We start from the raw sequence: 50048 nt of genomic DNA on the forward strand, positions 1-50048 counted from the left end.
CTAAATATAATCTTTTCAATTTTCCTAACTTGAAAAGATTTGATGCCTTTTCACAATTCATATAGGATTGCTATATACCAAGAAGACAGGAGATCTCCAAGGAGTATGGATGACAAGCTTAAATCTGGTAATGTTTGGGGATTTTTTAAGCAAGCTCAAAATCGGTAAAACTGGGCAAAGTTTTATTCTGGAACGTTCTGGAGAAATGATTGCCACCTCTACAGAAGAAAAGCCCTTTAAAAATTACCCAGAAAAGGTTGTCGAACTGCCAGAGCAACGAGTTGAACGACTCAACGTTGTCAATAGTAGCAATGCCATCACCCAAAAAGCAAGTCAAGCTTTGCTAGAGCAGTTTCATGATTTTCAAAATATCCAAGCATCTCATCAACTGAAGTTTACCGTCGATGGTAAAAATTATTTCGTCCAAGTCGCTCCTTTTCGAGATAGTAAAGGTATTGACTGGTTGGTGGTGGTGACTATTCCAGAAGCAGACTTTATGAATCAGATTAATGCCAATACTCAGACTACAATCCTGCTCTGTTTAGCCACTTTGATTATGGCAATTTTGTTGGGTATCCTGACCGCTCGCCGGATTATCCGTCCTGTGGAGCGGATCACCACTGCTTCGGAAGCGATTGCTGAGGGCAATCTCAACCAACAAGTGGAGGTTAGTTCGATCATTGAACTTGGCAAATTAGCCAACGTTTTTAACGGCATGACCAAACAACTGAAGGATTCTCTAGATGCCCTCCATTTGGCAAATGAAGAGTTGGAAGCTAGAGTGGAGCAAAGAACTGGAGAATTGCGCCAAGAAAAAGAAAAGTCAGAACAATTACTTTTGAATATCTTACCTGCGGAAATTGCCGATCGCCTCATGCGGACTAATGAATCCCCTGCTGAACATTTTGAAGAAGCCACGATTTTGTTTGCGGATATCGTAGGTTTTACCAGTATCTCGGCACGGATAGAGCCGTTGCAATTGGTAGCAGGTTTGAACCAAATTTTCTCTGCCTTCGATCAACTCACTGAAAAGTATGGCTTAGAGAAAATTAAAACCATTGGGGATGCCTACATGGTAGTTGGGGGTTTACCCGCTTCTCGACCGGATCATTGCGAAGCGATCGCCAACATGGCGTTGGATATGCAAGCCTATATGCAAGAGGTGGAGAATATTTTTGGGGAATCTCTACAAATTCGGATCGGGATTAATACGGGTCCTGTAATTGCCGGAGTAATTGGGATTAAGAAATTTATCTATGACCTCTGGGGTGATGCGGTGAATATCGCCTCAAGGATGGAATCCCACGGCAAACCGGGATACATTCAAGTCACCGATGCGACTTATCTCAAATTACAGAATAAATACTTACTAGAGCCAAGGGGTACGATCGAGGTCAAGGGAAGAGGAGAAATGATGACCTATTGGCTTTTGGGTCGGCGGGAAGGAATATTAGCCACTAGCACTCGATAGGTGAATAACTGTTAAAATAACCTTAACTAAGGGTTATTTTAACTCAATATATCTCTCAATATTTGGGTCAAATTATCAACAATAAATATCTCAAACTCGGGTTTTATCGTACATACTAGCTAATTTAGGATGATTGCATTTACGGCCTAGAGCTTAAGTACACAGAGGCTTTGGTTGTTTTCGGAGATGTCTAGAGTTTTTCCCCATCGCACCTCATAAATAATGAGATTTTAAATAATTATGGCTTACAGCTAGATAGTTTTCCTAACCCACAGGCATTTTCCTGGATTCCATTCAAATTCCCTAAAAAACTCTCCATGCCTTTTTCCGCTTCTGCTTCACAACCGCTAAATTCTCGCTTTTCTTTTACCTTTAACACTCAATTGCTTAGTAATTGATGTATAATAATGCAAAGCAAAAATTAGATTAATTCCAAAAAAAACCAAAGTTAAAACAAAGGTAAAAAAAGACGTAAACGACAACCTAGAAGTCATCGTAAACATCGCCAAAATGATTGAGCAAAGCCCAAAACCGGAAGCAAAAGAACTTAAAAGCAGCAACCGCACCTTAGACATAGTTTAATTTAAAGATTATCAGTAAAATGCACTCTTGGCAGCTACAGAGGAGTGCCAAATGATACTTATTACTATATAGCGGAAGTGCTCAGTTCCGCCAAGGGCAAAACGACTGCTTTCCTAAAAAGGTTTGAATTATACAGAAAAATATAGCCCGCGCTCTTGTAAACTCCTGTTGGTTGACTTAATATCAATCAAAGGAATTCCCCAGCCTCCGCGAGCATTCCACCTTTCGCCGTACAGTCACCGCAGCCGCAATCCCGCTGACAGCAAAGTATTCGCTTCCAAAACCGCGCTTTCCCTGGGATTCCAAACATTGCCAAAATCCACAAACGGCGTCACCTGCAAAACTCCTTGTTTTCGGATACCGCAACTCAACTGAATCAAAAATCCCGCTATCGGCCAGCAAAGCATCCTGACGGTAGCCCCGCAATGTGTCTGAGCCTCTACCGAATTGTTCGATCGCCAAAAGTTCGGCCCGAACCAATGCCACATCCGATCGCACCTGCTGCAGCGTCTCAGGAGCCAACAACCGCACCTACTGCAATTGACCCGGCAAGTCAAAAATTGACTGTCAGGGCTGCTGCTACTCACCGTAGCGCCAAATGCTGCCACTCCCAGACTCAACAGCGGTCGCGCCGCCAAGACATCTCTCTCCCCTCTGAGTAAAATCCTGAAACAGCCTCAGCGCCGCAACCCGAGTTCTACGCCGATTATCTGCTCCCAGCGAGTGCGCGATCGCGATTTCTCTTCTCGGATTTTGCACGATCGGCTCGCGGTAAATCAACTGCCAACTACTTCCGCCATCGATCGACTTTTATCGTACCCGGAATCTTAGCAATTCTGCTGGCTGTGCCGGCGCGGGAAAAGCAGGCGGCAAAAGCTGTTCGCATGAAAGCAAGGGCGCTGGCCGCGCGGGTTATGGGAGGGGAGCCGGATTTGGCGGCCGCGGGTTGGGAATGGGAAATTCTTGTCTGTTTTCTCCTCGGTTCGGCAATTGAGGGAGAGTTTCTGGGGCCTCACTTTGCGTCGTTTGATCGAGATCCGGGATGCTATTTTCTTGCTCTTTACTGCCTCTATCTGATTCTGAACCCGAGTATAAATCACGAAGCCGATCGCGATCGTCTGCTGTTTCTTGATTTAGTTTTAATTGAGACGGTAAATTATCATGCAAAATTGGCGCTTGCACCCCTGAGTCGGTACCAACCATCGACTCGCCAACACTTAGAGCTGATAGCAGTGCGGGGCAAATAGCTGCAATTGAAAAACCAAGTGCTAATGCCTTGAAAAACTTGATTTTACAAAAGCCTCTAGAAAAGTACACGGGCATGACAGATTAGCCATATTTGATAGTTATTTACAGTTACGATCGGGCGAGGCCGACGCAATTGCAAGGAATAATACTTTATCACTTTTTAAAGAGTTAATTCCTTAAGTCAATATAAAGATAGTTGACAGCCATTCTATTTTGTGTACTTAACAATTGCTAAAAACACTGCGACCTCCCAAGCTAGCCCGATTGCAAGGAATAAAATTACTCTATCACTTTTTAAAGAGTTAATTCCTTAAATCAATCTAAAGAAAGTTGACATAATTCCTATTTTGTGTAGTTGAGAATTACTGAAAAAAACTCCGACCTCCCAAGCTAGCCCTGTAGGTCGGCGGAGCATTCTATCAAACCTGCGATCTGAGAAATAGGTAAATTTGGATAGAGATTACTACATTTTATTGAGCTGCGATCGCAATTCTTCCAACTCAGCGTCAATCACCTGGCTCGACTCCGAGCTACTAGCTGCTGCCGTTTTACCCGCTGCCGGCAATTGACCTTGAGACACAGAACCCCCGGTCAGTTGAGCTTTCATCTGAGCCAACTCGTCGTCAACATCACCGCCGCTTTCGAGCAAGCGGAACTGTTCCTCTAAATTGCTGCCGCCGGCGGCCAATTCTGCCGAAGCTCCCGCGCGAGCTTCAATCTGCAAAACTTTTTCTTCCATGCGATCGAAAGCTGCCATTGAACTGCCAGTATTCAATGTGCCAATGGTATTGTTGAGCTGTTCCTGAGCCTTAGCAGCGGATATCCTCGCTTTGAGCATATCCTTCTTAGTCTTAGCTTCGGAAATTTTGCTCTCCAAACCGATCAAGTTGCGCTTGAGACTTTCCACCTGAGCCGATTGCTGATCCAGGCTGGCTTTCAGCGTAGCCGCCGTTTCAGCGTGAGACTTTTTGCGAACTAGCGCTTCCCGGGCCAAAGTCTCGTCTCCTTTTTGCAGGGCTAGCTGAGCGCGCTGCTGCCACTGGTTAGACTGAGATTCAGCTTGATTGTACTGAGTCTGGGTACGCTTTTGAGTGGCGATCGCGCTGGCAACGGCCTGACGCAACTGCACCAAGTCTTCCTGCATATCCGTAACGGACTGTTCTAAAATCTTTTCCGGGTCTTCAGCTTTATTGACCAGATCGTTAAGATTGGCTTTGACGACTCGGCTAATGCGGTCAAATAATCCCATAATGCTATTTTTCCTGGGTGAGGTGTACGAAGTAGGCGGAAAGCAGGCTTGATAGCCCTAGCCCGCAGTTGTGAAATTCACTCTTGTCAGATTTTTAGTGCGATTTAGTTTTTGGCAATTTTTGCAGACAGATAAATCCAGTTTAAAGCGATCGAGTAATGTGATGCAGGCAAGCTTATTCATGCACCTATCTATTGAGTTTAACTTCGATCCGGGAATTCCCCCACAGGCTTCGAGCCATCTCTAGCTAGGCTGTTGAGAAGTTTTTGCTCGTCCCGACTCTTGTTCTGTTGTCTGGGGTTCAGGATGCGGGCGGCTCGCTCGACGGCAATTTGGGTGTATTCTTGCCCGGAAGCATTTGTGCTTTCATCGCCGCCAACTCGGTATCCACATCGTCAGCACCTTCGAGAGAGAGAAACTTCTTTTCTAAATCATTAGTTCCGAGTTCTGCGATTGCTTCGGAGCGAGCTTCTAGCTGCATGACTTTCTCTTCCATCCGTTCAAACGCGCTCAAAGCGCTGCCGGTACTGAGATTGCCCATCATTTCTTGAAGCCTTTCCGACGATGCGGCCGATCGAGCTCGGGCAATGTACATATCTTTTTTAGATTTTGCCTCGGAAATTTTACTTTCGAGCGCCCGCATATTTTCTTTTAGTTTAGTCACAACAGCGTTCTGTTGTCCGAGACTGGCTTTCATCGCCGTTGCCGTTTCTTGATAAGATTTCTTGCGCGTCAGAGCTTCCCGCGCCAAATTTTCCTCGCCTTTTTGCAAAGCTAGCTGCGCCCGCTGATGCCATTCTGCTGCTGTAGACTCAGCTTGGGAGCACTGGCGTTCAGTGCGTTTTTGAGCTGCAATCGCTCCTGCCACAGCTTGTCTGAGCTGCACTAAATCTTCCTGCATATCCATTACAGCCTGTTCCAGAATTTTTTCGGGGTCTTCTGCAGCCCCGACCAAACTGTTAATATTGGCTCGAATCACTCGCCATAGGCGATCGAATAATCCCATTTTGCCAGTCTCCCGATTTTCAACTTTAGAATTAACACAGAGAAATCAGAATTCAAAACTAAAAATGAAAACTCATCAATCGTCTTTTTAATTTTTAATTTTGAATTTTTAATTCCCTCAAAGTTAGGTCGTCATGATTATTTTTAGGATGGGTAGGGCCCGAGCATTACCCATCAAAACTGAGCAATTGTTGGGTGAAGCGAAACGGAGGGTTCGTGCCTCGGGCCCAACCTACTCCCCGATCATCAGTTTAATTGTCTTTGCCTAATTTATGGCTGATAGTATTGTGGCTTCACCCCTTTTTCTTGGAGTTCTTTCACCAAACGTTCTGCTGAGGCAGCATCGTTCAAAGCCCCCATTTGGATCTTGACACCCTTTGAGAAGTTCCGCACGTAGGCATCGGGAACTGCTTTTCTGGCTTGCTGCAGCGATTTTTCGTCGGTGTAATCGGTGACAACGTAATAGAAACCGTCTGCCGCACGTGCAGGCCTTCCCAGGGGAGATGCTGCGGCTGGGGATGCTGCGGCTGGGGATGCTGTCGCCGGGGATGCTGCGGCTGGGGATGCTGTCGCCGGAGATGTGGCGGCAGGCTGGGCTGGGGAGGGTGTTGGAGGCAGTGTTGGCAGTGCCGGCACTGGCTGGGCGGCGCTAGGGCTGGGAGTGGGAAGCAAAGCCGTACTCAGATTGTTGAGTCCTTGTTCCCTGCCTCTGGGGGGGTTGCCGTCTTCTGTAGGAATCGGCACAACCCCGCTGGGGCCCGGAGGCGCTGGCGGGGTTGGCGGGATTGATGCTTTTGGTGACGGGGAAGGAATCGGGCTGACTGTCGGCTTGACATTGCTGAGAGTGCTCAAATCTAGCTCCACAAATTCCTTGGATACCAGATTTGGAGCTTTCGGCAGTTCCTTGGTGCTGGTATCTGAGGTGCCAGTAGAGGCGGGAGTGTCGCTTGAAGAGGGTGAGGTGCGATCGAGGAAACGGCTCAGGCCTGCCATCTTAACCAGATTTGACGGGTACATGACTGCGTAGCCCAAAGCTGTGCATGACAGCAAAAACAGCAGCATCGAACTCAGTCCCAAGGGAGTTAACAAACTGGCGGCTAAACTGCGTTCTACCGTAGGCTCAGCTTTTGACTCGTCCAAACTTTCGATCAGTTTTTCGCTTGATTCGAGATACTTGTTGGGTGCCAAGGCACTGCTAGATAATTTTGTCCCGCCCCTGGTAGTTGCTAGCGGGGCATCGCCCTGAGTGCCGGCAATGGATAGGGGCAGCGATAGCGGCTGCTGGGTTTCCTCCGCAGTCTTGGGCGCCAAATTTTGGGCTAGCTGTTGCTCGGTTGTGGCTGTTTGCTTGCCGGTACGAACTGAGGGCGACACCCACTGTTCGGCGCGCCTCCTGTGCCTTCTGTATGTTGTCAGTTCTGCTTCTAGGTTTACATCTAGACTCCCCAGGACTGCTTGCAAAGCAGGCTTGATTGGGGTTGAAGAGGATTGATGATTTGGGGATTCAACCGAAGAACGCTTACTCATTAGCAAAACTCCTACCGCCTCTGAATTAATTTTAATGTTTTGATTGTAGAGATAAACAAGAAGCTTGAAAACTTGCCTATTTTATGATTAGCTACTTTTGGCTTCAATGCAACAGGGGAGCGATCGCCTGCGGTTATCTTTTCATTTTCATTTTAAGACTTAATTGTGGGTGTGTCCCGGGGGCAGCTTACCGAAACTCTCAGCAGCTTTTTGTATCCTGAGCTACCGCTTATTTATAACGTCTCATAGTCGTTGTACATTTGTACTTTTTCTTGATCCCTGACGGCTTTATAAAGTTTTAACCTTTGTTTTTACCTATACAATGAGCAACGACAGAGCTAATTGTTTCTATATATAACGAGATTATAAATAAATTATAAAATTTAATTATGCTTCGGGGATCGCTACAAGCCTGACAGAATAAAGGCTGGGAGGCTCTCAGGCAGGCTAGCTCTGCAAGGGAGAATTAGAGATGAAAATGATTTCCCTAAGAACTTTTATGCAAACCTCCTTAACTTCACCTTTAACTTCAGCTTGCCGTCACTGCAGGCACTATACCCCTGAGGGGAGACGCGGGGGTGTTTGCGCTCTACTAGGCGGGCCGGTTCAAGGTCACTGGAAAGCTTGTGCTTTAGCGGTTTCGCCTTTTAGGTCATCTTGGGAAAACATAGAAGAAATTGGAATGTGGCAAGAATCGACTCTGACGCTGCAGGATGTCGCCGTCACTCTTTCCGAGCGTCATGCCTGCCAGCTTACATGCACAACGTTAACCGAAAAATCCGCAGCAGCAGTCTCGGTTTAGTTAGTCGGCAGCAGGATAGATCATACCATTTTCGATTTTCGATTGGGAAATCACTGATCGTTATCATGGTTTGGATCTGACAAAGCAGTTTCATTCTTTTTGGGAACTGGTATCAATACTGATACTTTTGGACATCGGGTGCATTTGGCTTTACTAACTCATAAAAATCAGCAGCATCTACTTTAATATGAGCGCATAAAAAAAACTGATTTCTCCATCCAGCTATGGCAGCCAAGGATATTGACTAAAATCAGGTTGCCGTTTTTCCAAAAAGGCTTGTTTGCCTTCGGCGCCTTCCTGGGTCATATAGTACAGCAAAGTGGCATTTCCCGCCAGTTCTTGCAAACCGGCTTGACCGTCGCAGTCGGCATTAAAAGCAGATTTCAAACAGCGAATCGCGATCGGACTTTTTTCGAGAATTTCCGCCGCCCACTGAATCCCTTCTAGTTCTAGTTGTTCGACGGGCACGACGCAGTTGACTAAACCCATTTCTAGGGCTTGCTGCGCGCTGTACTGGCGGCATAAAAACCAAATTTCTCTGGCTTTTTTCTGACCAACGACTCTGGCGAGATAGCTAGCTCCGAAACCACCGTCGAAACTGCCGACTTTGGGGCCGGTCTGTCCGAAAATAGCATTGTCAGCAGCGATCGTCAAGTCGCAAATTAAGTGCAGAACGTGACCCCCTCCAATTGCGTAGCCTGCAACTAAAGCAATTACAACTTTGGGCATCGAGCGAATCAACTTCTGCAAGTCGAGCACGTTCAACCGGGGTATGCCACCTTCGTCTACATATCCCGCCGTACCCCGCACGCTTTGGTCGCCGCCGGCGCAAAAGGCGTATTTGCCGTCTGTATGAGGCCCCGCACCGGTGAAAAGGACAACGCCGATTTTTGTGTCTTCGCGGGCATCAGTAAAGGCATCGCACAGTTCCTGCACGGTTTTGGGACGGAAAGCGTTCCGTTTGTGAGGTCGATTGATGGTAATTTTGGCGGTGCCACCGCTTTTGTGATAGAGAATGTCTTCGTAGGTTTTGGCGGTTTGCCATTCAATTTGCATAATCAATCAATTTGAGATTTGAGACCGAGCAGGGTGCATTAAGGCAGCGACAAGTCGCTTTTAGATTCTAGATTGATTCGGTTCAATGGGATACAAGGGTCGATCGACTCTTGCCCAAAAAATAAAGCGGGACTTAGGCAGAAAGCCAGTTTTTTTACGAACATACGCCGTGCAAGGCTCTTGGTAGGGGTTAAACAACCCGGTTTTTGAGGGTAAGAGCGCCCAAGTCCCATCTCAAATGGACACAGCGCCAAATCCTCAAACTCTTCTCACGACTTTTACAGATCCAAAATTTATCGAAAATTTGCGTCTAAAACCCCGTCCTTTAACGAAGTGGAGGACAGTTTTACACATACTCAGTAAGCGTGTAAAATAATTTCATGCTAAACATGACGTGGGAATTCAAACTAGAACCAACTCCAGAACAGGTCGATACTATGGAGCGGATATTCGCTGTGTGTCGTTCTGTATGGAACTTTGCTTTGCGGGAGCGCAAAGACTGGTTGAATTCCCGCAAGTCGCCTGTAAATGCTTGTTCCATCGAACAGGAGTACATACTCAGGGCTGACGAGCCATACCCTAGTTACCACACTCAGGCTAAACGATTGACTCTTGCCAAAGAGCAATTTCCCCTCCTCACGAGCGTACATTCGCAAGTATTGCAACAAGCCTTAAGAACGCTGGACAGGGCATTTGAGGACATGAGAGCGAAGAAACTAGGCTTCCCTCGCTTCAAGAACAAATACCGAATGCGATCGTTTGTGTTTCCTCAATTGGGCAAAAATCCCATCAATGGAAGTTTGCTGAAATTGCCTCAACTAGGGTGGATTCGTTTGCGCTTGTCACGCCAAATCCCAGGGGGATTTGAAATTAAACAAGCCAGGGTTGTACGACGGGCATCGGGATATTTTGTCATGTTGTCATTACAGTTAAATGTATCAGTGCCAGATACACCCATATCCGGTCATCCGCGAGGTTTGGATTTAGGGTTTGATAAATTTGTAGCTACTAGCGATTAGCGATAACGAGCAAATTGCTAGACCTCGCTTCCTGCAAACTCTACAACGCGAGTTGAAATTACTGCAACGTAGATTAAAGCATAAGAAGAAAGGGTCGAATAACAGACATAAGCTCAATCAAAAAATAGCCAGAATTCATCAACAGATTACTGACACCAGGAAAGACTGGCACTTTAAGTTAGCCCACCGTATGAGTGACGGCGTAGGGATGATATTTGTTGAAGACATCGACTTTCGCTCTTGGGCCAGAGGAATGTTGAGTAAACCTAGTGCCGATGCTGGATTCGGTCAATTCGTCAACATACTACAATGGGTGTGCTTTAAACGAGGTGTTTTCTTTGCCAAGGTAGACAAGGACTACACATCACAACAATGTCCTGAGTGTGGGACGCATACGGGCAAAAAGCGCCTAGACGAAAGAATTCATTCTTGTCCAGTGTGTTTCTTTACTGCATCGCGTGATGTGGCAGCGGCACAGGTGGTTAGAAATCGTGGGTTGGAACTAATTTCTGGGCTAGGGCATAGCCTGGAAGTAAAACAAACTGTCTGTGGACTGGATGCGGCGGGGACTGGTGGTAAAGTCAGTCTAGCTGGCACGGGACGAAGCAGAAAACTCAAGAAGTGATTCTTGGGAATCACCCTCCCTTTAGGGCGGTGAGGATGTCAATTGCGGAGTAAAATACTCAGCAAGTGCTTTGCTGCTTTGCCAAATACGGGATCGCGGGACTCGAATTGGCTGGGATCGAGTAAAGCTTGAACTTCGGCAAAAGCTTGTGAGTCGAGGGTTCCTTCTTTAGTAAATAAAGTTTCTAGGACTGCAATGTGTCTGGAGTCGAGGCCGAGCCGATTTGCGATCGACTGTAAGTACATTTGCTCCCGCATATCGATGTGTCCGTCGGCCGCTGACATTTCGTAGCCGGAACCGATAAGCAACAGTTTTTCTGATTCTGAGAAGAAAGCTGTCAGGGTTAGCAATTCCGTGGGGTTGAAGTAAACCTGCTGTTTGGATACTCCTTTGACAAGGCGCTGAATTAGTTCTACCCGATCGCGGTCGCCGCTGGCAAAGGCTTTGAGAGTCTTTTGCAGCCGTTCTTCTTCTTCAACTGCGATCGTCCTGTCAATAATCATCACTCCGCGCAGGATGGAAATCAGAGCAGTCACAAACACTACCAAGGGAGTGATATCTTGTTGGCGCAGCTTTTGTCGGCTAATGCGGCACAACAGCTCAACAATTTCAGTGGTTATCTTGGTGGTGTCCATAATTAAAAATGACTTTCTATTAAGCTGTAATGTAACTTTCTTTCTCGATCTTAAGTTTTTGTGTTACGTAGGTATGACGTGAATTCTAAAACTGAGCCATTGTCTATTAGTGATACTACTTATTTTATTCACAAACGCTGGATGGCTAGGGCTGTGGAGCTGGCACAAGCAGCGGGTGATGCCGGTGAAGTACCCGTGGGCGCGGTAATTGTTGACGGTACTGGCAAATTGATTGCCGAAGCGCAAAATCGGCGAGAACGAGACTGCGATCCGACTGCTCACGCTGAAATCTTGGCTTTGCGCGCGGCAGGCCAAGTTTTGCAAGACTGGCATCTTAACCAATGCACGCTCTACGTAACGCTAGAGCCTTGCCCGATGTGCGCTGGTGCGATCGTACAAGCTCGGATTGGCCTGCTGGTATACGGAGCAGATGACCCGAAAACTGGCACGATTCGGACTGCGGCTAATATTCCAGACAGCGCGCATTCGTGTCACCGCTTAGAGGTGCTCGGCGGTATTATGGAGTCTGTTTGCCGCGATCAGTTGATTTCCTGGTTTGAAACACGCCGGAAAAATTAACAGGTAAAATTTTTTACTCTCTTCTGGGCGATGTTTAATCGAACTTGACCCTTTAGCTGGAATAATAGATCCGTAATTGCCCGATCGAGCTTTCCAGGCGGCCGACTACTTTGTATGAGTGCTGTCCGGTTGGCTGAGGTTTTACCTGTTAGAGATTATCTCTTGCGGGCGCGATCGCTCGATCGGTACAAGGCCAATAGCAAAAGTGTCCCGACCCAAAAACTAAAGATTTGTCCAATCACTTACTTTAGACTTGAGATCTCGAGAAAGCAGCTTAATTGCTATGCCCCACACCGCCACGATCGCCGTTGAGTCCAGTAAATCATCTCTAGTGAAGCCAATGCCTGCCAAGGTAGCATCTAATAGCTCTCGCGTTTCTCCTTGGTTAACCTCCTTGCTCTATCCGCTAGGTCACTATGTTGTCCTACCGTTTCATTTTGGCAAGATTGAGATCACCGGACAGGAACACTTGCCGAAAGACGGGCCTGTCATCTTAGCCCCTACGCACCGCTCCCGGTGGGATGCCCTGATGATGCCTTATTCAACCGGACAGAAGGTGACTGGACGCGATTTGCGGTTTATGGTAACTGCTGATGAGGTCAAAGGAGTGCAAGGTTGGTTCATCAGAAATTTGGGAGGGTTTGCTGTAGATCTCAAGCATCCGGCAATTGGCAGTCTCCGTTATGGGGTGGAACTACTCCTCGACAAGGAAATGTTGGTGATTTTTCCCGAAGGCGGTATTTTTCAGGATGGCGAAGTTCATCCGATTAAGCCGGGATTGGCGCGCTTGGCAATGCAAGCAGAGTTGAGCAAACCGGGTTTGGGGGTAAAAATTGTACCGATGAGTATCCGCTATCGCCCGCGCATTCCTCGATGGGGTTGTCAGGTAAAAATTGCGATCGGTTCTCCGATTTCCGTGGCGGATTATGCCAATGGTGGCGGTGGTAAAAAAGAAGCACGATTGTTGAGTGCCCAGCTCGAAATGGATCTTAAAAAGCTTGATGAAAGTTGAGGAGAAGAAGGAAGTTCGGCAACGGATTATGTAACGGATGTAACGGATGTCAGGAAGAAGGAAGTTCGGCAACGGATTATGTAACGGATGTAACGGATGTCAGGAAGAAGGAAGTCGGAAGAAGGAAGAAGGAAGAGGGAAGAAGGAAGAAGGAAGAGGGAAGAAGGAAGAGGGAAGAAGGAATTATGATATAATGTTTTCGGGTGCTGTGGAGAGATGCAGCACTTATTTGGCTGCTTTGTTATGTCTGTATTAAGTGTGAGCATTAATGGATTGTGCTTTGAACTTTAAGCCTGGTCAAATTGTCAGTTTAGAATGTGGAGATGCGTGCCTGCATTCTGAGGTTATCCAAGTGGTTGAGGCACGTCAAGTTTGTTGGGTGCGCCCTTTGATGTTAGTTGTATCGGTGTCGGGGAAGGATTCACCCACAGAATACACTTTATCGGATTTGCGAGATGGTGCTGATTTGCTTTGGCCGCTGAGCTTGTTTCGGGCGGCTTTAGATACTGAGGTAATTTCACTGTTGACCGAGTTGCACTCTCTGGATGCTGAGAAAAAGGATGGTGCGATCGCATCTCGGCAACTTAGAGATTTTGTCGATCGAGTTTGGGAAGCTTTTCCGAGTGCTTTTCATTAATCACATATCTGGCATTTTATCTATTAGTCCGCCAGGGGTTGAAAACCCCTGTCTAATAGCTAAAGTCCTCTTGCATAGGACTGATACCCTGTTAATTCTTCAGTCCGCGCAGGCGGACTTCGTTTGTCTAGAAGCGATTTCAATCGCCCAATTTTCTTTTCGCTTTTGGCGGACTATTATACTAAAATACCGCGTGTGAAAGCTCTGCGGGATTGAGATTGTTGTGAATAACTTTACCGTCGCGGAACCAGACAACGCGGCGAGTTTGGCGCGCCACTTCCGGTTCGTGCGTTACCATAACAACAGTCATGCCATTTTCATTGAATTCTGTAAAAATATCCATTACTTCTTGAGTAGTTTTTGTATCCAATGCACCTGTAGGTTCGTCAGCCAGCAACAACACGGGACGGTTGACAATAGCCCTGGCGATGGCTACCCGCTGCTGCTGTCCTCCTGACAGTTGATTCGGTCTGTTTTGCAGGCGACTTTCCAGGCCTACTTTTGTTAAAGCCTCTACTCCCCGTTCGCGTCTTTCTGCTGCGGGAATGCCGGCATAAACCATCGGTAACATGACATTTTCTAATGCTGTCAATTGAGGCAACAGGTGAAATTGTTGGAATACAAAACCTAATTTTAAATTGCGAATTCCGGCTAATTCTCCTTCGGGCATTTGGGCGACATCTACGCCGTCTAAGTAGTAACTGCCGCTCGTAGGTCGATCGAGACAGCCGATAATATTCATAGCTGTAGATTTGCCGGAACCCGACGCGCCCATAATCGAGCAATATTCTCCTTGTCTTACGGTCAAGCTGACGCCGTTTAAGGCGCGAACTTCTAGGTCGCCAATCCCGTAAACTTTTGTTACCTCTTCCAGACCCACAACAACGGGCTTTGAGAGGACTTGCGGGTCGAGGTCTTGGTATGTATCGGTTTGTAGTTCAGGCATTTTTTTTTCTGTGCGATCGACACAACTAACTACTAACTTAACACTTCTTATCGGTTTTGGCGGCTGGAGTGGCGATCGTTTGGACGCTAATTGACGAAATATAAAAAAACTAAATCTTTAAGGACGTGTTTGTGAGTTCTTTGATGAGAGTCATCTGATGTTCTAGCACTAGATAGTTATCTAATTTGCTTTTTCCAGCGCGGGTCAAGCCTTGATGATTGTGGGCATAAATTAGGTCGAGGATATGCTTTTTTGTTTCCTCCGAGAGTTGAAAGTTGATAAGGCTGTGGGAAGTAGGGCCGTCGCCAAAAATTCAACTATTTCTGCATAAGCTTTTGGGATATTAGTAGCTACAATCATATTTTCTTGCTGCTTTTTGTGTTTCTATCACAGGTTCTCTAATTCGGTCAACTTTTCGTGGGCCCACTGCCAGACTTCTTCATCTGGATCGTTGGCAAATAGATGGCGAAGTATTTCTAAAGTTTGTGGGTGATCGGAGTATTGCTCGACCATGATTTCAAGTGCTACTTTTCTAGGATGATATTGGAAGCTATACTGACGTTCAAAAGGATGATTGATAGCAATATCGCATAACCCCTCAAATATCTCTGGTTCATATTTCCACCCATATGCTAGTTCTGTAAGTGCTAAAAATCCCACCCTGAAATCATCATCATATTGAGCGCGTTGTTTAAGAATAGATAAGGTTTCGGGGTCATCTTGCCACCCACGTGCTAATTCTAGTAATGCGGCAATTCGTACATCTGAATCATCATCATATTGAGCGCATTGTTTGAGGATAGGTAAGATTTCCTGGTCATCTTTCCACCCAAGTGCTAATTTTTGGACTGCTACTTCTCGGACATCCGAATCATCATCATATTGAGCGCGTTGTTTGAGAATATCTAAGATTTTCTGGTCATCTTGCCACTCCCGGGCTAATTCTTGAAGTGCTGTTTCTCGCACATATGAACTATCATCATATTGAGCGAGTTGTTTGAGAATAGGTAAGGTTTCAGAGTCTTTTTTCCACCACCGTACTAATTCTTGAAGAGCTGCACTTTGCACAACCCTACAACCACTGGATTGAGCTACTTGTTTGATAGTAGGTAAGATTTCAGGGTCATCTTTCCATCCGTATGCTAATTCTTGGACTGCTAAACGTCGCACAAGAGAATCATCATAAGATTGAGCTATTTGTTTGAGAAGGGGTAAAGTTTCCGGGTCATTTTTCCAGCCCCGTACTAATTCTTGGACTGCTGCGTGTCGCACGGCCCAATTGTCATCTTCAGATTGAGCCAGTTGTTTGAGGAGAGGTAAGGTTTCGGAATCATCTTTCCATCCCCATGCTAATTCTTGGATCGCGGAATATCGCACACCCCAATTATCATCAGATTCAGCCAGTTGTTTGAGCCAAAGTAAGGTTTTAGGGTCATCTTTCCAAGTAAAGGCGATCGCACTTACTGCTTGAGTATGAATTTCTCTAACCAGTTCAATTTCTTTGCCATTTACATGAAGACCTATGCTCTGCTCGCTGAGAGCACACTTCGTTAACTCTTTTAAACGTTCAAGCAATTCACTATCAATCCCAGCAATGATTTTTCTATCTCTCACCTCGTTCAAACACTTTGCAGCCAAAAACAGGCTCTGGCAATTTTCAAATTCCTCAGACTGTTCAATCAAAAACTCAATCAATTTCCCTGTAAACCGTCCATCTATCAATCCCGCAATCAAGCACAAAACTTCCTGCCAAGATTCATCATCCCAGCGCGTGCCAAAAACCTCTGTTTTCAACTCATCTAAAGAAAGTTCTCGCCTCTTCTCAAACCTTTCCACCACCTCCGACGCACAGAAATATTCCAAAAAAGTTCGATGCACAAACCCATAATTATCCGCACCCAAATAACATAAAATAAAGTTGCGAGTTCGCAGTTGGTTAATTATCAACTTTGCCCGCTCTTTCGGTCGATCGAAATCTTTACTCTTCAGATATGCTGTGAGGGTATTCTCCAAATCTTCCGCACTAATAATATTGCCAGCCAACCCTTCAGGTGCTGCTTGCATTTTGTAAGCGACTCGCCGCAGCATTTCTTGCTTATCTTTAGCATCAATAGTTTTCGGATCGAGCCTGCTATCCTCTACTAAAGCCCTTTCCACATCCCATTGATACAGCAACACGCGCGAAGCTTGATTGTAAAGTTCCGCCCTGTCTCTCGGCAATTCTTGACTGCGATTCAAAATCGCCATAATCGTCAACAATAACGGATTTCCTGCTAAATCTCGAATCGTTGATGAATACTCCAATGCTCTTTTCATGCGCTGACTAATGCGCGCTTTTTCCCCAGCATCAGTAAAAGTTAATTCGTGCCAGCGGTGAACAAAATCCTGAATTTTTTCCGCATTCAAATCTTGGAGAATAAAGTGATGAAACTCTGCATCTTGCAAGCGTTGAGGTTTGTAACCAATAATCCGAGAGGTGACAATCACTCGCACGCCGGGATACTCATTAGTAAACCGATGAATCGCCGTAATTACATCTTCTCGTTTCCCGGTATCGAAAATTTCATCTAACCCGTCGAACATCACCACAGCGTCGCCTGCTTTAAGCTGTTTCTGCAATTGATGCTGATTCAAATGACAAATTGAACCCGGACTTTGATGGAAAAATTCCAGGAAATTCTTGCAATGTCCTGATTCCCCGCTGCGAATGTAAGTCCGCAATTCTATTAGCAGCGGAATCGGCAGAGATGTCACGCTATTTAAGGGCGATCTCGCCCAGTTTAATGCTAAATATTGTAACAGAGTAGACTTGCCAGAACCCGGATCGCCTAAAATAACAATGTAGGGATACTTTTGCTTGTCATTGATAACATCTAACACCGATACGATCGGCTGAGAAAAATAACCGCGCCGATATTTATCTAAATTTTCTAGATCGATCGCGTCTAATTGATTGCTGTCTTGCAGCCGCCGTTGATGTTCTTTAGGAATTTCGTAAGCTTGGGGCACAAATGATTCGTAAATCGATCGCACATCTTGGAAAATAAAGATTTGCCAAACCTTCAGCTTTTCCCGATAATCGTAGGTATTGGGATCGACGCTGCTTAAATTGAGATTGCTGTAACGCTCGCACAGAGCTTCTTGATATTGCCTAAAGTCAAAATCGGGAATAATCCCCGCCGTTTCTTGAGTATTTTTCTGAATGCTATCCAGATTTTGAGCATTCAAGATATCGCGCAAGTCTTTTGAGTCAAAGAGAATTTCTTGAACTTCTGCGAGATACTGATTGGCGATAGTTTGCCACTTAAATCTTGGCGGCAAAGAAGTTAAATTTAGTTGAGTCCAGGTTTGTTCGAGAAGTTCGGCATCGAGAGATTCGCGATCGCTCTCAAAAGCCTTGCCCAAAATTTCCTTAACAGACTTGTTACTGATAAACTGTTTAACATCTTTAATATACAGCTTTCTTTGCTCTGGGGAAAGTCCGCCAATTTTCAACTGCTGTTCCACCAAATCCAAAAACTTTTTGATGGCTTTGCCCGCTGCGACTTTTCGCGGGTCTTTTTCGCCTAATAAGACGTTTTTCAGGGAATCTTTAAAAAAATCTTTAGCAAAATCCTTCGCGCCGTCTTTGACTAAATCTTCTAAGATGGGTTTAACGAGAATGCCTACTGCTTCCGTTGCTCCCCAGAGTACCAGCCACTCGATCATAAAGCTAGCCCGAGAATTAATTTATGTTTATAATATAGCAATTATCAAGGATTGATGAAATTATCAAAAACAGTAGGGTAATCTCCCGTGATTGCTCCGATAGGTTAAGGTAGTATCAGTTTTCTATCGCTGCGCTGCGATTAGCCCCGCTCCCGCCTGATTCTTGCCCCCTACTACCCCTTAAAAATCGGGAAGAGCATCAAAGTTCCGCTTTTTTACAGGGATTTACGGGAGTTCGACTCGGCTATAACGAGCGATCGACAATTAGGTCTTTCCTTCTTGGTAGCGCTCTCAAAAGAGTAAAATTTTTATATTTTTTTTGTCGTTCGCTTGTGTTATACTTTAATAATGGGAGTGTGAGCAATTTTATATTAACGCACAGATTTCTATTATTTAATAATACCTGGTTGAGGGCAAAAAGTAAAGTAGTTGACCCCAAAAAAAACAAAAAATTTTTGAGATATCATTAAGAAAAGTAAAGCGTAAAATTGGTAAGTTGGCGATAAAAAGGTACAGACAATTATGACATACGACTACGACTTGTTTGTGATAGGTGCGGGTTCCGGCGGATTGGCGAGTTCCAAGCGAGCAGCATCCTACGGCGCAAAAGTGGCGATCGCCGAAAATGACTTAGTAGGCGGAACCTGCGTAATTCGCGGCTGTGTCCCCAAAAAACTCATGGTGTACGCCTCAACATTTTCGCACCTTTACGAAGATGCGGTGGGCTACGGTTGGAGTCCAGTAGAAAGCAGCTTCGATTGGGAAAAACTCATCACCACAGTAGATACAGAAGTGCGGCGGCTGAGCAAACTGCACATCAGCTTCCTCGAAAAAGCCGGAGTCGAATTAATCTCAGGATACGCCAAATTTATTGATCCCCATACCGTCGAAGTTGGTGACAAAAAATTTACCGCAGCCAAAATCTTAATAGCAGTCGGCGGAGAAGCGAGAAGAGTTCCAATTCCCGGCATCGAACACGCGATTACCTCCCGCGAAATCTTCCTCCAAAAAGAGCAGCCAAAACGGTTTGCCATTTGGGGTGGCGGCTACATCGGCGTCGAATTTGCTTGCATTATGAACGGGTTGGGAAGCGAAGTAACTCAAATCATCCGCAGCGAGTTAATTTTGAACGAGTTCGACACAGAAATTCGCACCAACGTGCAAGAAGGAATGATTAAGCACGGAATAAACATTTTGACCGAAAGCTCGATCAACCACATTGAGAAAACTCCAGAAGGCTTACAATTAACTTTGTCGGGAAAATCCGAAGGAACGCTCATAGTAGACGCGCTGTTGTGCGCTACCGGGCGCTTGCCGAACTTGGAAAAATTGGCTTTAGAAAATGCGGGAGTAGAAATCGATAATGGTGCGATCGCAGTTACCAAAGACAGCCGCACCAGTCAGCCGCACATTTTTGCAGTCGGAGATTGCACCAACCGCATCAATTTAACGCCAATTGCGATCGCCGAAGGACGGGCTTTTGCAGATACTGAATTTGGCCACAATCCCAGAGCAATCAATTACGAAAATGTGCCGTCTGCGGTATTTTCCCAGCCGGAAGCGGGTACAGTCGGCTTAACAGAAAGCCAAGCCAGGGCTAAATTTGGCGATTCAATTAAGTGCTACACAGCCAAGTTTCGACCGATGTTTCACGCCTTGACAGGTGCAGACGAGAAAACTTTTGTCAAGTTAATCGTTGAGACTAATACTGACAGAGTTTTGGGCGTGCACATGGTTGGGAAAGACGCGGGCGAGATTATTCAAGGAATGGCGATCGCTGTTAATATGGGAGCTACGAAGAAAGACTTCGACGCGACTATTGGCATTCACCCATCGACTGCTGAAGAGTTTGTTACTTTGCGGTAAACCGGGGGAAGCAGCCAGGGGTTTAAACCCCTGGCTAATAGCTAAAGTCAGTTAAAACCGACTCAAGAAAACTATTTTGAAGGACAGGCATCCTGCCTGTTCCACACAAAAATTTAATTTTCTGGTTGTGGGGTGGGCGTCCCACCCGCCCAAAAATACAGTTTAGATACAAAACAGCTTATCAATGAGTAATTCAACCAAACAAAACAAAATTTTAGCATTCTATCTCGGTCAGCAGCCTGATTCACAAGGTCGGGCGATCGAGGATATGTGGTCGTGGGATTACCAGAAGCTGGAATCCGTGCACAATTACATTCAATGGCTGTTTCCGCTGAGAGAAAAGAGCCGCTTTAATTCCAGTGCTCCGACTTTAAATGATGAGGTAATTCAAGCTTTTAGAACAAGTGAAGAATTGAGAAGTCGCTTAGTTAAATCTCTAAAAGTCATGCTGGCATTTTACGGGCTGGAATGCCGCGAAGGGGAAAACGCAGAAATTGTAATTGCCAAATCCGAGGAATATTTGTCAAGAAAAAGAGAGTGGATTGAACCATTTAATCACAACTATCTGCGGCTGACTAGGATTGTCACAAGTTTGACAAATTTGGGATTGAAGAATTATGCTTTGGCTCTTTTCAGGTGTTTGGACGAGATATATAATGAAAATAAAGAAATTATTGGTTTAAAAACTTATACATATTGGAAAAATGCTGTAAATAGTTAAATCGGAACAAGCCAATCAGCGGGACATTAACCGAACGCTACGAACACAATAAATAATGGATAAAGCAATTACAGAAAATCACGCTCAGTCTGGCAGAGAAATTTATCAAAGGATTTCCAACAACATTCAAAAAGTGGTGAAAGGGCAATCAGCAGCAATCAGGAAATTGCTGTCAGCCTTTGTGAGTGGCGGGCACGTCCTCCTAGAAGATTATCCCGGTACAGGTAAAACTACCCTAGCTAAAGCCCTAGCCTTATCTGTCGATGTCAGCTTTAAACGCATTCAATTTACACCTGACCTTTTGCCATCCGATATCTTGGGCATATCCATGCTCGACCCCAATCAACGCACGTTCCATTTCCACGAAGGCCCTATTTTTGCTAATATTATCTTGGCTGACGAAATCAATCGGTCATCACCGCGAACCCAATCCGCCCTCCTAGAAGCAATGGCAGAATTTCAAGTCAGCATTGACGGAAATTTGCACAAACTTAAAGACCCATTTTTTGTCATTGCTACTCAAAATCCAGTAGAATCTCGTGGCACTTATCCACTTCCTGAAGCCCAAATGGATCGCTTTGCAGTTCAATTTAGTCTAGGATACATCTCGCCAGAAGACGAAGTTAACCTGCTCGGAGACCAAATCCATCAACATCCTATTGATACACTTCAAACCTGCGTTAATTTAGAGGATTTAATTAGCTTAAAACAGCAGGTAAAGCAAATTAGAATTAGTGAAGAATTGAAACGTTACCTCGTAGATATCGTGAATGCAACTCGCTCAGCCGAAGGCGTACAACTAGGGGCGAGTCCCAGAGCTTCCATAGCTTTAATGAAAGTTGCTCAAGCATTAGCTTTCTTCGATGGCTATGAGTTTGTTACGCCCGAACATATTCAAGAACAGGCGGTATCAGTCATCGCTCATCGCCTAGTAATGGAACCTCAAGCGCGTTTTTCGGGTAGAATGGCCCCAGGTGTTGTTGAAGAAATTATCAAATCTATTCCTGTACCCGCCTAAAAAATGAAACGTGTTTTCTACGCTATTTTTCGCTTCGGTGCGCGTGTAAATCGCTCGCGAAAGAAGCGATTGACCAACAATGGGTTAGCAGTGCTTAGCTGCACGCTTTTAGCGGGGGTTTTAGGATTAGATACTAATCAAACCCTGACCTATCAAATCTTTACTTTCCTGTTGTCAATTATAGGAATAGCCATAATTTTCAGTAGATTTTTTCGCTTCCGCTTCAACGCAGTACGGTTCTTGCCAAAGTTTGCAACTGTTGGAGTCACTTTTAAATACCGTATTCTCATTCATAACAAAACTAGCCAGAGTCAAAATAACCTGAAATTGGGGGAAATTTTTGCCGACACCTGCCCAACTTTTCAAGAATTTATAGAAACACCTGAACCCGGTGAAGAACAGCGCACTTCATTCGATAAATACTTCGGCTATCATCGTTGGCTGTGGCTGATTTCTCGAAAACAATGCGCCACAGCTAAGGTCATAGAATTGCCTCCTATTCCACCCAATAGCAAAACAGAAGTGGTATGTGAAATTACGCCGTCCTACAGAGGTGTTATCCGCCTGACTGGTCTAACAGTTACTAGGTCAGATCCTTTTGGGATTTGGAATGCTTGTAAAACAATTTCCTTGCCCCAATCTATCTTAATTTTACCCAAACTCTATCATTTACCACCAATTCAGCTTCCTGGCTCAAGAAGATATCAATCAGGTGGCGTAACATTAGCTTCATCCGTAGGAGATTCCGAGGAATTTAGGTCTCTGCGGGATTATCGGCCGGGAGATTCGCTACGCCAAATTCACTGGAAAAGCTGGGCAAAAACAGGTAAGCCCATTGTCAAAGAAGAACAGGATGAATTTTTTGTGAGGCACGCCTTAATTTTGGATACATTTCAAAGTGTAAAATATAGTGAAATTTTAGAGGAGGCCATCTCACTTGCTGCTTCATTATCCTATGAAGTTCAGACTCAAGAATCCTTATTGGATTTGATGTTCGTCGTTCAAGAAGCTTATTGTTTTACCTTTGGCAGAGGGCTGAACTCTACTGAAAAAATGCTAGAAATTCTCGCCTCTGTTGCTGCCTGCCAGGATAAAGCTTTTGACTCGCTCACCTCAGTTTTGATGGAGAAAATCTCTCTCCTAAGTGGTTGTATTTGTATATTTTTGTGTTGGGACGAACCTAGAAAAACATTAGTAAATTATCTGAGAAGTCGCGGTATCCATACATTAGTTTTAATTTTAACAGAGCGAGAAGCTCAATTAGATAGCTTAAATTTAGAGTGGATTAAAGATGACTTAACAAGCTGCCATATTTTAAAGCTAGGTCAAATACAAGAGGAGTTAATGAAATTATGAAAATGCCAGTGTTTCTTTTGGGTGCTAGTGTAATTTTTTGGGGCTGGCAGACGGGACTATGGTTTTTTGCGTTGCCAATTGCTCTAATTTTAGAGGCAGCTAACTGGTTGCCTTATCGGTGGGATTTTTCAGCTAGTGATTTTAGGCGCCTTGCTAATTTCTGCCTGATTTTTTTGTGCTGTTTGTTGGTTTATCTCCTGGTCGCCAACCGCTCTATTTACTTGATATATAATTTGTTGCAGTGGCTTCCTGGTGTATTTTTTCCACTGGTAGCTGCTCAGGTATATTCTGTCAAGGAAAGTTTGGATATACGCCAACTGTTTTGGTGGCTAAACAAGGCCCCAAAAACAGCACTACTTAACCCCTTGATGGTGAATCTAAATTATCCATATTTTATCGGTTGTCTGCTATCTGCTAGTACGGCGAACAGTAGAGAGAGCTCTTTTTATGCTGGGGTATTTGCCTTAACCGCTATTGCTTTGTGGTCTGTGAGACCGAAAAGATTTTCATCTATTCTCTGGCTGGGTCTGATGTTAATTGCTGGCAGTATAGGATTTATAGGACAGATGGGCCTGCACCAACTTCACCTAGCAGTAGAACAGCAAGCAATCTCATGGCTTAGTCAGGGGAACTCTCAAGAAACAGATTTTTTGAAAAAACAAACGAACATCGGGTCAGTGGGATTATTAAAACAGTCAAATGAAATAATTTTTAGAGTTGCTCCTGAACCTAAACAGACTCCTCCCCGACTGCTAAGAGAAGCCACTTATAATCGCTACAACTCTTCACTTTGGCTGGCCTTAAATCCTAACTTTGTTCGCGTACAACCAAAGATTAATGGCACAACTTGGGATTTAGGCGACCAACTACCGAATCCATCAACGATTACTATTTCGGCTACACTCCCAGGCAACCAAGGTGTATTAAAGCTGCCAGATGGAACTTTTAAAATTGACGCATTGCCTGTCAGTCAGATGGAAAAGAATAAATATGGCACAATAAAAGTGGTGGGAAAAGTTGATATGCTGGCTTATCGAAGCTACTTTAATAATAATTTTTCTGTAGATAGCCCGCCTACAGAAGACGACCTGCAAATACCAAAATCAGAAATGGCGGCACTGAATAAAATCCTCAGTCAAGTGGATACTCAAGGAAAGTCGCAACCAGAAATTTTAGATAAAATAGAGTGGTTTTTTATAAAAAATTTCGTTTATTCACTGAAGCTTAGGGGCAAAGATAATGATGCTACGCCTCTATCAACATTTTTACTGAACACTCGCTCTGGACATTGTGAATATTTTGCTACTGCTGCGACACTTCTCCTGAGAAAACTCGGTATTCCAGCCCGCTATGCAGTTGGATATTCTGTTCACGAATTTAGTTCTTTGGAGAACCAATATATTGTAAGAAGTCGCCATGCTCATGCTTGGACTTTGGCTTATATCGCGGGAAAATGGCAAGCTTTTGATGCTACGCCTTCTGATTGGGAAAGCATGGAGGATGCTGCTGCTCCCCCAGGGGCATTTATCTCTGATTTATGGTCGCTATTGAGTTACAAAATTTTGCTGGGGTTGCGATATTTATCCGGTAGCAATGGATTGAAGTATGGGGGAGTCATCCTGCTGGTCTTAATATTTTTTTGGAGGTGTAATCCTAATTTTAAGAAAAATGTACGCCTTTTATCTAAGAAACAAAGCTGGCTAAAAGCTATTTATAACAAAGATTCGTTGAGTCCGAAATCGGAATTTTATTTAATCGAACAGGCGTTAAATGAGTCTGGATTGATTCGCCCTCCTTCCGAGTCTTTTAAAAATTGGATCGAGAGGTTAAAAAAAGAAAAACCGGAATTATATTGTCTCGAAGAGTTAGCATTGTTGATTGAAATTCATTATTGCGCTCGCTTCGATCCAAAAGGAATTCAAGACGCACAAAAAGCTGAATTTAAATTGGCAATTCAATCCTGGATCGAGCAATATCGCAGACAGGCGATCGCCTCAAACTCTCCCGTTAATAAAAGCGGTAAGTCTACTATAGCTTTTCTCAAGTAGATGATGTATAAATTTAGATTTTAAATTGGGGGATGGAGGACTTTTTAATTAATTCGTAAATTCCCCAATTATTCAATTATTCAATCTAAACGTGTACCTCCCTTAATTGAGAACCGCTATATATACCTTTTCTAAATCACTTGTACAATACCGTCGGTTATTAGACAAGTCACAATTGCTTTATGCCTACTTAAGAGAACAGCCTTATCAGGGTACTTATACAATTAATCTACCCTCCGACCAAGGCATTGGTCGAACAGCAAGAGTGGAAACTAGCTCATAATCCACTTGTGTGTACGCGGTAGCCTTAAAAAGGGGGACAAAAGAGAAGATTCTTGTCCCTCCGCAACAATTCGGGGAGCGCTGGGGCGATCGGGTTTTAATCGCTCGACAGAAGACTCGCACTAGATTTGAGGTTAAGTTGACACCAATGGGCATTGTCATGTTCCTAGCCGCTGAGCAAATTTTTACTGGTTTTACTTGTTACTAGGCGCTTAGCAAAAGTAACGCTTCTGGGGCGAGTCAGAACGTCCATGTTCTCAACCAAGGCTCGGACTCTGGATTTGGGTTCCCAGGCTTTACACCTCGGAACCCGTTAATTACAGGAAAAATCAGGACACGGCAGTGCCGTTTCCCTACCTGCAGCCTCGTCGAAAAAAAATTTTAAATCCTTTGAACCTTTTTTGCGATCGTCCTGTCTAAACACTTCAGATAACGAACTGGTGGGGGAGACTTCACAGGTGTTAGCTGTGTCAGCCAATGTTTTAACCGATGACTGTTCCGACTCGGACTTAGTTGCTCAATGTTTAAAGGGCGATCGTACTTGCTTTCGGTACCTTTACAAACGCTACCAACACAAAGTCAGGTCAACCCTTTACCAACTCTGCGGCCCGTCACTTCTTGACGATTTAGCACAAGAAGTATTTCTGCGAGTGTGGAAAGGATTGCCCAAACTCAAGCACCAGGAAAACTTTTCTACTTGGCTTTATCGAATCACTTGGAATGTGGCTTCCGACCAAAGACAAGCATTCGCTAAACAGCATTCTTTTGACTCCCAACTTAAAAATCAAGAAGTAATGGATGGGATTATTATCAAAGATAACACATCCGACTTGATGCAGTTGCACTATGAAGATTTAGTGCAGCGGGGACTGGATCAATTGAGCTTTGAACACCGCAGCGTTTTGGTGCTACACGACCTAGAAGACATCCCGCAAAAAGAAGTAGCCCAAATTTTGGGACTGCCCGCAGGAACTGTCAAATCTCGCGTGTTTTATGCCCGAAATGCTGTGCGACAATTTTTGCAAAAAGAAGGTGTCAGCGAGCTATGAATAACCCAAGCAGCGACCAAAAGTTAGTTAATTTCTTGAAGCAACATCGCCCAAACGTTCCAGAAGCTGCGCCCGATTTTGAGCAAAAACTTTTAGCCGCAATAGAGAGGAATGAGGCGGGTGAGAGAAAGCTCAATTATCTAAGAGAACCCCAATTTACCCGGTCTAGTAAGAGGTCAAGAATGATCGGTTTTCGCAAGTGGGTTTTTCCTTCTGCGATCGCCGCGGGCTTGCTAGTTTTTTGGTCTGGCTACCGTGCGTTTGAGACTGCACAATTGCCCGATCATGAAACAGCTAAGTTAGAAGCATTTTTAGTGAGTAACTGGGAGGGTGTCCTGCATGATTCTAGCGAAAAAAATATGACCGATCGCTCGCAAACAGACTGGTTGACTTTCAGCCAGAGTGCTGACAGCGAAACGCAAACAAATAACTAATCTCAAAGAGGTAATTTTCATGTCAATTCGTCGTATATCTGCCCTAGCCGTTTTAATGCTGACTCTCGGTAGCACAGCCGCAGCAATAGCAGTTCCTAATCCCCTAGAACCAGAAACAATTGCCCAAAACCAGCGTCCCAATCGACCAGGTGGCAGGGAAGGTGGGATGTTCGAGAAACTTAATTTAAGCGCAGACCAAAAGCAGCAAATGCAGGCAGTTCGCGATCGCTACAAAGACCAAGTTTCCCAGCGGATGCAAGCAGTCCGCCAAGCCAGACAAGAATTGGAAACGATGATGTCCGGCACGGCAAATGCTAGCGAAATGCGCGAAAAACACCGTCAAATAATCGGATTGAGGCAGCAGTTGGAAGAGGTGCAATTTGAAAGTACACTCGCAATGCGAGAATTGCTCACAGCCGAACAGCGCAGCCAATTAGCTCAAATGATACAGCAGCGCCGACAAACTGCTAAAAACAGGATGCCAAACGGTCAAAAAACCCAGTAATTGACGAGTAGTTTTGAGTGAATCGCAGGGTGTCCAGTACGCACTCTGCGATTCATTGTAAGCAGGTAGAAATCCATAAAGGCAGGCATCGATAAACGAAGCTTTTCTGTAATCAATGCGATTGCTTTATCTCTTCGATAAAGCAGTCTAAAAGCGAAGCAAGTTTCAAGTTTAGGAGTGCTTGAGTTTGTTATAAACACTCTAAAAGCACAGAAGTCAACTCGCTACGAATCATTGAACTATTCGGAATATCCTTATATATTTTATTGGATGGAGCATCTTAAGTTTTTTAGTTAATAAGTCATATTAAGTTAAAATAATTAGTTGGGAAGTCTCATAAATTTTTCTGGATGAATCTACAGAACGAGTATAATTACATTTATTTACACGGATTTGCTTCAAGTCCCGATTCCCTTAAGGCAAAATATTTCCGAGACCGCTTTTCCGATCTAGGGATTGACCTAAAAACTCCCGATCTCAATCAAAAGGATTTTTCTGGGGTCACTCTCACCCGCCAATTAAACCAAATAGAAACAGACTTTTTGCCAACCGAAGCCTCTCAATCTCCCACAGAAAAAGTAAAAAATATCGGGGGAATCACCATCATTGGGTCGAGTTTTGGGGGACTGACAGCGGCTTGGTTGGCCCAGCGACAATTGTCAGTAAAGCAAATAGTTTTGTTAGCACCGGCTTTTGACTTTATCTCCCACTGGCTGCCGCTGTTGGGACAGCAACAGTTAGAAAAGTGGCAGTCGGAGAAATATCTGCCCGTTTATCACTACGGCGAACAGCGTTATCTGCCACTGAATTATCAGTTTTTGGCAGATATGGCTCAATACCCTGAACAAAAATTAATGCGTTCCGTCCCTACGTTAATTCTTCACGGCAAGCATGATACAATAATACCGATTCAAGCTAGCAGAGATTTTGCCGCTAACCGTCCCTGGGTGCAATTAATCGAATTAGAAGACGATCATTCTTTGGGAAACGTCCTAGCCGAAATTTGGGAAGCGATTCAAAAGTTTTGCCAATTCAAAAATTAAAATTTGACCAACTTGCAAGTCTTAACAATCAAATGACTCAACAAGATCGATCGACTCGCACCTTAGCCGTTGACATTGGCGGAAGTGGCATCAAAGTTATGGTTTTGGATCATGAAGGCCAACCCCAAACGGAACGCAGCCGTTTAGAAACGCCTCAACCACCGAAACCGGAACCCGTACTAGAGGCGATCGCCTCTTTAGCCAGCGGACAAGGGGAATTTGACCGAGTATCCGTCGGTTTCCCAGGCGTCGTGCGTCTAGGCGTCATCAAAACCGCAGTGAATTTAGATCCGTCTTGGATAGAGTTTGACCTAGAAACTACCCTCAAAGATCGCTTGGGAAAACCTGTGCGAGTGGCTAACGATGCCGATATTCAAGGATTGGGAGCAATTGCCGGGACGGGGGTAGAATTAGTAATTACCCTTGGCACCGGTTTCGGTTCTGCCTTATTTGTCGATGGTATCTTGGTGCCAAATCTAGAATTAGGACATCACCCGTTTCGGAAAGGGGAAACTTACGAACAGCAATTAGGACGAGCGGCATTAGATGCAGTCGGTTCCAAAAGATGGAATCGCCGTCTGGAAAAAGCGCTCACCTCTCTGCAAAATCTCTTTAACTGCGATCGCATTTACATCGGCGGTGGCAATACTAAAAAGATTGTTTTTGAGTTACCGCCGCAGGTGAAAATAGTACCGAATGTCAGCGGTTTATTGGGCGGGATTGCTTTGTGGCGCGATTGAATCAACTGTGTGGCAAAAATGCCCATAAATATCAAATCAAAGAAACCGAGTTTTTTGCCCGGATTAAAGGCAATAATCCAGTTTTTTCCTAAAAAACCCGGTTTCTAAATCCAGGACAGTTGATGTTGTTTTTGGCTGGTGCGATATCCGTTTTAAAAAATTATTCGCCCATCGGATCGCGGTAGCGTTTGGGTTCATCCTTGCGAAACAGATTCGCCAAACCGAGGATTCCCAACAAACCCAAAGCGCCCCAATGATTGTTGTCTTCCTTGCTTTCTTGAAGGGGAGTTCTGTCTAGAACAACTCCATTAGAATCACTATTGTTCTGTGCCGGAGCTGACTGGGTTTGAGCTGAGGCAGGCATCGCTGAAGGGAGAACAGCCAAACTCAAAGCTATGAGGGTAGCGGCGGCATTTTTAGATATATCGGACGGATTGACTTTCATACTCGGTTTCCAAATATCAGCAGTTACTTTATCAGAATAATCAATTGGCCGCAGCAGACGCATCAATCGAGCGACAGAAACTAAATCCCCTCTCTCCTCTTGCTTTCGATAGAGAAAAGGCTATATCCTAAGTTTAGACGCCTTTGATACAGCATAAGTAAGTCGGCATTAGGCAAAAATTTCAGCAGCGAGGTAAAAAACAAAAATTTTTGCATTCGTAATTTTTCTTGACTTGTGCCTTCTGCCTTGCCTTGTAAGCTGACAATCTAAATCAAAAGTTTAAAATCATACCATGCTTCCCTTTATCCGAAAAGACTTAGCCGAACTTACCGCATACACTCCCCATCCGGGGGGCGCGTCAGGAGAATCAGCGCAGTCGGAAAGTGTACTCGATCGCCTCGATACTAACGAATGCCCCTACGACTTGCCAGAGGAATTAAAAAAAAAGCTAGCTTGGACTTACCAGCAGTTAATTGAGACAAATCGCTATCCCGACGGAGGCCACGCAGCCCTCAAAGAGGATCTCGCCGAATACGTCAATGAATCCCTAAATGTCCCCGCCCTTAACAAGGCAGGGCTAGGGGGGGTTACACTGCCCACAACCGCCATTACAGCCGACAATATTTCTGTGGGCAACGGTTCCGACGAACTAATTAGATCCATTTTAATAGCTACTTGTTTAGGCGGTACCGGCTCTATTTTCGTTGCGAATCCTACCTTTTCGATGTATGGAATAATCGCCCAAACCCTCGGCATTCCCGTTGTGAGTGTTCAGCGAAAAGAGGAGAATTTTGAAATCGATATCGAGGCGGCTAAAAAGGCGATCGGGCAAAATCAACATCCCCCCGTGCGCGCCGTCTTTGTCGTTCATCCCAATTCTCCCACAGCCAATGCTTTGACAGCAGATGAAATAGAATGGTTGTCAGATTTACCCGAAGAGATATTAGTAGTAATTGACGAAGCCTATTTTGAATTCAGCCAAAATACTTTAGCAGACCAATTGCACCATCACCCGAATTGGATAATTTTACGCACATTTTCCAAAGCATTTCGATTAGCGTCAATGAGAGTGGGATATGCGATCGCCCATCCCGAACTCACAGCCACCTTAGAAAAAATCCGTCTCCCCTACAACCTTCCCAGTTTCTCGCAAACAGCCGCCGAGTTAGCCTTAGCGCAGCGGCAGTTATTGCTGGCAACCATTCCCGAAACTCTATCAGAAAGAGCAAAATTAATTGCAGCGCTAACTCAGCATCAAAAATTGCAAGTTTGGCAGAGTGCGGCTAACTTCGTTTACCTGCGGGTGAAAGCCGGCGAGGGCGAATCTGCCGAACAGGAACACAAACAAATCATGCAGCAGCTAAAAGAGGGAGGTACTTTAATTAGGCATACTGGAGGAGGTTTGCGAATTACGGTGGGTAGCCCGGAGGAAAATCAGCGAACAGTCGATCGAATCGCAGCGATTTTGAATTGACAAAACCCCTTAAAAAGGGTATGAGTTCAAGCAAATTACCATGCCATTTTTAATTATCAATCTGTCGTGCCGCCCGAATGGTTTGGGGAAATACGCCTACTAAAAGTGCCAAAGCTTCATCGGGAATTTGTGCCACCGTTTCCGAATCCAAATATTGTTCAAACTGAGTTAAAACCATTTGTGCGCGTTCCAAAGCTGCCGGCTTTGCCGTTAACTGTTCCATTAACCGCACCCACTGCCGTCGAATTCCAAAAGCTTTCTGTATTTCTTCGGGAGATTGAGGGCAAACCAAACAAAAATCGCCCACGGGAATCGCCTGCTGAGAGTCTACCTCAAAAGCGCCCCCAACGGCAGCCCCAGGCCCGGCAAACTCCGCGTGGAAACGTTTAATCAAAATTAGGCCGTTCCGGCGACGGCTATCTACCATCAACAGCTTACCGCTGTTGATTTCTGCGAGAATGTCAGAGGAGTGGGGGTGTTCTGTCAAATCTGTGCCAAGGTTTCGATGTCGCAAGTCCGGGCCAGCAGAAAGGCCGGCGCGGACAATATAATTAGAGGTAAGATTAGAGCTGGATGAAGTATCAATTTTTTTCTCATCCCGCTGCCGATCGAGATTATTCATTTCAAGTTATAAATTAATACTGTCACAAGGTGGTAGTTTGAGCGCGATCGAATATCAAAGGCAGGTAGAACAAGCAGTAGACACGCTGAAAGCGGATCTCCCGACGCTGTTTGAGAAAGACATCTCCTACGACATCTACACAAAAGATGTTTATTTTCAAGACCCTGTTAACAAATTTAAAGGAAAAATCAACTATCGCATTATCTTTTGGACTCTGCGATTTCACGGGCAGCTATTCTTTAACGAGATTTACTTCGACCTGCACGACGTAGGTCAGACAGCCCATGATACTATTGTGGCAAATTGGACTGTTCGCGGGACACTGCGGGTTCCCTGGAAAGCTCGGATTTTTTTTAACGGCTACTCTACTTATAAATTGGATAAAGACGGCTTAATTTACGAACATATTGACACGTGGGACAGAGAACCCGGAGAGATTTTAAAGCAGTTTTTCCGCAAGGGGGAGGAGGCGAGCCAAGTATAAGCCAAAAAGGTCGATCGCGCCGAGCCATCAGGGCCGGCAACCCAAATAACTTAGAATGAGTAAAATAATCATCATCCCTCGGATTCATTTTCTGCTATTTGTAAATTGCTAAAATGATCGTCGCTCCAGATTTATTTTCTGCTATTTGCACTCCTGAAAAACATCATGCCAGATATTGTCGAGACTGCCACCAATGCCGGCTCTTTCAAAACCCTCGTGACTGTTATTGAAGCGGCTGGTTTGTTAGATTTATTGCAAAGTCCGGGCCCCTACACCGTCTTAGCACCAACTGACGAGGCATTTGCCAAAATTCCTACGAACACTATTACGTCTTGGCTGGAAGACATACCCAAGCTCAAGAAAATTCTGACTTATCACATTCTGTTTGGCGAGGTACTAACTGAGAATTTGCTTGAGTTAAGTTCTGCTGAAACAGTGGAAGGTTCTGTGGTGGGAATTGATACTTCTGACGGCATTAAAGTGAATGATGCTAAAGTTCTCACTTCAGATATTCTTGCCGACAATGGCGTCATTCATATCATTGATTCGGTGTTACTACCAGCAATGGTTGCAGGAGAATAAAAGTTGTGTTTTCGCTGATAAATTTCGGGTGCGCTAGGCGCACCTGATGCCTATAATAAATTGTAATAAATTTAGAAGAGGCGGGGCAAATCACCGATAAATGTAGGCGCGCACCTTACTGCTATAAATGTAGGCGCGCACCTTACTGCTATAAATGTAGGCCTACGGGGAGCAGATTACCCTACATTTTAAACTAATTATCCGAACCTAAAATCAAGCCAGAGCGTGCCGGCAGCATCAATTCTAACTGCCGAGTTTCCCCGTCACCTTTCCAAACAAACTCGCCTTTTCCATACAGCAATTTATCGTGAGGAGATTTCAAATTAGCTGGCTCAAAGCTAATATTAGCTGCTTCGGTCGCGACATTGACAGCAACAACTATTTCCTCATCCCCCAAAATTCTGGCAAAAACGTAAACCGATCCCTCAGCAAAAAGAATTTGGTACGATCCAGTACGGATGGCAGCATATTTGTGCCGCAAAGCTATCAACTGCTTGTGATAATCTAAAACATTAACTTCCCAGTCAGCTTCTAAGGGAAAACCGCGGCGAGAATCGGGATCGAGAGCACCGGGTAAACCAACTTCATCGCCGTAGTAAATGCTAGGAGCTCCAGGAAAAGTTAACAGCAGCAAATTAGCGAGTTCGACGCTAGCTTGATCGCCTCCAGCAATTGACAGCAACCTAGCTGTATCGTGACTGGCTAACAAGTTGAGTTGAGTTAGCTGTATTTCCCAAGGATATAATTCCAAAACGTGCTGAATTTTGTCGCCGTACTCTTTAGCCAAAAGTGCCGGATAGGGGTAATAAGAACGACCTTCCAGTTGAGCTAAATCTACCCTGTCGCCCGCTGCAAAAGCAATAGTTGGGGCAGCAAAAAGATAATTCATCACCCCGTCAAACTGAGTACCGTCGAGCCATTCTCTCGCATCTTCCCAAACTTCGCCGACAATGTAAGCTTCGGGATTAATTGCTTTCACTCGGTCTCGAAATTCCTGCCAAAAGCCCGGGGTTTTAATTTCAAAAGGAACGTCCAGCCGCCAGCCGTCGATGCCGAATTTAATCCAATATTCGGCGATTTCCATGATGTATTCTCGGACTTCTGGATTGTCGTGATTGAATTCAGGAAGTGCTCGATTCCCGTCCCAACCGGCATAGTTAGCAGGAAAATTGCCGTCGTAGGCGGATAGCGGCCAGCCTTCAATTTTAAACCAATCCACCCAAGGAGAATGCGGGCCGTTTTCGAGGATGTCGTGAAAGAAGAAAAAGCCGCGGCTGGCGTGGTTGAATACGCCGTCGAGGACAACTTTGATATTGCGATCGTGGGCGGCGTCTAGAAGCTCTTTAAAAGCTGGATTGCCACCCAACATCGGATCGACTTGATAGTAGTCGTGGGTATGGTAGCGGTGATTGCTGGCCGACTGAAATATGGGGGTGAAATAAATTGCGTTAATGCCTAAGTCTTGCAAGTAGTCTAGCTGTTCCATCACGCCCCACAAGTCCCCGCCTTTGTAGCCTTGGAGGGTGGGGATTTCGTGCCATTCTTCCCACTTGAAGTTTTGCAGCAGGCGTTTGCGAGGCTGTTTGCTTTTGGCGAAGCGATCGGGAAATATTTGGTAGAATACCGCGTGTTTAACCCAGTCTGGCGTTTGAATTTGCATACATTTTTTCTAGCTTTTAGGGGTTAGGCTACAGTAGCAGAGGTTTGTAGGGGATCTAGCTTTTGGTAGAGAATAGACATTTTATCCAATTTTGTCGATCGACAAATTGTAAAATATTACACAAATTTGCAGTCAATCTAAGATTTAAAACTGACACTACCTAGAAATTTATCGTCCCGGCGCGCGACGCTTCCTGACTGCTGTGGAGTCCGAAAAACTCACACAACAGGAACGCCAGCAAAAAGAACCGGATAAAACCCAAGCCAAAAGCGCGCTTTGGGCCCAAACAGAGCGCGCTTTGTGCGTGACACGGCGCGATCGACCAGCCTTTGAACAACAACAACAGCGCCATGCTCCAGGATGAAGAAATGGCGAGAACGGGGAATTAACCCAGAAAACTTGTAATTAAAAGCCCAAACCCCGAACCTTATTCTTTTGTTAAACAGCCCTTATTTATTGAGGGGTATTTCAACTCACAACTCAAAACTTTTTCAAATACCCATTATTTCTTGATGAGTATTTTAACTCACAACTCAAAACTCATAACTCCAGTCCCGGACGCACTCCAACTCTCATAAACTGGGTTTTTTAACTCTTATTGAGGGTGGGAAGAAGTATTTGGATTAAAAAAACCCCCTTTCTGCGTAACCGACTCAACTCATAACTCATAACTCAAAACTTCCTTGCTCCCCCCCCTTGTCAAGAAGCCCTCACCATCCGACACTGTACTTGGAGAGTTAATTGACCCTAGGGAGAAAGTTCCTTGAAAAAAGTCTTAGCCATCATCCTCGGTGGCGGTGTAGGCACCCGCCTTTACCCCCTAACCAAACTGCGAGCCAAACCCGCAGTTCCCCTCGCAGGCAAATATCGCCTCATCGATATTCCTGTCAGCAACTGCATCAACTCGGAAATAGTCAAAATTTACGTCCTCACGCAATTCAACTCGGCATCCCTCAACCGTCACATCTCTCGCACCTACCAGTTTTCCGGCTTCACCGAGGGATTTGTCGAGGTCCTCGCCGCCCAGCAAACTCAGGAAAACCCCAACTGGTTTCAAGGGACAGCCGACGCAGTTCGCCAATATCTCTCGCTGCTAGAACAGTGGGACGTTGACGAATACTTGATTCTTTCGGGCGACCACCTCTACCGCATGGACTACCAGAAGTTTGTGCAGAGACACCGCGAAACCAACGCCGATATCACCCTCTCGGTTTTGCCAATGGACGAGAAGCGTGCCTCGGATTTTGGTTTGATGAAAATCGACGGCAACGGTCGCATTGTTTCTTTCAGCGAAAAGCCAAAAGGCGATGCGCTCAAACAAATGCAGGTGGATACTACTAAACTGGGACTGACAGCGCAGCAGGCTCAGGAAAGTCCTTACATTGCTTCGATGGGGATTTACGTCTTCAAAAAAGAAGTTCTGATTAAACTCCTGAAAGAATCTCCAAACCAAACTGATTTTGGTAAAGAGATTATTCCGAATTCGGCAAAAGAACACAACCTTCAAGCTTATTTGTTTGACGATTACTGGGAAGATATCGGAACCATTGAGGCTTTTTACGACGCTAACATGGCTCTGACAAAACAGCCTCAGCCGCCTTTCAGTTTCTACGATGAAAATGCGCCGATTTACACTCGCCCGCGTTTCTTGCCGCCGACAAAGCTTTTAGATACTCACGTGACTGAATCGATTATTGCTGAAGGCTGCATTCTCAAACAGTGCCGGATCGACCATTCTGTGTTGGGAGTTCGATCGCGCATTGAAGCTGGATGTACGATTCAAGACACTCTGGTCATGGGTGCTGACTTCTACGAACCCGACGCCGAACGGCATTCGAGTTTGGACAACGGCGGCGTCGCCCTCGGTATCGGTGCAGATACTACAATTCGCCGCGCGATTGTGGATAAAAATGCCCGCATCGGCCGCAATGTTCAATTAATTAATAAAGACGGAGTGGAAGAAGCCAACCGCGAAAACCAAGGTTTTTACATCCGCAGCGGCATTATCGTAGTCCTGAAAAATGCCACGATTCCTGATGGAACTATCATTTAGTTATTAGTCATTAGTCATTAGTCGTCAGTCATTAGTTTTTTAAGTTAAAATCTGTTACCTCTCAGCCAGTGACTGATGATAAATAAGTAAATTAGTGACAGATCACCAATGACCGATGACTGATGACTGATGACAAAATTAATTCTTTTTTTTGTTGATTATTAATTCCCACCGCTGATGCGAGGTGGTCGAAATACTTGGCTTTATTCCAAGGCTCGCGCATTATTAATAAGCGACAGTCTCTGTTACTGTCTGCCGTGATACAGATATGTCCGGTCGCCTGCGTCTGGCCAATAGCTTCTGATTCTTGTATTTTCGCTCGTAGCACGACTGACAAATACGCTGCCCGTTTCTGAGTACAACACAACTCTCGGAACTATCTTTCCAATCGTCGCAGCAGCCGCAAGGCCAACTTAGCAAATAATTCATAATGTTAGCACCCTGGTAGCGTTAAAAGCTTATTGTTCTACTATCCTATCTTAATGTTTTATAAAAGTGTGTGATGTAGCTAACAGACAGGGGGAAAATTATGTTATATTACTTTGACTTAAATCTCTTCAGAGGTTTAAAAATAAAATTCTCTAGCACGGATCTGGCGTGAATAAAAAATATCTAGAAATTTTGTGTAATAACGGCGCAATTTAGGGTATTATATAGTCACAATTCAGAAACCAGATTTGACCGGACTTGCAGATGAAAACCTGTTAAGATTTGGATTGGGTGATAAAGCTCATATCGAGAAGTTCGTAGGCGTAAGCCGGGGCGTAGCCATCGCACCGCGCCCCGAAAAAAAAGAGCAAAAAAAAATCGCTCGTCCGCGCCAGTCAACCCTCCTGGACTCGCGCCCGCAACACCAGCAGCTTTCCCCGCCTCACCTTAACCGGGCTGCCGCCTCCCGAACGCCCTTTGCCTCCTAAGTCCCCAAAAGTTTTCGCCACAGGATTTTTACCGTCTCAAAGCTCACAGGTATAGCAACGGCCTATAGGGTAAGGACGTTCTTAATTAATGAAAGCATTGTTTTTGCTGTCGAATGCCAAAAGCATTTCTAGAGGCGGCGGCTCCGGCTCCCTTCAGCACGAGAGAGCCGAATGCTATAAAATCTTAAACAGCAGGGGAGTGCGGAAATTGCGATCGAACGCCAAGCAACAACCGAACTCGATCGAGTCCAAACCTTTGATAACCTATAATTTGAATGAGATGCCGCAGGCACTTCGGCTCCTGGCATTATACTAATGCGCCATCCTGCGGCTAATTTGGGATTTATTCTTTCTAACAACTAACAACTAACAAATAACAACTAATAAAGAGGGGATTGCTTAATGGCTGCAACAGATTTTAAAGACTATTACGCTATTTTGGGACTCAACAAAACTTCCAGTTCTGACGAAATTAAAAAAACTTTCCGCAAACTAGCCCGCAAATATCACCCGGACATGAACCCCGGCAACAAAGAAGCCGAAGCTCGTTTTAAAGAAGTAAACGAAGCTTACGAAGTGCTCTCAGACCCTGAAAAACGCAAAAAATACGACCAATACGGTCAATACTGGAAGCAAGCTGCCACAACTCCAGGCGGATGGCCGGGCGGGGGCACTACGAATGTAGACTTTGGCGGGGTTGACTTCAGCGAGTACGGCAGTTTTGACGAATTTATCAATGCCTTGCTAGGCCGTGCAGGTAGTAATCCGGGTAGTGGCCGCAACGCCAAGTGGAATTACAGTAACTACCGCACCAGCAGCGGCGGGCCCACAGGTTTTGGCGGATTTGAAGATTTCGCGGGGTACGAAAACCGCAGCGCAGGAACCTCTCTCGACACCGAGGTCGCCATTTCCTTGACTCTGGGGGAAGCATTTCGGGGAACTTCTAAGCGAGTCGCCACGGGCGAAGTTTCGATTCCAGCAGGAGTGAAAACCGGCAGCAAAATTAGGATAAAAGGCAAAGGTCAAGTTGACCCGTACACGAAGCAGCAGGGAGATTTGTACCTAAAATTAGAAGTTTTGCCTCATGCTTTCTTCCAGTTTGAGGGAGAAAATTTGGTCTGCGAAGTACCGATAACTCCAGACGAAGCCGTGTTGGGAGCTTCAATTGAAGTGCCGGTGCCTGAAGGAACGATCACTGTGAAAGTTCCAGCCGGGATTCGTTCGGGTCAGTCTTTGCGGTTGCGGGGCAAAGGATGGCCGAAACCCAAGAAAAACGAGCGGACTGATTTGTTGGTAAAAATTGCGATCGTGCCGCCGAAAGAACTTACCTCTCTCGAACGCGAGTCCTACGAGAAAATCCAAGCAAATCGTACTTTTAATCCTCGCAGTAATCTCAATCAGATGATGCTTTGAAAAAGCCTGCATTTCTCGGACGCAAATAAGATTCTTTCTTCAGTATTTCCTCGGGACACAGCATTGTTGTGTCCCTACTGTATGCAAGCGCGATCTCATTTGAAAAAAACCCTGTTAATAAATCAACTTTTCTTCGCCCGTAATTGGCAGTTTCCAACCTTCTCAAGACTCTTCACTAGCTCTTAGCTGAGTAGGTTGACTACCTTGTTTGAGGTTGATGGTAATTTTTTTAGCTCCTTTGTTCTCCAGATCTCGGATGTAGCCGGTCGATCTGTCAGAAGCTTCCTCTCTGCTGTCATAGGGCCCAAAGCAGTAGGTACGCTTTGGCGAATCTGTATCAACTTCTACCCACCATTCGTCGCGTCGAGTGCTGCTAGCAGGTTGAGCTAGCATCCAAACAGCCGTGAAAAACATACCCAACATAGAGATTTCAAACATATTTACCTCTCGGAATACTTAAGTAGTTTTTAGTATTCTCAATTTATCAAGGCAACACGATCGCTCGGCTCGTCCTCAGTGCTGATTTAGCCCCGATTATTTTTGGTCGTTAATGCTGGCTAAAATCTGCATTTTGGTGGAGAAGATGCCACCTTTTAAGCCAGCACTACAAATACAAAGTCCGCAGAGTAAGGACTAAGACAAGATCGTGCTTAATATTATTGTTGAGGCTTGAGGTAATTGAAAACTCAAACAAAACTGAGGCACTCTTGACGCTCAGAAACCGGGTTATTTAACATATACCCCTCGTGATAGACGGAGTATTTTAGTCAAAAAACCCGGTTTCTGGCGTCTGCACTATCAAAATTCTTAAGCCGCGATACCCTCTGAAAATTCACTATCGCAAATCGTGAGTTCCGAAGGCTGACACCGTTTGATGCGGATGCTAACTCTTTTGGCTCCCTCGCTTTCGAGGTCTTCGACGTAGCCCGGAATATTGCTGGAGGCTTCTTTGTCGGTGTCGAAGGGGCCAAAATAGTAGGTACAGTGAGGCAAATCTGTGACAATTTCTACCCACCATTTCTCGGACCTGCGGGTGCTTGGTCCAGCAAACACGGACAAGACTGCGATGTAGATACAAAATAAATAAAATCCGAACATTTTTCCTCTTTTGGGGTTATTTATTTTCTATAGGACTTACGCCCTCGCGACTCTCATCAACCGGGTTGTTCCAATCCTGGCGATCGCCCTTTACCAGAGAATTTAGTCCTTCAAACCCGGTTTCTGGGTTGAGGACGCTCTAACTTTATCAAGGTAATTTATGCGATCGCATCAACCTGAGTGCTGATTTTGAGCAGAGAATAGAATCCCAGTGAATCAACTATTTTTCATTTAAATTTAAGCTTGAGGGTGCGCTAGGAGTGGTCACCCCACAACAGTTTAAGTACGCAGTAGTTGATTAATTAAATGCGCGACAACTTAGTTCTGTAAATACGCCGGAAATAGAATTTCTTGGCTAAATGAGTTATGAAATCTAACTTAAGAAGCTTGGCAACACCGGTTTGGGTGTACCCAATTTTTGTCATAAAGGCTATAGCGCGACCTTACCCTAGCAGCGCCACAGCTTAACAACTGTCGCTAAAATAGCAAAACCCGCCTGGGCGGGTTTTGTTGTTAAGCTATAAAATTCCTCAAACAAGTTTCATTTAGCCACCTCAGCAGGCTGAGGTTTAGCGCTTGCCCTTGGGGAACTGTTCGATACCAGCCCAACCGTAGAAAACCAGCTCGTCGTTCTGAACTCGGCAGCGGTCTACTCGCAGTTGAGTGCCTTCTAAGGCAAATTTGTCTAAGTCTAGCAAGTTATTTACGTGGGCAATTATAGCTTGACCCAAGTCTATTGCTTGCCCGTCACCGCCGTAAGTAACGCTGACAAATTGGATTTTGCGTCGGTCTTCTACTTGCAATTGAGCTGTAATATCTATTTTGACGGGTTCGCTGGCATCGCCTACGGTAATTTCGGACTGAAGCCGAATGGATTTGTCGGCTCCGAAGCTGACTTCAGTGTTTTGAAAGTGCAGAGATTGCTCTTGATACTTCAGCTTCTGGAGTTTTTCAACTACAAAAGGTGTATTGAATGAGGTGGTTAAATCCGATCGACTTAAGACTACTCGCATATTTGCCTGGGTAGGCTGTCGCAATTTCACTTGACCTGCAAAAATCGCCCCAAAATCAATGGAGAGTGCTTGCAGGTAGAGTTCCATCACTTCTATGCGGAGGCCGTTGTACATCAACATACCTTTGCCAACAAAGTCGAAACCGTCGATGCTTCCCTGCAAGAGTTTGGCTACTGGTTCGACTCGGATGTTGGCTTCGGCCTTTTCAGAACGCTTGAATAAGGCTGCGATCGCAGCTCCTGCTACTTTACTAACAAGGCGATCGCCACTTTGACCTTGAAAGGATGTACCGCTAAACAAAGCTGCTACCATTTATTCGTTTGCTCGTCTACAGTCGCCATTATAACCCCATATTAAGAAATGTAAAAATCGCTTGTGCTTATTCACCTCATAAGCAGATCTTGTTTTTTGTCTGTCTTCTAAACAACATTGTTGAAATTTAACGGCTCAGGGGGGTGCCTTGGAGACAGGCGCGATCGAGCAACGCTCCATCCCAAACGGTTTGTTCGATCGTGGCGCAAAGCAAATTAGCCCCCGTCAGGTTAGCGCCGCGCAGTACGGCTCCATTCAGGATCGCTTCTTCCAAGTCAGCTCCTGACAAATCAGCGCCGGACAAATTGGCATTGCTCAAATCGGCGGAGTGCAAAATTGCCCGACCCAAAGCAGCGCCTCGCAAATCGGCGCCCCGCAAATCGACACCGCTCAAATCCAAATTGCCGATGGATGCCCCCGTCAAAAAAGCACCCCCAAAACTTGCGTCGCGGACTAAAGCGTTAGCGAAGGAAGCTCCCCGCAAATCGGCATTGCGAAAATCTGCGCCTCGCAAGTCAGCACCGCTCAAGTCAGCGCCGCGGAGGTTGGCTCGCAATACCGCCCGCTGCAAGTTAGCGCCGGCGAGATTAGCTCCACTCAAGTTGGCTTGAGACAAGTTAGCACCGGCGAGATCGGCTCCCGCTAAGTCTTTGCCGGCTAAATCAGTACCGGCCAACATCAAAATTTTGCCTTTTCGTATGGCTTCGAGGTCATTAGTCATTAGTTTTTAGTCATCAGTCATTGGTCATTAGTCATTAGCGCACAGACAGGCTCCTGCTACAACTCACAGTGGTAGGGTGCGCTTAGCAAGCACAGGCTGATTTTTTGTAGTGTTGGAAAAGATTTTGTGCTGAGTTTTAAATGCCCAATACTTCGGCTAGACACTTCGGCAGCGCTCAGCACAAGCTCTGTACAAGTTCCCAATTACCAATTACCGATCGCCCTTTACCAATCCAGTTATTTTATAATGCCGGAGCGGTCGCGGTCGTTCGATCGCCCAAATCCTCCAACCACACGTTAGGCAGTTGGCTCGGGCGAGTTGGTAACTGCATCAAACCCATTTCTGCCAGTCTGACGACGTTGCTGAGAGTTTCCACCAAAGCCGGATCGAAGCGAGTGCCAGACAGTTCGCGGCACTGTTCCAAAGCTTCGCTCAAACTCAAAGCCGGACGCTCGCCACGCGGTTGAGTCAATTCTTGAAAATCAGCGACCAGCCCCAAAATCCGCGAAGCAACGGGTATGGTTTCGGCTCGCAAACCCTCTGGCCTGCCGCTGCCGTCCCAATATTCGAGTTGGTGCTTGACAATTTCCGCCACAGGTGATAGTTCCGGCATTGCTTGCAGCAGTTGGGAACCAATGAAACTGCGATCGCGCCAAAATGAGAAAGTTGCTTGGTCAAAAGCATCGGGAGTGCGATCGAACACCTCATTCGGGGCAGAAACTAAGCCGACTCGAAATAGCAATCCAGCCAGCCGCAGCCTCCGCAACTGCAAAGCCGGCAAATCCAGCAGTTGACCCAAAGTTTCCGACAAAGCCGCCACCTGCAAAGACGCTGTAGGATTTGAGGTATCGCGTTCGTCCACGCGCTGGGCCATCCGCAGAAAAGCTTGAAGTTTGTTAGCGTTCAAATTGCGGCTGACGCGCAAAGCTTGACCTTCCAATTCCCACAACTCGCGGGTTTGGCGGTTAATTGCTACCATTTGCTGCTGAGAACTTTGCAGGTAAGTGACTATCCGCGATACCACGCCACTAATGTCTGCCAAGGGCGGGCCAATGGTAGCCAGGATTTCGTGGTACATTTCCAGCAAACTCTCGGCCAGGGGAGAGTTGTAATGTCGCGTCTGTTCTATAAAAATTTCTGCAGCAGCCGACACCAAAGACTGGTCAAACGACCACAAACCGTAGAACTTTCTTTCTGTATCTACTTCAGGCTTGCCCTCGGGCAAGTATTCCTGGGCTGAAAGTTCGCGGCAAAGCACCATTGCTTTGTATGTCGGGGCGACGATGATTAAATTCCATTCTTCAATTATGGGGTCGTTCTCATCGAGATTTATTAAAGATACATTTTCTAATTGCCCGGTTTTGTGAGTAGCGAAACCGCTGTCGGCTACTGCACCTATGACAACGTGCCGAGAGGCATTAGCAATATCTAGGTAGCGATCGGCTTCCTGTAAATACCATTTACCCTGCTGAAACGTTACCAAAACTAAGGGTTGGAGTTCGCTCTTGTCCCCGCCACTGGTTTGCAAAATGTGGTCTTCTAGGGCGTGACATAGGGCTACTAGGGTGTTTTTGAAGTATACCCCGTAGCTAGAAGGCAGTTTTCCGTCGGGAAGTGTAGCTTGTAGTCTAGCGAGAGTTGATTCTGAATTCATTGCAAAAAGCGGTGCCGGCTCTTACTTATTGTAGCGGGCGATTGAACTTCTAGAAAAGACTTTGGGCAAAAGTCCCAGTTTTTGAGTTTTCACCGCTTCGCAACCGAGTCAATGTAGAGTGCGCCGAAGAGTGCCTGATTAATTTTAGCAATTTTCTAGAAACCCTCTGTCTTTGGCTGAGTTTTTTTCAGACGAGAAACCGGCCGAGAGGAAGACGGTAAATGACTTAGGTATTAACTACTATTTTTAAAACAATATTATTAGGAATTCTGAGCGTGCTTCAACAAAATAGAAGTTTAGGGGAACAGGCGATCGACAAAGTGGCCGAGATGGCTATTGCCAGCAAATTAGACGAATCCGAAACTTTGTCTGTCACAGTTAACACCGATCCGATCCAGCTAGCCCAGGGAGAAGTAGAGGCCGTTGCCGTTGAGGGCAAAGGATTGGTAATGCAACAAGATTTGCGCGTGGAAGAATTGCAAATTCACGTCAAGGATATTGCAGTCAATCCCCTCACCGCTATGTTTGGCAAAATTGAACTCAACGGGCCTGCCTTCGGTGGGGCGCGCGCCGTTTTAACAGAAAGCGATATCAACCGCGCTTTTAATTCCGAATACATTAGCAGGAAACTGAAAAACTTAAAAGTTACTGTTGACGGACAACAGAAGACAATAGACGTTAAAACTATTGAGTGCCAATTGCTAACCGGAAAAATCGCTTTAAATGCTGAGGTATTGGTGCGGGAAACTGCCTCCACGGAAAAAATTCAATTTACATCCAAACCTGAGATCGCAGCGGGCGGTTGGGCAATTTCTCTTCAGGATGTCGAGTATCCCGAAAACAAGGAATTTTCGCCGGAGTTAACTCAAGCTTTGGCCGAGAAAGCTGGTGAAGTTTTAAACTTGCGAAATTTTGAACTTGAGGGAATGTCCCTGCGGGTCCAACAGCTAAATGTGGAAGCTGGTGTGCTGACTTTGGAAGCTGAAGCGAAAGTCGAAAAATTCCCAGATTAGCAGTAGCGTTCTGAGGTTAGTAGCTGGTAGGGTGCGTCAGTGGATTTGAGATGTTAGATGTTAGATTTACTCCACAGATGAATCTGGGTGTTTGAACACGAGTCTAAAATTTGTATAACTCCACGCCAGGAGTCGTTGGCAAGTATCCGTTTTTGGGCGCGGTCAAAAACAAAAAAGCTTTTGTGAGCAATTATTGGAACGCACGCACCCGAAGACTACGCTTTGAAACTACCCCCCCCTTTTCTTCTCCGTCGGGTACGCGAGTTTCTCAACCGAACTTTATCTAGAAACCCGGTTTTTTTACCGGGTTTCTAGATATCGGCGTGTTAGTCCTACCAAAAATAATCTCTCGAAGGCAATCGCACTTTTTAAATCCCTCTAAAGTTATAAAAAAATAGATAGCAATCCGTGGCAAAATATTACCGCCGTTAGAGGCAGGCGTGGGGAGTTTATTTTTACTCTTGACAAGTAGTAGTAAAAAATCGGAAAACTTTTGTGAACACAGTAACTGCTTTTTTTAAAAGACTGCGTATCGGTCAATTTTTGACTGTATTGATGGCAGGTTTGCTGGTGTTTACCAGCACCGCTTGCAATGCTGGCGATGTTCGAGGTGCTCGGCCTGAGAATCCTCCCGTTCAAATGGGAGGAATGAATAACCCCCACAAGGGCGGTGGAGATGGATACACGAATTATCAAATGTCTACCGACCCTAAAGTCAATCAATCGCCTGCTAAAGCAGAAAAGAATCGGGCTGATTTGTCGATCGTGGGCGATCGTCTCCTGGCCGCGACTACCGGGGAATCTAATTCCTCAAAGCTGCTTTATCCGGGTTCTGCACCGATGGAAACTGACAAGTTCGACCTCGAACTCGGCGGAGATAAAACTCTGTTAGACACGCCAGACGGACAGCCGGCTAAGGCTCAACCCGTATTCGACCGCAGCGATCCCGATGCCAATATTTTAGAGAGAGTAGGCGCCGCCGTTAAGGATGCTTCGGCTTTCCTGAAAGATAGCGCTGAAGATGCTAAGGAAAGCTCAGTTACGAAACTCAATCCGCTGCAAAAATAAGCCAGTCGGAGCAAAGATGATGTAGGGGCTGTCTGAAATTAGCCCCTACATAAATAATATAATTTCTTGAAACTAGATAAACGCTTTTAGACCTGCTATCTGCTCAACAGGATTTACGCTATTTCTGCATTTTTAATAAAATCTAGCTCAATATGTTTTACATTTTATGAGATTTAGGCTGCGAATTCTGGAGAGTAGGTCTGGTAAACTTCAATCAGGTTGAATAAATCTCAAACATCTCGATTAACATGAACTATTTGGCCGTAAATAAAAATTACGGGGTTGTTCATTTCGTGAGCCACTCCTGCTACCAACTGTCCTCAGTTCGACATTTGTTCGGATTGAATTAGCTGAAGAGGCCACGGAAAGTTCCGTTACCAAACTTAAATTTTTGGGTTCTTGTGCATAGCAAGGAAAAATCCTTAACACTTTTAGGCGTCAAGAAGCCTTGTAATGCTCGATAAAATACCAGATAGCTCCCACATGATTGGAGAGCATTTTATAATAAAATGATAGAGTTTTTATTACAATAGCGAGATTTCCCTGGCATCAGGGTGTTATTGAATCTTGGTATATCAGAAGTTTTGCCCCTATCTCTCCCGCCAGATTGGTATCGCTGGCGAGGGAAAACTTTTTCATAGGCGGCCTAAAAAGTTGTATAGTACAGGGCATATTGCCTGTAAACTGCTGAGAGCAAATCCCACAAATCTGCTGGTTGCAAGAAAACAGGGACTTCTACAGCTTCATATAAAGCCTGTTTAGGCTTTGTTTGGGCTTAAAAGGCAGTTTTTGTCCCGCTAAGTCAGTGATAATATTACACTGCGGGTTTTGAAGGAATAGGTAGAAACTCCTAATAACGCCCCGCAACAACTGGAAGCGATGCTGAAAGGGTAAATTATTCTTAGTTAACCGCTATTCCCGTGAAATCTTTGAAAAATACTTCTCGTAAATTGCGTCTCCGTACAGCCCTCGTCGTTCCCTTCGTTTTGCAAATTGTAGCGGCTGTTGGGTTAGTAGGTTATCTCTCCTTTAGAAGCGGACAAAGAGCAATCAATGATCTGGCAAACCAACTGCAAAAGGAAGTCAACAATCGAGTTAATCACCACCTTGAGACTTACCTGAAAATGCCTCAGCGAGTTAATCAAATTAATTATGATCTCATTCAGATAGGCTTATTGGATGTCAATAAGTTTTCTGCCTCAAGGCAGTATTTTTGGAGACTCCTTCAACAGTTTGAAACCATCAGTTACATTGGGTTTGGTAATGAGCAGGAAAAATTTATCGGTGTTGAACGACTAGAGGGTGGCAAATTTTCTGTAGAAGTTAAGGATAAAAGTACGGGTGTCAATAAGCTAGTTTATCTGCTTGACAAACAGGGAAATCTAATTGATAAGCAGATCGGTGCTTCAAAAAACTACCTCCCCACCCGCCGCCCCTGGTACCGAGCGGCTAAGGAAGCCAATAAACCGACTTGGGGTAAAATCTATCAGTTTTCTTCCAACTCAGCAGTACGGTTAGGAATTCCGGCTGTCCAGCCCTATCGTGATAAAGCAGGCAATTTTGTAGGTGTTCTAGAAACTGATTTGGTTATTTCTCAGATCAGTAACTTTTTGAATCAAATCAAAATTAGTCCTTCGGGAGGAGTGTTTATCATGGATCGTGAAGGACTGCTGGTTGCGAGTTCAACGAACTCCCCTATCTACACAGTCAAGAATGGTAAAGCCGAAAGATTAGCAGCATCAACCAGCAGCGATTCTTTGATCCGGGCAAGTACACAGTATTTGTCCGAGCATTTTGGCGATCTCAACCAGATTACAAAGCTCCAACAACTAGACTTTAAGATTAAGGGGGAACGCCAATTTGTTTTGGTTGAACCTTGGCAAGATGAGTTTGGTCTGAATTGGGTGATAGTGACTACGGTTCGAGAATCGGACTTTATGTCACAAATCAATGCTAATACTCGTACTACAATCCTGCTCTGTTTAGCGACTCTGATTTTGACAATTGCGATCGGTATCCTGACGGCTCGCTCGATTACCCGTCCCGTTCTCCGAATTACTAAAGCTGCTGAACAAATTGCTGCTGGTAACCTCGATAAGCGAGTAGGCACCACTGACTTTATTGAAATTGAGGAAATTGATACGCTGGAACGTTCCTTCGACAGCATGGCAGGGCAACTGAAGGAATCGTTTGAAACACTCGAAGATAAAGTTAAAGAACGCACGGCAGAACTGGCAACTGCCAACGACGAAATCCTTGCCCTCAACGAGAGACTAAAGGAAGACAATCTTCGCATGGGTGCTGAATTGGATATCGTGCGTCAAATGCAGCAAATGATTCTGCCCAATGCTGAGGAACTGAAAATTGAAGGACTCGATATTGCCGCATACATGGAGGCTGCCGATGAAGTCGGCGGCGACTACTATGATGTTTTAAACACCGATGGCGTTGTCACTCTGGGCATCGGCGATGTCACTGGACATGGACTCGAAAGCGGTATCTTGATGCTGATGGCGCAAACGGCAGTCCGTACCCTCAAGGAAATCCGCGAAACTGATCCGGTTCGGTTTTTAGATGCGCTCAACCGCACCCTCTACAAAAACGTGCAGCGCATGAAGTCCGAAAAAAGTCTCACCCTAGCAATTTTAAATTATTCCCAAGGACGGGTCAGCATTAGCGGTCAGCATGAAGAAACAATCATTGTGCGCCTTGGCGGACAGGTAGAACGTATCGACACGATGGATTTAGGTTTTCCGATTGCTCTTGACGATGACATTGCTGAGTTCATCAGTCATATTTCAATGGAGCTACACCCAGGAGATGGTATAGTGCTATATACCGATGGCATTACCGAAGCAAAAGACATTAACAAAAAACAGTATGGCGTTGAGCCGATGTGTGAAGTCATTAGCCAAAACTGGCATTTATCGGCTGGGGAAATCAAGCAAGCCGTGATTGACGATGTACGGCGTCATATAGGCCGTCAAAAAGTGTTTGATGATATTACGCTGTTGGTTTTGAAGCGGACGGAATTAGGCGTAGAAAAAAAGTCACACCCTCAAGCAGCCGCATTGGTTTAGAGCGATCGCCCCTACGTCGAAAAAACAAACTTATCAGATAATTGGGTCTAAAACCCCGTCCTTCTAGGACGGCTTTAATTCTAAAGTTTTAATGACTCACTAAACATCCTATGCTAAATCGTATAGTATAAGGTAGGAGGTAAAACCATGCTAGTCTTTGAGTTTAAAGCCTACGGAAAATCAAACCAGTTCAAAGCAGTAGATGAAGCAATTCGTACCGCAAAGTTTGTCCGCAATAGCTGTTTGCGCTATTGGATGGATAACAAAAAATTGGATAAATACGATTTGAACAAATATTGCGCTGTACTGGCTCGCGATTTTTCGTTTGCCGACGAACTCAACTCAATGGCTCGACAAGCTAGCGCCGAACGAGCGTGGTCTGCTATCTCCAGATTTTACGATAACTGCAAAAAGGGTGTTCCTGGCAATAAAGGGTATCCGCAGTTTCAAAAAGATTGCCGATCGGTTGAGTATAAATCAACTGGATGGAAACTTGCCGACGATCGGAAATCAATCAACTTTACAGACAAAAAAGGGATTGGACGGTTAAAACTAAAAGGTACACGCGACTTGCACTTCTACCAAATCAACCAAATAAAACGGGTGAGATTGGTAAAACGTGCTGATGGCGTGTACGTCCAATTCTGCGTGGATGTCGATAGAAAGGAAAATACAGAACCTTCTGGTACGGCGATCGGATTAGACGTGGGATTAAAGGTGCGATTCGTTGGCTAGAAACCAATCTTAATAAAAAAAAGATTAGGGGGATTAGCCGCAGGGTAATGAACCTTGATAACTGAATGACCATGTAGGTGAAAAACCTACCCCGCAGGTGCAGCGGTGAAAGCACTTCCCCTACGGTAGCGACTAGCCATCAATCCGTAAAGCGGGGATGAAAGGTGGTATTACTGACAGCCTAATTCGGTACCCATCGAGCAAAGTATCCATGAGTAAAGCAATTGCTTGAAGATGTGTTTAAATCGTCGTTACCACGAACCAGCGAAATAAGGCTCAATGCGCTGGAGCCAAAAGGCACAGGATAAGGAGTTGGCAAGTATTTAGTTGACCAATAAGCACCTCCTATAAACCCGGCGAAGAGCATCACTCTAAAGGTACACAGTATGGTCATTCGGAACGAAATAACCTCTCGTCTGCTCTCAGGTGATCTAACCCCTGTAGTAGGTGCTAACCGTATGCAGCGAGCAGGAAAGATTGGGTCAGAAGCTTAAAGTCTGGGGTAATGCCCAGGATATGCAGACGGACTCACGGTGATTTG

Annotated in this window: 47 protein-coding genes and 1 pseudogene; 31 read left to right on the plus strand and 17 right to left on the minus strand. The window is 45.2% G+C overall.

Going from position 1 to position 50048, the window contains the following annotated elements:
- Positions 1-109 precede the first annotated feature (109 nt).
- Positions 110-1471 carry an adenylate/guanylate cyclase domain-containing protein gene (locus QUA47_RS20550; RefSeq protein WP_333432114.1) on the plus strand — a complete coding sequence of 454 codons (1362 nt, stop codon included), beginning with the start codon at positions 110-112 and terminating at the stop codon, positions 1469-1471.
- A 765-nt stretch (positions 1472-2236) separates the two neighbouring features.
- Here the strand turns inward: QUA47_RS20550 and QUA47_RS20555 are convergent.
- Together QUA47_RS20555 and QUA47_RS20560 are read right to left on the minus strand one after the other, a co-directional pair.
- Complete coding sequence (locus QUA47_RS20555; RefSeq protein WP_333432115.1) at positions 2237-2578, minus strand: hypothetical protein; 342 nt, start codon at positions 2576-2578, stop codon at positions 2237-2239.
- A 54-nt stretch (positions 2579-2632) separates the two neighbouring features.
- Positions 2633-2833 carry a hypothetical protein gene (locus QUA47_RS20560; protein ID WP_333432116.1) on the minus strand — a complete coding sequence of 67 codons (201 nt, stop codon included), beginning with the start codon at positions 2831-2833 and terminating at the stop codon, positions 2633-2635.
- 65 nt (positions 2834-2898) lie between these two features.
- Between QUA47_RS20560 and QUA47_RS20565 the strand changes: the two genes are divergently transcribed.
- Positions 2899-3300, plus strand: a complete 402-nt coding sequence (locus QUA47_RS20565) for a hypothetical protein (protein WP_333432117.1) — start codon at positions 2899-2901, stop codon at positions 3298-3300.
- A 464-nt stretch (positions 3301-3764) separates the two neighbouring features.
- Here QUA47_RS20565 and QUA47_RS20570 read toward each other — a convergent pair whose 3' ends face one another.
- Positions 3765-4550: a PspA/IM30 family protein gene (locus QUA47_RS20570; protein WP_190663796.1), complete on the minus strand. Its 786-nt coding sequence runs from the start codon at positions 4548-4550 to the stop codon at positions 3765-3767.
- A gap of 70 nt (positions 4551-4620) precedes the next feature.
- On the opposite strand from QUA47_RS20570, the gene QUA47_RS20575 reads away from it, so the two are divergent.
- Positions 4621-4797, plus strand: coding sequence for a hypothetical protein (locus tag QUA47_RS20575; protein WP_190663797.1), 177 nt, complete (start codon positions 4621-4623; stop codon positions 4795-4797).
- Positions 4798-4851: 54 nt separating this feature from the next.
- Here the strand turns inward: QUA47_RS20575 and QUA47_RS20580 are convergent, their stop codons facing one another.
- The gene (locus QUA47_RS20580) at positions 4852-5556 is read right to left on the minus strand and encodes a PspA/IM30 family protein (protein ID WP_190663798.1); all 705 of its coding nucleotides are present in this window, start codon (positions 5554-5556) and stop codon (positions 4852-4854) included.
- Positions 5557-5825: 269 nt separating this feature from the next.
- On the minus strand, positions 5826-7082 hold the full coding sequence (locus QUA47_RS20585; protein ID WP_333432118.1) for a hypothetical protein: 1257 nt from the start codon (positions 7080-7082) through the stop codon (positions 5826-5828).
- 499 nt (positions 7083-7581) lie between these two features.
- On the opposite strand from QUA47_RS20585, the gene QUA47_RS20590 reads away from it, so the two are divergent.
- Positions 7582-7884, plus strand: a complete 303-nt coding sequence (locus QUA47_RS20590; protein WP_333432119.1) for a hypothetical protein — start codon at positions 7582-7584, stop codon at positions 7882-7884.
- A 222-nt stretch (positions 7885-8106) separates the two neighbouring features.
- On the opposite strand, the gene menB is transcribed toward QUA47_RS20590, so the two are convergent.
- Positions 8107-8940: a 1,4-dihydroxy-2-naphthoyl-CoA synthase gene (gene menB / locus QUA47_RS20595; RefSeq protein ID WP_242721913.1), complete on the minus strand. Its 834-nt coding sequence runs from the start codon at positions 8938-8940 to the stop codon at positions 8107-8109.
- Positions 8941-9320: 380 nt separating this feature from the next.
- Here menB and QUA47_RS20600 point away from each other — a divergent pair, with 380 nt between their 5' ends.
- Entirely contained in the window at positions 9321-9959 is a 639-nt protein-coding gene (locus QUA47_RS20600) for a transposase (RefSeq protein WP_333432120.1), read from the plus strand.
- Positions 9960-9990: 31 nt separating this feature from the next.
- Positions 9991-10584, plus strand: a complete 594-nt coding sequence (locus QUA47_RS20605; protein WP_333432147.1) for a transposase — start codon at positions 9991-9993, stop codon at positions 10582-10584.
- Between the two features lie 38 nt (positions 10585-10622).
- On the opposite strand, the gene QUA47_RS20610 is transcribed toward QUA47_RS20605, so the two are convergent.
- Entirely contained in the window at positions 10623-11219 is a 597-nt protein-coding gene (locus tag QUA47_RS20610) for a TerB family tellurite resistance protein (RefSeq protein WP_333432121.1), read from the minus strand.
- Positions 11220-11297: 78 nt separating this feature from the next.
- Between QUA47_RS20610 and tadA the strand changes: the two genes are divergently transcribed.
- The 4 genes from tadA to QUA47_RS20630 all read left to right on the plus strand — a co-directional run bounded on the left by tadA (position 11298) and on the right by QUA47_RS20630 (position 13447).
- A complete protein-coding gene (tadA, locus tag QUA47_RS20615) occupies positions 11298-11798 on the plus strand; it encodes a tRNA adenosine(34) deaminase TadA (RefSeq protein ID WP_333432122.1) in 501 nt (166 codons plus the stop codon).
- A gap of 283 nt (positions 11799-12081) precedes the next feature.
- Complete coding sequence (locus tag QUA47_RS20620; protein WP_333432123.1) at positions 12082-12810, plus strand: lysophospholipid acyltransferase family protein; 729 nt, start codon at positions 12082-12084, stop codon at positions 12808-12810.
- The gene (locus tag QUA47_RS20625) at positions 12807-13004 is read left to right on the plus strand and encodes a hypothetical protein (RefSeq protein ID WP_333432124.1); all 198 of its coding nucleotides are present in this window, start codon (positions 12807-12809) and stop codon (positions 13002-13004) included. The genes QUA47_RS20620 and QUA47_RS20625 overlap by 4 nt, the downstream gene beginning before the upstream one ends.
- 74 nt (positions 13005-13078) lie before the next feature.
- Positions 13079-13447 (plus strand): hypothetical protein, encoded by a 369-nt coding sequence (locus tag QUA47_RS20630; protein ID WP_333432125.1) that lies wholly within the window; start codon positions 13079-13081, stop codon positions 13445-13447.
- 181 nt (positions 13448-13628) lie between these two features.
- On the opposite strand, the gene QUA47_RS20635 is transcribed toward QUA47_RS20630, so the two are convergent.
- Together QUA47_RS20635 and QUA47_RS20640 are read right to left on the minus strand one after the other, a co-directional pair.
- The gene (locus tag QUA47_RS20635; RefSeq protein WP_333432126.1) at positions 13629-14393 is read right to left on the minus strand and encodes an ABC transporter ATP-binding protein; all 765 of its coding nucleotides are present in this window, start codon (positions 14391-14393) and stop codon (positions 13629-13631) included.
- Between the two features lie 387 nt (positions 14394-14780).
- Entirely contained in the window at positions 14781-18101 is a 3321-nt protein-coding gene (locus QUA47_RS20640) for a HEAT repeat domain-containing protein (protein WP_333432127.1), read from the minus strand.
- A 522-nt stretch (positions 18102-18623) separates the two neighbouring features.
- Here QUA47_RS20640 and gor point away from each other — a divergent pair.
- The 10 genes from gor to QUA47_RS20690 all read left to right on the plus strand — a co-directional run bounded on the left by gor (position 18624) and on the right by QUA47_RS20690 (position 29163).
- A complete protein-coding gene (gor, locus tag QUA47_RS20645) occupies positions 18624-19967 on the plus strand; it encodes a glutathione-disulfide reductase (protein WP_333432128.1) in 1344 nt (447 codons plus the stop codon).
- Positions 19968-20151: 184 nt separating this feature from the next.
- On the plus strand, positions 20152-20688 hold the full coding sequence (locus QUA47_RS20650) for an opioid growth factor receptor-related protein (protein WP_333432129.1): 537 nt from the start codon (positions 20152-20154) through the stop codon (positions 20686-20688).
- A 55-nt stretch (positions 20689-20743) separates the two neighbouring features.
- Entirely contained in the window at positions 20744-21706 is a 963-nt protein-coding gene (locus QUA47_RS20655) for a MoxR family ATPase (protein WP_333432130.1), read from the plus strand.
- 3 nt (positions 21707-21709) lie between these two features.
- Entirely contained in the window at positions 21710-23062 is a 1353-nt protein-coding gene (locus QUA47_RS20660) for a DUF58 domain-containing protein (protein WP_333432131.1), read from the plus strand.
- 530 nt (positions 23063-23592) lie between these two features.
- Complete coding sequence (locus tag QUA47_RS20665; RefSeq protein ID WP_333432132.1) at positions 23593-25110, plus strand: transglutaminase domain-containing protein; 1518 nt, start codon at positions 23593-23595, stop codon at positions 25108-25110.
- 740 nt (positions 25111-25850) lie between these two features.
- Positions 25851-26441, plus strand: coding sequence for a sigma-70 family RNA polymerase sigma factor (locus QUA47_RS20670; protein ID WP_333432148.1), 591 nt, complete (start codon positions 25851-25853; stop codon positions 26439-26441).
- Positions 26438-26875, plus strand: a complete 438-nt coding sequence (locus tag QUA47_RS20675; RefSeq protein ID WP_333432133.1) for a hypothetical protein — start codon at positions 26438-26440, stop codon at positions 26873-26875. The genes QUA47_RS20670 and QUA47_RS20675 overlap by 4 nt, the downstream gene beginning before the upstream one ends.
- Positions 26876-26894: 19 nt before the next feature.
- The gene (locus QUA47_RS20680; RefSeq protein WP_333432134.1) at positions 26895-27380 is read left to right on the plus strand and encodes a Spy/CpxP family protein refolding chaperone; all 486 of its coding nucleotides are present in this window, start codon (positions 26895-26897) and stop codon (positions 27378-27380) included.
- A 350-nt stretch (positions 27381-27730) separates the two neighbouring features.
- A complete protein-coding gene (locus QUA47_RS20685) occupies positions 27731-28423 on the plus strand; it encodes a YqiA/YcfP family alpha/beta fold hydrolase (protein WP_333432135.1) in 693 nt (230 codons plus the stop codon).
- Positions 28424-28455: 32 nt separating this feature from the next.
- A complete protein-coding gene (locus QUA47_RS20690) occupies positions 28456-29163 on the plus strand; it encodes an ROK family protein (RefSeq protein WP_333432136.1) in 708 nt (235 codons plus the stop codon).
- A gap of 160 nt (positions 29164-29323) precedes the next feature.
- Here QUA47_RS20690 and QUA47_RS20695 read toward each other — a convergent pair whose 3' ends face one another.
- The gene (locus tag QUA47_RS20695) at positions 29324-29608 is read right to left on the minus strand and encodes a WGxxGxxG family protein (protein WP_333215498.1); all 285 of its coding nucleotides are present in this window, start codon (positions 29606-29608) and stop codon (positions 29324-29326) included.
- 292 nt (positions 29609-29900) lie between these two features.
- Between QUA47_RS20695 and QUA47_RS20700 the strand changes: the two genes are divergently transcribed.
- Positions 29901-31082, plus strand: coding sequence for a histidinol-phosphate transaminase (locus tag QUA47_RS20700; protein WP_333432137.1), 1182 nt, complete (start codon positions 29901-29903; stop codon positions 31080-31082).
- 49 nt (positions 31083-31131) lie between these two features.
- On the opposite strand, the gene QUA47_RS20705 is transcribed toward QUA47_RS20700, so the two are convergent.
- Positions 31132-31704 (minus strand): hypothetical protein, encoded by a 573-nt coding sequence (locus QUA47_RS20705; protein WP_333404702.1) that lies wholly within the window; start codon positions 31702-31704, stop codon positions 31132-31134.
- Positions 31705-31741: 37 nt separating this feature from the next.
- Here QUA47_RS20705 and QUA47_RS20710 point away from each other — a divergent pair, with 37 nt between their 5' ends.
- Together QUA47_RS20710 and QUA47_RS20715 are read left to right on the plus strand one after the other, a co-directional pair.
- Complete coding sequence (locus QUA47_RS20710; RefSeq protein WP_333432138.1) at positions 31742-32188, plus strand: DUF2358 domain-containing protein; 447 nt, start codon at positions 31742-31744, stop codon at positions 32186-32188.
- A 165-nt stretch (positions 32189-32353) separates the two neighbouring features.
- Positions 32354-32770 carry a fasciclin domain-containing protein gene (locus QUA47_RS20715; RefSeq protein ID WP_333215488.1) on the plus strand — a complete coding sequence of 139 codons (417 nt, stop codon included), beginning with the start codon at positions 32354-32356 and terminating at the stop codon, positions 32768-32770.
- 193 nt (positions 32771-32963) lie between these two features.
- Here QUA47_RS20715 and QUA47_RS20720 read toward each other — a convergent pair whose 3' ends face one another.
- Positions 32964-34430 carry a glycoside hydrolase family 13 protein gene (locus QUA47_RS20720; RefSeq protein WP_333432139.1) on the minus strand — a complete coding sequence of 489 codons (1467 nt, stop codon included), beginning with the start codon at positions 34428-34430 and terminating at the stop codon, positions 32964-32966.
- 202 nt (positions 34431-34632) lie between these two features.
- Here QUA47_RS20720 and QUA47_RS20725 point away from each other — a divergent pair, with 202 nt between their 5' ends.
- The 4 genes from QUA47_RS20725 to QUA47_RS20740 all read left to right on the plus strand — a co-directional run bounded on the left by QUA47_RS20725 (position 34633) and on the right by QUA47_RS20740 (position 38813).
- Positions 34633-34794, plus strand: coding sequence for a hypothetical protein (locus tag QUA47_RS20725; RefSeq protein WP_333215484.1), 162 nt, complete (start codon positions 34633-34635; stop codon positions 34792-34794).
- Between the two features lie 399 nt (positions 34795-35193).
- On the plus strand, positions 35194-36483 hold the full coding sequence (locus QUA47_RS20730; protein ID WP_333215482.1) for a glucose-1-phosphate adenylyltransferase: 1290 nt from the start codon (positions 35194-35196) through the stop codon (positions 36481-36483).
- Between the two features lie 1005 nt (positions 36484-37488).
- Positions 37489-37716: a hypothetical protein gene (locus QUA47_RS20735; protein WP_333432140.1), complete on the plus strand. Its 228-nt coding sequence runs from the start codon at positions 37489-37491 to the stop codon at positions 37714-37716.
- 86 nt (positions 37717-37802) lie between these two features.
- A complete protein-coding gene (locus tag QUA47_RS20740) occupies positions 37803-38813 on the plus strand; it encodes a J domain-containing protein (RefSeq protein ID WP_333432141.1) in 1011 nt (336 codons plus the stop codon).
- Positions 38814-38975: 162 nt separating this feature from the next.
- Here QUA47_RS20740 and QUA47_RS20745 read toward each other — a convergent pair whose 3' ends face one another.
- The 5 genes from QUA47_RS20745 to QUA47_RS20765 all read right to left on the minus strand — a co-directional run bounded on the left by QUA47_RS20745 (position 38976) and on the right by QUA47_RS20765 (position 43611).
- A complete protein-coding gene (locus QUA47_RS20745; RefSeq protein ID WP_333289408.1) occupies positions 38976-39251 on the minus strand; it encodes a DUF1816 domain-containing protein in 276 nt (91 codons plus the stop codon).
- Positions 39252-39620: 369 nt separating this feature from the next.
- Positions 39621-39911, minus strand: coding sequence for a DUF1816 domain-containing protein (locus tag QUA47_RS20750; RefSeq protein ID WP_333215474.1), 291 nt, complete (start codon positions 39909-39911; stop codon positions 39621-39623).
- Positions 39912-40480: 569 nt separating this feature from the next.
- Positions 40481-41236: an LmeA family phospholipid-binding protein gene (locus QUA47_RS20755; protein WP_006635225.1), complete on the minus strand. Its 756-nt coding sequence runs from the start codon at positions 41234-41236 to the stop codon at positions 40481-40483.
- 127 nt (positions 41237-41363) lie between these two features.
- Positions 41364-41957 carry a pentapeptide repeat-containing protein gene (locus QUA47_RS20760; RefSeq protein ID WP_333432142.1) on the minus strand — a complete coding sequence of 198 codons (594 nt, stop codon included), beginning with the start codon at positions 41955-41957 and terminating at the stop codon, positions 41364-41366.
- Positions 41958-42198: 241 nt separating this feature from the next.
- Entirely contained in the window at positions 42199-43611 is a 1413-nt protein-coding gene (locus QUA47_RS20765; RefSeq protein WP_333432143.1) for an HD domain-containing phosphohydrolase, read from the minus strand.
- Between the two features lie 275 nt (positions 43612-43886).
- Between QUA47_RS20765 and QUA47_RS20770 the strand changes: the two genes are divergently transcribed.
- The 4 genes and pseudogenes from QUA47_RS20770 to QUA47_RS20785 form a co-directional block, all read left to right on the plus strand.
- Positions 43887-44624, plus strand: coding sequence for a DUF2993 domain-containing protein (locus QUA47_RS20770; protein WP_333432144.1), 738 nt, complete (start codon positions 43887-43889; stop codon positions 44622-44624).
- A 495-nt stretch (positions 44625-45119) separates the two neighbouring features.
- Positions 45120-45692 carry a DUF6658 family protein gene (locus QUA47_RS20775; protein ID WP_333432145.1) on the plus strand — a complete coding sequence of 191 codons (573 nt, stop codon included), beginning with the start codon at positions 45120-45122 and terminating at the stop codon, positions 45690-45692.
- 920 nt (positions 45693-46612) lie between these two features.
- A complete protein-coding gene (locus QUA47_RS20780) occupies positions 46613-48772 on the plus strand; it encodes a SpoIIE family protein phosphatase (RefSeq protein WP_333432146.1) in 2160 nt (719 codons plus the stop codon).
- 147 nt (positions 48773-48919) lie between these two features.
- Positions 48920-49489: pseudogene (locus QUA47_RS20785) on the plus strand (RNA-guided endonuclease InsQ/TnpB family protein); the annotation flags it as partial.
- Positions 49490-50048: the final 559 nt, after the last annotated feature.

The sequence above is a fragment of the Microcoleus sp. MON2_D5 genome (assembly GCF_036701905.1).
In the GTDB taxonomy this organism is placed as follows: domain Bacteria; phylum Cyanobacteriota; class Cyanobacteriia; order Cyanobacteriales; family Microcoleaceae; genus Microcoleus.

Bases quoted from the DNA above. Each gene is read 5' to 3' on its own strand.
- QUA47_RS20765 (WP_333432143.1), bottom strand. From the start codon at position 43,611: ATGAATTCAGAATCAACTCTCGCTAGACTACAAGCTACACTTCCCGAC.
- QUA47_RS20680 (WP_333432134.1), top strand. From the start codon at position 26,895: ATGTCAATTCGTCGTATATCTGCCCTAGCCGTTTTAATGCTGACTCTC.
- QUA47_RS20550 (WP_333432114.1), top strand. From the start codon at position 110: ATGACAAGCTTAAATCTGGTAATGTTTGGGGATTTTTTAAGCAAGCTC.
- QUA47_RS20760 (WP_333432142.1), bottom strand. From the start codon at position 41,957: ATGACTAATGACCTCGAAGCCATACGAAAAGGCAAAATTTTGATGTTG.
- QUA47_RS20735 (WP_333432140.1), top strand. From the start codon at position 37,489: ATGAAAGCATTGTTTTTGCTGTCGAATGCCAAAAGCATTTCTAGAGGC.
- QUA47_RS20665 (WP_333432132.1), top strand. From the start codon at position 23,593: ATGTTAATTGCTGGCAGTATAGGATTTATAGGACAGATGGGCCTGCAC.
- QUA47_RS20640 (WP_333432127.1), bottom strand. From the start codon at position 18,101: ATGATCGAGTGGCTGGTACTCTGGGGAGCAACGGAAGCAGTAGGCATT.
- QUA47_RS20630 (WP_333432125.1), top strand. From the start codon at position 13,079: ATGGATTGTGCTTTGAACTTTAAGCCTGGTCAAATTGTCAGTTTAGAA.
- QUA47_RS20720 (WP_333432139.1), bottom strand. From the start codon at position 34,430: ATGCAAATTCAAACGCCAGACTGGGTTAAACACGCGGTATTCTACCAA.
- QUA47_RS20675 (WP_333432133.1), top strand. From the start codon at position 26,438: ATGAATAACCCAAGCAGCGACCAAAAGTTAGTTAATTTCTTGAAGCAA.
- QUA47_RS20750 (WP_333215474.1), bottom strand. From the start codon at position 39,911: ATGTTCGGATTTTATTTATTTTGTATCTACATCGCAGTCTTGTCCGTG.
- QUA47_RS20755 (WP_006635225.1), bottom strand. From the start codon at position 41,236: ATGGTAGCAGCTTTGTTTAGCGGTACATCCTTTCAAGGTCAAAGTGGC.
- QUA47_RS20590 (WP_333432119.1), top strand. From the start codon at position 7,582: ATGCAAACCTCCTTAACTTCACCTTTAACTTCAGCTTGCCGTCACTGC.
- QUA47_RS20695 (WP_333215498.1), bottom strand. From the start codon at position 29,608: ATGAAAGTCAATCCGTCCGATATATCTAAAAATGCCGCCGCTACCCTC.
- QUA47_RS20740 (WP_333432141.1), top strand. From the start codon at position 37,803: ATGGCTGCAACAGATTTTAAAGACTATTACGCTATTTTGGGACTCAAC.
- QUA47_RS20650 (WP_333432129.1), top strand. From the start codon at position 20,152: ATGAGTAATTCAACCAAACAAAACAAAATTTTAGCATTCTATCTCGGT.
- QUA47_RS20660 (WP_333432131.1), top strand. From the start codon at position 21,710: ATGAAACGTGTTTTCTACGCTATTTTTCGCTTCGGTGCGCGTGTAAAT.
- menB (WP_242721913.1), bottom strand. From the start codon at position 8,940: ATGCAAATTGAATGGCAAACCGCCAAAACCTACGAAGACATTCTCTAT.
- QUA47_RS20690 (WP_333432136.1), top strand. From the start codon at position 28,456: ATGACTCAACAAGATCGATCGACTCGCACCTTAGCCGTTGACATTGGC.
- gor (WP_333432128.1), top strand. From the start codon at position 18,624: ATGACATACGACTACGACTTGTTTGTGATAGGTGCGGGTTCCGGCGGA.
- QUA47_RS20610 (WP_333432121.1), bottom strand. From the start codon at position 11,219: ATGGACACCACCAAGATAACCACTGAAATTGTTGAGCTGTTGTGCCGC.
- QUA47_RS20635 (WP_333432126.1), bottom strand. From the start codon at position 14,393: ATGCCTGAACTACAAACCGATACATACCAAGACCTCGACCCGCAAGTC.
- QUA47_RS20745 (WP_333289408.1), bottom strand. From the start codon at position 39,251: ATGTTTGAAATCTCTATGTTGGGTATGTTTTTCACGGCTGTTTGGATG.
- QUA47_RS20655 (WP_333432130.1), top strand. From the start codon at position 20,744: ATGGATAAAGCAATTACAGAAAATCACGCTCAGTCTGGCAGAGAAATT.
- QUA47_RS20580 (WP_190663798.1), bottom strand. From the start codon at position 5,556: ATGGGATTATTCGATCGCCTATGGCGAGTGATTCGAGCCAATATTAAC.
- QUA47_RS20685 (WP_333432135.1), top strand. From the start codon at position 27,731: ATGAATCTACAGAACGAGTATAATTACATTTATTTACACGGATTTGCT.
- QUA47_RS20585 (WP_333432118.1), bottom strand. From the start codon at position 7,082: ATGAGTAAGCGTTCTTCGGTTGAATCCCCAAATCATCAATCCTCTTCA.
- QUA47_RS20620 (WP_333432123.1), top strand. From the start codon at position 12,082: ATGCCCCACACCGCCACGATCGCCGTTGAGTCCAGTAAATCATCTCTA.
- QUA47_RS20715 (WP_333215488.1), top strand. From the start codon at position 32,354: ATGCCAGATATTGTCGAGACTGCCACCAATGCCGGCTCTTTCAAAACC.
- QUA47_RS20700 (WP_333432137.1), top strand. From the start codon at position 29,901: ATGCTTCCCTTTATCCGAAAAGACTTAGCCGAACTTACCGCATACACT.
- QUA47_RS20600 (WP_333432120.1), top strand. From the start codon at position 9,321: ATGCTAAACATGACGTGGGAATTCAAACTAGAACCAACTCCAGAACAG.
- QUA47_RS20705 (WP_333404702.1), bottom strand. From the start codon at position 31,704: ATGAATAATCTCGATCGGCAGCGGGATGAGAAAAAAATTGATACTTCA.
- QUA47_RS20570 (WP_190663796.1), bottom strand. From the start codon at position 4,550: ATGGGATTATTTGACCGCATTAGCCGAGTCGTCAAAGCCAATCTTAAC.